The organism is Lentisalinibacter salinarum (genome assembly GCF_040706555.1).
Classification (GTDB): Bacteria; Pseudomonadota; Gammaproteobacteria; order Steroidobacterales; family Woeseiaceae; genus Lentisalinibacter; species Lentisalinibacter salinarum.
On record NZ_JAPDRH010000002.1, the window covers coordinates 571,280 to 628,582 of the forward strand.

49 protein-coding genes and 1 pseudogene (2 of these 50 only partly in view) are annotated in these 57,303 nt (G+C 68.8%); 25 read left to right on the top strand and 25 right to left on the bottom strand.

The features are described 5' to 3' along the window. From ACJMKZ_RS05630 to ACJMKZ_RS05645, 4 genes are all read right to left on the bottom strand, one after another. Window positions 1-121: the 5' portion of an efflux transporter outer membrane subunit gene (locus tag ACJMKZ_RS05630; protein WP_405232211.1), read on the bottom strand. The gene continues 1,310 nt to the left of window position 1, outside the view; the window shows 121 of its 1,431 coding nt (coding positions 1-121); it begins with the start codon at window positions 119-121; its stop codon lies off the left edge, out of view. Window positions 122-245: 124 nt separating this feature from the next. Then, window positions 246-1,688 carry an energy transducer TonB gene (locus ACJMKZ_RS05635; RefSeq protein WP_405232212.1) on the bottom strand — a complete coding sequence of 481 codons (1,443 nt, stop codon included), beginning with the start codon at window positions 1,686-1,688 and terminating at the stop codon, window positions 246-248. Continuing rightward, window positions 1,689-2,996, bottom strand: coding sequence for a response regulator (locus ACJMKZ_RS05640; RefSeq protein WP_405232213.1), 1,308 nt, complete (start codon window positions 2,994-2,996; stop codon window positions 1,689-1,691). Between the two features lie 15 nt (window positions 2,997-3,011). Continuing rightward, complete coding sequence (locus ACJMKZ_RS05645; RefSeq protein WP_405232214.1) at window positions 3,012-4,838, bottom strand: sensor histidine kinase; 1,827 nt, start codon at window positions 4,836-4,838, stop codon at window positions 3,012-3,014. Between the two features lie 184 nt (window positions 4,839-5,022). Between ACJMKZ_RS05645 and ACJMKZ_RS05650 the strand changes: the two genes are divergently transcribed. After that, window positions 5,023-5,880: an NAD-dependent protein deacetylase gene (locus ACJMKZ_RS05650; RefSeq protein ID WP_405232215.1), complete on the top strand. Its 858-nt coding sequence runs from the start codon at window positions 5,023-5,025 to the stop codon at window positions 5,878-5,880. On the opposite strand, the gene ACJMKZ_RS05655 is transcribed toward ACJMKZ_RS05650, so the two are convergent. After that, window positions 5,763-6,191 (bottom strand): hypothetical protein, encoded by a 429-nt coding sequence (locus tag ACJMKZ_RS05655; RefSeq protein ID WP_405232216.1) that lies wholly within the window; start codon window positions 6,189-6,191, stop codon window positions 5,763-5,765. The genes ACJMKZ_RS05650 and ACJMKZ_RS05655 overlap by 118 nt on opposite strands. Next, a complete protein-coding gene (locus ACJMKZ_RS05660) occupies window positions 6,191-6,493 on the bottom strand; it encodes an ArsR/SmtB family transcription factor (RefSeq protein WP_405232217.1) in 303 nt (100 codons plus the stop codon). The genes ACJMKZ_RS05655 and ACJMKZ_RS05660 overlap by 1 nt, the downstream gene beginning before the upstream one ends. 176 nt (window positions 6,494-6,669) lie before the next feature. On the opposite strand from ACJMKZ_RS05660, the gene ACJMKZ_RS05665 reads away from it, so the two are divergent. The 3 genes and pseudogenes from ACJMKZ_RS05665 to ACJMKZ_RS05675 all read left to right on the top strand — a co-directional run. Beyond that, the gene (locus ACJMKZ_RS05665) at window positions 6,670-7,008 is read left to right on the top strand and encodes an ArsR/SmtB family transcription factor (protein WP_405232218.1); all 339 of its coding nucleotides are present in this window, start codon (window positions 6,670-6,672) and stop codon (window positions 7,006-7,008) included. Window positions 7,009-7,025: 17 nt separating this feature from the next. After that, complete coding sequence (gene arsB, locus ACJMKZ_RS05670; protein ID WP_405233143.1) at window positions 7,026-8,078, top strand: ACR3 family arsenite efflux transporter; 1,053 nt, start codon at window positions 7,026-7,028, stop codon at window positions 8,076-8,078. Window positions 8,079-8,128: 50 nt separating this feature from the next. Continuing rightward, window positions 8,129-8,491: pseudogene (locus ACJMKZ_RS05675) on the top strand (arsenate reductase ArsC); the annotation flags it as partial. Between the two features lie 74 nt (window positions 8,492-8,565). Here the strand turns inward: ACJMKZ_RS05675 and ACJMKZ_RS05680 are convergent. The 6 genes from ACJMKZ_RS05680 to ACJMKZ_RS05705 form a co-directional block, all read right to left on the bottom strand. After that, entirely contained in the window at window positions 8,566-11,331 is a 2,766-nt protein-coding gene (locus ACJMKZ_RS05680; RefSeq protein ID WP_405232219.1) for a TonB-dependent receptor domain-containing protein, read from the bottom strand. A 122-nt stretch (window positions 11,332-11,453) separates the two neighbouring features. Then, window positions 11,454-13,127: a serine/threonine protein kinase gene (locus tag ACJMKZ_RS05685; protein ID WP_405232220.1), complete on the bottom strand. Its 1,674-nt coding sequence runs from the start codon at window positions 13,125-13,127 to the stop codon at window positions 11,454-11,456. A gap of 270 nt (window positions 13,128-13,397) precedes the next feature. Next, window positions 13,398-14,093: a winged helix-turn-helix domain-containing protein gene (locus tag ACJMKZ_RS05690; protein ID WP_405232221.1), complete on the bottom strand. Its 696-nt coding sequence runs from the start codon at window positions 14,091-14,093 to the stop codon at window positions 13,398-13,400. 86 nt (window positions 14,094-14,179) lie between these two features. Next, the gene (locus ACJMKZ_RS05695) at window positions 14,180-15,658 is read right to left on the bottom strand and encodes an efflux transporter outer membrane subunit (protein WP_405232222.1); all 1,479 of its coding nucleotides are present in this window, start codon (window positions 15,656-15,658) and stop codon (window positions 14,180-14,182) included. After that, the gene (locus tag ACJMKZ_RS05700; RefSeq protein WP_405232223.1) at window positions 15,655-18,804 is read right to left on the bottom strand and encodes an efflux RND transporter permease subunit; all 3,150 of its coding nucleotides are present in this window, start codon (window positions 18,802-18,804) and stop codon (window positions 15,655-15,657) included. The genes ACJMKZ_RS05695 and ACJMKZ_RS05700 overlap by 4 nt, the downstream gene beginning before the upstream one ends. Beyond that, the gene (locus ACJMKZ_RS05705) at window positions 18,804-19,961 is read right to left on the bottom strand and encodes an efflux RND transporter periplasmic adaptor subunit (protein WP_405232224.1); all 1,158 of its coding nucleotides are present in this window, start codon (window positions 19,959-19,961) and stop codon (window positions 18,804-18,806) included. The genes ACJMKZ_RS05700 and ACJMKZ_RS05705 overlap by 1 nt, the downstream gene beginning before the upstream one ends. A 95-nt stretch (window positions 19,962-20,056) precedes the next feature. On the opposite strand from ACJMKZ_RS05705, the gene ACJMKZ_RS05710 reads away from it, so the two are divergent. From ACJMKZ_RS05710 to ACJMKZ_RS05730, 5 genes are all read left to right on the top strand, one after another. Further along, window positions 20,057-20,731, top strand: coding sequence for a TetR/AcrR family transcriptional regulator (locus ACJMKZ_RS05710; RefSeq protein WP_405232225.1), 675 nt, complete (start codon window positions 20,057-20,059; stop codon window positions 20,729-20,731). Between the two features lie 288 nt (window positions 20,732-21,019). Further along, window positions 21,020-21,913 carry a rhomboid family intramembrane serine protease gene (locus ACJMKZ_RS05715; protein ID WP_405232226.1) on the top strand — a complete coding sequence of 298 codons (894 nt, stop codon included), beginning with the start codon at window positions 21,020-21,022 and terminating at the stop codon, window positions 21,911-21,913. A 78-nt stretch (window positions 21,914-21,991) separates the two neighbouring features. After that, window positions 21,992-22,825 (top strand): mechanosensitive ion channel family protein, encoded by an 834-nt coding sequence (locus ACJMKZ_RS05720; protein WP_405232227.1) that lies wholly within the window; start codon window positions 21,992-21,994, stop codon window positions 22,823-22,825. Window position 22,826: 1 nt separating this feature from the next. Beyond that, window positions 22,827-23,549 carry a DUF3429 family protein gene (locus ACJMKZ_RS05725; RefSeq protein ID WP_405232228.1) on the top strand — a complete coding sequence of 241 codons (723 nt, stop codon included), beginning with the start codon at window positions 22,827-22,829 and terminating at the stop codon, window positions 23,547-23,549. Between the two features lie 53 nt (window positions 23,550-23,602). Continuing rightward, window positions 23,603-24,652, top strand: coding sequence for a PA0069 family radical SAM protein (locus ACJMKZ_RS05730; RefSeq protein ID WP_405232229.1), 1,050 nt, complete (start codon window positions 23,603-23,605; stop codon window positions 24,650-24,652). A gap of 3 nt (window positions 24,653-24,655) precedes the next feature. On the opposite strand, the gene ACJMKZ_RS05735 is transcribed toward ACJMKZ_RS05730, so the two are convergent. Further along, on the bottom strand, window positions 24,656-26,167 hold the full coding sequence (locus ACJMKZ_RS05735) for a DUF4139 domain-containing protein (protein WP_405232230.1): 1,512 nt from the start codon (window positions 26,165-26,167) through the stop codon (window positions 24,656-24,658). A gap of 175 nt (window positions 26,168-26,342) precedes the next feature. On the opposite strand from ACJMKZ_RS05735, the gene ACJMKZ_RS05740 reads away from it, so the two are divergent. Then, complete coding sequence (locus ACJMKZ_RS05740; RefSeq protein WP_405232231.1) at window positions 26,343-27,890, top strand: tetratricopeptide repeat protein; 1,548 nt, start codon at window positions 26,343-26,345, stop codon at window positions 27,888-27,890. Window positions 27,891-27,918: 28 nt separating this feature from the next. On the opposite strand, the gene ACJMKZ_RS05745 is transcribed toward ACJMKZ_RS05740, so the two are convergent. Beyond that, complete coding sequence (locus ACJMKZ_RS05745) at window positions 27,919-28,842, bottom strand: DMT family transporter (protein ID WP_405232232.1); 924 nt, start codon at window positions 28,840-28,842, stop codon at window positions 27,919-27,921. A 60-nt stretch (window positions 28,843-28,902) separates the two neighbouring features. Then, window positions 28,903-30,375: a dihydroorotase gene (locus ACJMKZ_RS05750; protein WP_405232233.1), complete on the bottom strand. Its 1,473-nt coding sequence runs from the start codon at window positions 30,373-30,375 to the stop codon at window positions 28,903-28,905. Between the two features lie 188 nt (window positions 30,376-30,563). Here ACJMKZ_RS05750 and ACJMKZ_RS05755 point away from each other — a divergent pair, with 188 nt between their 5' ends. From ACJMKZ_RS05755 to msrA, 3 genes are all read left to right on the top strand, one after another. Continuing rightward, window positions 30,564-31,394: a M23 family metallopeptidase gene (locus tag ACJMKZ_RS05755; protein ID WP_405232234.1), complete on the top strand. Its 831-nt coding sequence runs from the start codon at window positions 30,564-30,566 to the stop codon at window positions 31,392-31,394. A gap of 50 nt (window positions 31,395-31,444) precedes the next feature. Then, window positions 31,445-33,037, top strand: a complete 1,593-nt coding sequence (locus ACJMKZ_RS05760) for a M48 family metalloprotease (RefSeq protein ID WP_405232235.1) — start codon at window positions 31,445-31,447, stop codon at window positions 33,035-33,037. Window positions 33,038-33,116: 79 nt separating this feature from the next. Beyond that, window positions 33,117-33,770, top strand: a complete 654-nt coding sequence (gene msrA / locus ACJMKZ_RS05765) for a peptide-methionine (S)-S-oxide reductase MsrA (RefSeq protein WP_405232236.1) — start codon at window positions 33,117-33,119, stop codon at window positions 33,768-33,770. 3 nt (window positions 33,771-33,773) lie between these two features. Here msrA and ACJMKZ_RS05770 read toward each other — a convergent pair whose 3' ends face one another. Both ACJMKZ_RS05770 and ACJMKZ_RS05775 read right to left on the bottom strand, forming a co-directional pair. Continuing rightward, entirely contained in the window at window positions 33,774-35,174 is a 1,401-nt protein-coding gene (locus ACJMKZ_RS05770) for a S8 family peptidase (protein WP_405232237.1), read from the bottom strand. Window positions 35,175-35,249: 75 nt separating this feature from the next. Then, window positions 35,250-35,798, bottom strand: a complete 549-nt coding sequence (locus ACJMKZ_RS05775; protein WP_405232238.1) for a lipocalin family protein — start codon at window positions 35,796-35,798, stop codon at window positions 35,250-35,252. Between the two features lie 128 nt (window positions 35,799-35,926). Here ACJMKZ_RS05775 and folE point away from each other — a divergent pair, with 128 nt between their 5' ends. Then, window positions 35,927-36,538: a GTP cyclohydrolase I FolE gene (folE, locus tag ACJMKZ_RS05780; protein ID WP_405232239.1), complete on the top strand. Its 612-nt coding sequence runs from the start codon at window positions 35,927-35,929 to the stop codon at window positions 36,536-36,538. 46 nt (window positions 36,539-36,584) lie between these two features. Beyond that, a complete protein-coding gene (locus ACJMKZ_RS05785) occupies window positions 36,585-37,781 on the top strand; it encodes a multidrug effflux MFS transporter (protein WP_405232240.1) in 1,197 nt (398 codons plus the stop codon). Between the two features lie 3 nt (window positions 37,782-37,784). Here ACJMKZ_RS05785 and ACJMKZ_RS05790 read toward each other — a convergent pair whose 3' ends face one another. Further along, window positions 37,785-38,393 (bottom strand): suppressor of fused domain protein, encoded by a 609-nt coding sequence (locus tag ACJMKZ_RS05790; protein WP_405232241.1) that lies wholly within the window; start codon window positions 38,391-38,393, stop codon window positions 37,785-37,787. Between the two features lie 289 nt (window positions 38,394-38,682). Continuing rightward, the gene (locus ACJMKZ_RS05795) at window positions 38,683-40,479 is read right to left on the bottom strand and encodes a dipeptidyl-peptidase 3 family protein (protein WP_405232242.1); all 1,797 of its coding nucleotides are present in this window, start codon (window positions 40,477-40,479) and stop codon (window positions 38,683-38,685) included. A gap of 71 nt (window positions 40,480-40,550) precedes the next feature. Here ACJMKZ_RS05795 and ACJMKZ_RS05800 point away from each other — a divergent pair, with 71 nt between their 5' ends. Both ACJMKZ_RS05800 and ACJMKZ_RS05805 read left to right on the top strand, forming a co-directional pair. Then, window positions 40,551-41,237 carry a S8/S53 family peptidase gene (locus ACJMKZ_RS05800; RefSeq protein WP_405232243.1) on the top strand — a complete coding sequence of 229 codons (687 nt, stop codon included), beginning with the start codon at window positions 40,551-40,553 and terminating at the stop codon, window positions 41,235-41,237. Continuing rightward, complete coding sequence (locus ACJMKZ_RS05805) at window positions 41,234-42,196, top strand: S8 family peptidase (protein WP_405232244.1); 963 nt, start codon at window positions 41,234-41,236, stop codon at window positions 42,194-42,196. The genes ACJMKZ_RS05800 and ACJMKZ_RS05805 overlap by 4 nt, the downstream gene beginning before the upstream one ends. Window positions 42,197-42,504: 308 nt before the next feature. Here ACJMKZ_RS05805 and ACJMKZ_RS05810 read toward each other — a convergent pair whose 3' ends face one another. Beyond that, window positions 42,505-42,879 carry a hypothetical protein gene (locus ACJMKZ_RS05810; RefSeq protein ID WP_405232245.1) on the bottom strand — a complete coding sequence of 125 codons (375 nt, stop codon included), beginning with the start codon at window positions 42,877-42,879 and terminating at the stop codon, window positions 42,505-42,507. 196 nt (window positions 42,880-43,075) lie between these two features. Next, window positions 43,076-46,231, bottom strand: coding sequence for an isoleucine--tRNA ligase (ileS, locus tag ACJMKZ_RS05815; protein ID WP_405232246.1), 3,156 nt, complete (start codon window positions 46,229-46,231; stop codon window positions 43,076-43,078). 451 nt (window positions 46,232-46,682) lie between these two features. Between ileS and ACJMKZ_RS05820 the strand changes: the two genes are divergently transcribed. Then, window positions 46,683-47,654, top strand: a complete 972-nt coding sequence (locus tag ACJMKZ_RS05820; RefSeq protein ID WP_405232247.1) for an alpha/beta fold hydrolase — start codon at window positions 46,683-46,685, stop codon at window positions 47,652-47,654. Window positions 47,655-47,696: 42 nt separating this feature from the next. On the opposite strand, the gene ACJMKZ_RS05825 is transcribed toward ACJMKZ_RS05820, so the two are convergent. Together ACJMKZ_RS05825 and ACJMKZ_RS05830 are read right to left on the bottom strand one after the other, a co-directional pair. Beyond that, a complete protein-coding gene (locus ACJMKZ_RS05825) occupies window positions 47,697-48,632 on the bottom strand; it encodes an NADP-dependent oxidoreductase (RefSeq protein ID WP_405232248.1) in 936 nt (311 codons plus the stop codon). A 51-nt stretch (window positions 48,633-48,683) separates the two neighbouring features. Further along, complete coding sequence (locus tag ACJMKZ_RS05830) at window positions 48,684-49,400, bottom strand: DsbA family oxidoreductase (RefSeq protein ID WP_405232249.1); 717 nt, start codon at window positions 49,398-49,400, stop codon at window positions 48,684-48,686. A 179-nt stretch (window positions 49,401-49,579) separates the two neighbouring features. Between ACJMKZ_RS05830 and ACJMKZ_RS05835 the strand changes: the two genes are divergently transcribed. After that, a complete protein-coding gene (locus ACJMKZ_RS05835) occupies window positions 49,580-50,362 on the top strand; it encodes an SDR family NAD(P)-dependent oxidoreductase (RefSeq protein ID WP_405232250.1) in 783 nt (260 codons plus the stop codon). A gap of 96 nt (window positions 50,363-50,458) precedes the next feature. On the opposite strand, the gene groL is transcribed toward ACJMKZ_RS05835, so the two are convergent. Together groL and groES are read right to left on the bottom strand one after the other, a co-directional pair. Continuing rightward, a complete protein-coding gene (groL, locus tag ACJMKZ_RS05840; protein WP_405232251.1) occupies window positions 50,459-52,099 on the bottom strand; it encodes a chaperonin GroEL in 1,641 nt (546 codons plus the stop codon). A 58-nt stretch (window positions 52,100-52,157) separates the two neighbouring features. Beyond that, a complete protein-coding gene (gene groES / locus ACJMKZ_RS05845) occupies window positions 52,158-52,448 on the bottom strand; it encodes a co-chaperone GroES (RefSeq protein WP_405232252.1) in 291 nt (96 codons plus the stop codon). Window positions 52,449-52,644: 196 nt separating this feature from the next. Between groES and cutA the strand changes: the two genes are divergently transcribed. The 6 genes from cutA to accC form a co-directional block, all read left to right on the top strand. Next, on the top strand, window positions 52,645-52,995 hold the full coding sequence (gene cutA / locus ACJMKZ_RS05850; protein WP_405232253.1) for a divalent-cation tolerance protein CutA: 351 nt from the start codon (window positions 52,645-52,647) through the stop codon (window positions 52,993-52,995). Between the two features lie 94 nt (window positions 52,996-53,089). Next, a complete protein-coding gene (gene dsbD / locus ACJMKZ_RS05855) occupies window positions 53,090-55,438 on the top strand; it encodes a protein-disulfide reductase DsbD (RefSeq protein ID WP_405232254.1) in 2,349 nt (782 codons plus the stop codon). Between the two features lies 1 nt (window position 55,439). Then, window positions 55,440-56,054, top strand: coding sequence for a TlpA family protein disulfide reductase (locus tag ACJMKZ_RS05860; RefSeq protein WP_405232255.1), 615 nt, complete (start codon window positions 55,440-55,442; stop codon window positions 56,052-56,054). A gap of 139 nt (window positions 56,055-56,193) precedes the next feature. Next, a complete protein-coding gene (gene aroQ, locus ACJMKZ_RS05865; RefSeq protein WP_405232256.1) occupies window positions 56,194-56,637 on the top strand; it encodes a type II 3-dehydroquinate dehydratase in 444 nt (147 codons plus the stop codon). A 14-nt stretch (window positions 56,638-56,651) separates the two neighbouring features. After that, window positions 56,652-57,140 (top strand): acetyl-CoA carboxylase biotin carboxyl carrier protein, encoded by a 489-nt coding sequence (gene accB, locus ACJMKZ_RS05870; protein WP_405232257.1) that lies wholly within the window; start codon window positions 56,652-56,654, stop codon window positions 57,138-57,140. A 7-nt stretch (window positions 57,141-57,147) separates the two neighbouring features. Continuing rightward, window positions 57,148-57,303, top strand: the start of a protein-coding gene (gene accC / locus ACJMKZ_RS05875) for an acetyl-CoA carboxylase biotin carboxylase subunit (RefSeq protein WP_405232258.1). It continues 1,185 nt past the right edge of the window; the window shows 156 of its 1,341 coding nt (coding positions 1-156); its start codon is at window positions 57,148-57,150; the stop codon falls past the right edge of the window.

A 57,303-nucleotide genomic window follows, 5' to 3' on the forward strand; every position in this document is an offset into this window, starting at 1 on the left:
AGTCCGGCCAGGCGGACGGCACGGGCAGCACGTCCTCCGCACCCTCGGGCGCGTAGCGGTGAGTCGAGCAGGCCGCCACACCGAGGATGACGGTCATGATTCCGAGGAGGCGCAGGGGCATGGTCAGCTTCGGCCAAGAGGGATGCCAATGATAACGCAGGCGTCATCGCCGGACGCGCGCACACAGCGTATTCGGGATGCCCCGCCGTCCGGATGCGGCGGCCGGGGGATCGTCGGGGCAGGCGCTAGTCCTGCAGCTGGAAGTTGATGCGGGTGGAAACCCGCTGGTCGATGGGCCGGCCGCGATAGACGCGGGGCCGGAAACGCCACTGCTCGACCGCGCGCAGACTGGCACGCTCGAACACTCGCTCGGGCTGCGCCTCGATCACCTCCGGGTCGGCCGTGCTGCCGTCCGCGAGCACGGTGAACTCCACGTCCACCCAGCCCTCCTGCTCACGGCGGATCGCCGCACGCGGATAGACCGGCGGGACGATATCCGTGGCCAGCATCTCGTTGCCCGGGATCACCCGGCCGGACTCGCGCCGGATGAAGGCGCGATCCACCTCGTCCTGGAGCGCGGCGACCGTGGGCGCAGCCTCCGCCACGGTCTCGAGTTTCAGCAGCAATGCTTCGGCGTCCTTCAGCGCGCCCCCATCGAGACGATCACGGATGGCCACGGAGACGGCGCTCACCAGACGGTCACGGAAGCCGGCGACGCCGGGATCGTCCGCCATCGTGTCTTCGGCCTCCGCGAGCCATGCGAGGGCGTTGTCTTCCGGCGGCGCCATCAGGCGGCCGGCCGCGAGGCTTTCACGGCCCCGCGCCAGCGCATCCGGCTCTCCGGCGGAGGTATCCGCAGACGCTCCGGCCGTGTCGGCAGAGCTGGCGGCAGCCGTCGCCTCGGCCTTCTCCGCGGCCGCCGCTGCGGCAGCCGCCGCGGCGGCTTTCTCCCGCGCGCGCCGTTCGGCGGCCTGGCGGCGGCGCTCGGCCTCGCGGGCGGCGGCAGCGCGTTCGGCCCGGATGGCGCCGATCTGCTCCCGCGCCGTCTCGACCAGCGCATCGTCCACCTGGGGCAGCGCTTCGGCGGCCGCGAGGCGATTTGCCGCCGTACCGTCGTCGCCGTCACGGGCCGCCTGCACAGCGTCCATGACCAGCCGCTGCTGCCGTGCGATCAGGGTCTCCTGCACTTCGACGATGACGGCATGACCCGGGGTGACGCTCGCCAGTTTACTGGCCAGTCGAGCCGCCTCGGAAAACTCGCCGGCTTCCATGAGAGCACGCACGCGGCCGGCCACATCGTCGGCCACTTCGGTCAGTTCGCCGGCGGCCTCGGCATGCTCGGGCTCCGCATCCAGCACCAGAGAGTAGAAATAGAGTGCGTTCTGTCCCGCCGGCTCCACCAGCATGCCGGCACTCGCCGCCATCCGTGCCTTGCCGAGATTGACGTCGGTGGCCTCGCCCGCTGCGGCACTGACGGAAAGGCCGGCTGCCGCGCTCTCGGTCGACGAAGACGCCACCGGTAACGGCGCCTCGAACAGCTGCTCCTCGGCAGCCCCGAACCGATCGGCGAGGAACCACGCGGCCGCCAGGCCGGCGACGACGAAACCCGCCACCACCAGCAGGATATCCGCGGTACGGCGCTGGCCGCCCGCGCCGGAATCCCCGCGCCGTGTCACTGCATCATTCATTCAGCTACGCACCCACAGTCTGCGCATCCCACGGATGCGGCTCACGAATTGCGCCAGCACCGCCGCGCCGTGGCGTGGCGGCCGGTCGGGCACGACGGAGTGGCGTTGCACGAGCTCCGGATTCTCCAGCAGCTGGATGTGGCGCAATACCGCGGCGTTCACGTTCTGCACCAGCCGCGCCTCGTCCATCGGCTTCGACATGTAGCGGAACACCTGCCCGTGGTTGATCAGCGAGATCATCTCGGCCGCATCACGCTCGTCGCTGACGACGATCGTGATGAGTTCCGGCAGATAACGCTTCAGCGTCGACAGCATGTTGCGCAGCATCGCCCCGTCGGTGCAGAAGTCGGTCACCAGGACACCGGCGCCGGCATCGGCGAGCAATTCCGTGACCTGCACCAGCGTGGATGCGCGGGTGACCCGGTAGCGCTCGCCGAGCGTGCGCTCGACGTGCCCCGCGAAAGAGGCATCGCTGGTGAACAGCGCCACGCCCACGTTGTCCATGTCTTCGCAGGCGCCGCTCCGCCGCGAACCCTCAGCTTCGTCGCCGCCGATCACGATGGTGTCGACGAACTCCGTGCCGGAGTCGCCCGACAGGACGATCTCGACCGACTCTTCCTCCGCCCGCTCGCCCGCCGTCACGCCGCCGCTCGTCTCCTGACGCCGCGGTTTTTCTCTCTCGAGCTCCAGGGCCAGGTTCGGGACCGTCGCCGCATGATCCTCCGCGGACGCCGTGGCGTGCGCCGGCGCTTCGGCTGCCGTCGGCACCGGCTCCGGCCGCCGTATCGGTCCGGAATCGGGCTCGGGAACGGGCTCGGGCTCGGACGCCGGTTCGGGCTGCGGCGTCGCGGGGGCCGCCTCCAGCACGGTGGCCGCACGCGCGGCTGCCCCCGACTGGCGCGCGGCCTGCACCGCCTCCGCCAGGGTTTCGCGCAGCTCCTGCGGCGGGCAAGGCTTCGACAGGAAACGGAACACCTCGCCGATGTTGATGGAGCCCTCGATGGCGTCCAGGTCCGCGTAGCCCGTCAGCAGGATGCGCACGGCGGAGGGCGCGCAGCGACGCACCTCTCCCAGCACCTCCACACCGGAGAGACCGGGCATGCGCTGGTCGGCGATGATCACGTCCACGCTTTCCTGTTCGGCGATGCGGATCGCCTCGGCTCCGTCGGTCGTGAGATACAGTTCGTAGTCCCGGCGGAAAAGCGCCCGCATGGAGTTGAGCACGCGCTTCTCGTCGTCGACGAACAGGATTTTCGGCTTGCTGCCGGGCTCGTCGTCGGGTGCGCTGATGCGTGCGGTCTGGGCCATCCGTTGCCGACCTCCTTACATCGCCGCGGCGCGTGGCGGCGCCGTGGCCTGGTCCGTCGATTCGTTCGCCGCGGCATCGCCCATCGCCGCCACCGGCAGCTTCACCGTGAATATGGAGCCCCGTCCGGGCTCGGACTCGATCACCAGCTCTCCCATGTGGGCCGTGATGATCTTGTCCACGATGGACAGGCCGAGGCCGGTGCCCTGGCCCACTTCCTTCGTGGTGAAGAACGGGTCGCGGATCTTCGCCAGGACGTCCTCCGGTATGCCGCTGCCCGTATCGGCGATGCTGACCAGGACGTGTCCGTCCTCCCGGCGGGTCGAGAGCGTGATCGTCCCCTCCCCCTCGATGGCGTCGGCTGCGTTCTTGATCAGGTTCAGAAACACCTGGTTGATCTGGGACGGCGCGCATCGCACCGTCGGTACCTCGCCGTAGTCCTTCTCCACGGTGACCTTGTGCTTGAGCACGTTCTTCGCGATCAACAGTGACTTGTCGAGACCCTCGTTGACGTCGAACTCGCCGACCGTCGCGCGGTCCAGGCGGCTGAAGTCCTTGAGGCTCTGCGCCATCTCGGCGAGCTGCTCCAGGCCCTCGATGCTGTCGCCGACGAGATCCACCGACTCCTCAAGGTCGTCGCGGAGGCCCTCCTGGTTGAGCTGACGATCCATGGCGCGCAGGCTGGCGACGAAGGCCTCGCGGTCCTGGCGGCCGTTGCGCAGCTGCTCCAGCAGCCTGCCCGCCTCCGCCGCGAACTGGTCGAAGTGCTCCAGCCGCTCCTTCAGCAGGGTGGCGTTGCTGAGCAGGTACCACAACGGCGTGTTGATCTCGTGGCTGATGCCCGCCACCAGCTCGCCCAGCGAGGACATCTTCTCCGCATGCACCAGCTGGGCCTGGGACTCCTTCAGCTCCTCGTAAGCCTTCGTCAGCTGCTCGGTGCGCGCCTCCACCCGCTCCTCGAGGGAGGCATTCAGCACCTCCAGCTCCGCGTTGGCACTGTTCAGCACGCGATAGCTCTGGTGCAGGCGCCAGCCGACGAACGCGATGCTCGCCAGCAGCAGCAGGCTCAGCACGGCCAGCATCAGCCGGGCGCGGTCTGCCCTGCCGACCACCGCGCGGTTGTGGGCGCGCAGCGCGGCGAAGAGTGCCTGGGCACGGTCGCCCGCCTCCGTCTCGCCGAGCGCAGCGAGCGCGGCACCGGCCGGGTCGCGCACCTGCGTGAGCGTGCGCGCCGCCTCACCGAGGCGGTCGAGCTTGCCGGGCACCCGGTCCATGACGGCCGGGTCCGACTCCAGTTCCGCAATACGTCTCCGGATCGTCTCCGCCGTTGTCTCGCTGCCGCCGCCGGCGAAGTCCAGCGCGGCGACCGCCAGGGCGAAGACCTCCTGTGACAACTCCTCCAGTCCGAAGCTGCGCAGGTCGCGCACCAGCTGCGGGGATTCGCCGCGGATCATCGCGGCCGATTCGGCCAGCCGCGTCTGACTGTCGAGGAAACGTCGAGCCGCCGCCAGCGACTCATCGAGTGCCGACGTATACTCCGACAACGTCGCCGCGATCGCCGCATCCTCTGCCGCAGGCACCGTGGCCGACAGCTCGTCGCGACGGGCCGCAAGCCGCTCGACCAGGCCGGCCGTGGCCGCCGGCACGGGGCGCCCCTCGCGGAAGGCCGCCTGCAGCCCTTCCTCGAGGGCCGTGAGTTCGTTCTGGCTCTGGCGCAGCAGGTTTACGCTGTTGCCGTAAGTCACATAGTATTCGGAGTCGACTGCGCGGGACTGGACGACCAGAATCGCGAGCATCCCCACCAGAGCGAGCGCGGCGACGGCGGCAAGAGCGTTTCTGAGCATCGCAGGGGCTCCCCTTACATAATGCGCGCAAGACTATCCCGGCAGCCGGACGGACGCCGTGATGCCTATCACAGCGTGGCCATTGCGGCGACGGCGGTCCGCGCGACGGCCCGCCCGGACCGGCAGCGCAACCGGCCGGGAACGGTCCATGGTAGGTAGCGCACGGAGACGCGGAAAACCGACAATGTCTCGTTTCAGGCAAGAAACCCCGGAGAAGGGGCCGCGGGAGGGCTCCGGCACCGAGGCGCTGGCCCGGTTCCTGGAGCGCCATACCCGGCTGTTCGTCCTGACCGGCGCCGGCTGCAGCACCGCCTCGGGCATCCCCGACTATCGCGACCCGGCCGGCGAATGGAAGCATGCCCGGCCGGTGCAGTACGCGGACTTCATGGCGCGGCATTCGGTCCGCCAGCGCTACTGGGCCCGCAGCATGGTGGGCTGGCCGCGCATGGCGGCGGCGCAGCCGAACGCGGCGCACCACGCCCTGACGGCGCTGCAGGGACGGGGACGGATCGAGCGCCTCGTCACGCAGAACGTGGACGGACTGCACCAGAAGGCCGGCACGCAGGACGTGATCGATCTGCACGGGCGCATCGACACGGTGGTCTGCATGGCATGCCGGGCCGAACTGTCACGCACGGACTGGCAGGCCGAAGTGGCTGCCCTGAATCCGGACTGGGAGCAGCGCATCGGCGTCGCCTCGGACCGCCCCGACGGGGACGTGGATATCGCGGACGCCGACTATGCCGGCTTCGTCGTGCCGCCCTGCCCGCGCTGTGGCGGCGTGGTCAAACCGCATGTCGTCTTCTTCGGCGAGGCCGTGCCGCCCGGCCGGGTCGCCGACGCCCGCGCCGCGCTCGGCCGCGCGGATGCGCTGCTCGTCGTGGGCTCGTCGCTCATGGTCTTCTCGGGCTTCCGCTTCGCCCGCTACGCCGCGGAGGCGGGCAAGGCCGTGGCCATCGTCAACCGGGGGCGTACGCGGGCCGATGAGCTGGCTGCGCTGAGAGTCGACGGGGACTGTGGCGAGGTACTCTCCGCCGTGTAGGCCAGCGGCTTGGGTGCCTGCGGCCCCAGATAACGCATGACCGAGGCCTGCGAGACGAAAGCCGCGATGGCGCCGGCGATCCAGAAGGCCGGCAGCAGGCAGAGCACCACATGCTCGCGGGCATACCATTTCGTGAGCTCCAGGGCTTCGGTGACGCTCGCATCGAAGCGCGGACGGCCGACCGGCAGGAAATAGAAAGCGGCAAACGCGAGGAGCAGGAGCGCGGCGATACGGAATTCGCGTCGCGTCTCGTTCACTGCAATGCCGTTGGCCATATTTCGTTGAACCGCGAAATAGTCGAGCAAAAACATCAGCCACAGCAGCCCGGATCCCGCATCAGTTCGGGATACTCGCCGGGGCTGTCCAGGCAGCCGATGAATCGGGCGACGCAGGGCAGCGTCAGGCGGTAGAACACCTGCAGGCCGCGCTTCTCGGCGGCCACCACCCCGGCTTCCCGCAACACCGAGAGGTGGCGCGACACCGTGGACCAGCCGAGTCCGGCCGCCTCCACCAGGTCACACACGCACTTCTCGCCCTCCGCGACTTCACGGACGACGGTGACCCGGGCGGGGTGGCCCAACGCCTTGAAGACCTCGGCGGGGCTCGCGGGCATGGGTACGGGTTTCGGTGCGGCGGTCCGGGACATGGGCGCTGGTATTTCGCATTACCGCGAAATGAGAAATCAGAGCTTTCCGCAGGCGATTCCGTAGATTCCGGCAGCTGCGGATCATTGACCCGGGACTTTTCCCGGAGCATTATATCGCCGATCGACGATAAAGGATTAAGATCGTGTCTGCCCTACCCCGTCCGGCTCCCTCAGCGAATCTTCCACCGACCGAGGAGGCCGTCGCGGCCCTCGCCAAGGGTCTCGCCCACCCGGCACGGGTGCGTATCGTGCAGTTGCTGCTCGAACGGGACGACTGCATCGGCGGCGACATCGTGAACGAGATCGGACTCGCGCAATCCACGGTCTCCGAGCACCTGCGCATCCTGAAGGCCGCCGGCATCGTGATCGGCGAGATCGAGCGCCCGCGTATCTGCTACTCGCTCGATCCCGGGGCGCTCGCGCCCCTCGCCGCGCTAATCGAGAGCATCCGCTCGAAACCCTGCCCCGAACGGTGTGACTGATGAACGACAAAGTCGTCCTGAGCAAGCGTCTGTCCTTCCTCGACCGCTACCTGACTCTCTGGATCTTCGCCGCCATGGCGCTGGGCGTCATCCTCGGCTCGATCTTCGAGGGTCTGCCCGGCTGGCTCGACGGCCTGTCGGTGGGCACCACCAACGTGCCGATCGCCATCGGCCTCATCCTGATGATGTATCCGCCGCTCGCCCGGGTGCGCTACGAGAAGCTGCCGCTGGTGTTCAGGGACACCCGCGTGCTCAGCCTGTCGCTGATACAGAACTGGGTGATCGGTCCATTGCTCATGTTCGCGCTCGCCGTGATCTTCCTGCGCGACTATCCGGAATACATGACCGGGCTGATCCTGATCGGGCTCGCCCGCTGCATCGCCATGGTGCTCGTGTGGAACCAGCTGGCCGGGGGCAGCAACCAGTACGTGGCCGCCCTGGTCGCGTTCAACTCGGTGTTCCAGATCCTGTTCTTCAGCGTCTACGCCTGGTTCTTCCTGACCGTGCTGCCGCCCCTGTTCGGCCTCGCGGGCAGCGTGATCGATGTGGGCTTCGGCACCATCGCCGAGGCGGTGCTGATCTATCTCGGCATCCCCTTCGCCGCTGGCTTCCTGACGCGCTTCGTGCTGATCCGGCGCCGGGGCGAGGAATGGTACGAGCGGCACTTCCTGCCGAAGATCTCGCCGGTCACGCTTATCGCCCTGCTGTTCACCATCGTTGCCATGTTCTCGCTGAAGGGCGACAAGGTGCTGGAGCTGCCGCTGGATGTGTTGCGCATCGCCGTACCGCTGACGCTTTATTTCCTGATCATGTTCATCGTCAGCTTCTGGATGGGGAAAGTGATCGACGCGGATTATCCGCGCACGACGGCCATCGCCTTCACGGCGGCGAGCAACAACTTCGAACTGGCCATCGCGGTAGCGATCGCCGCGTTCGGTCTCGCATCTCCGGTGGCCTTCGCTACGGTCATCGGACCGCTCGTCGAGGTGCCCGTGCTGATCTCGCTGGTCACGGTCGCCTTGTGGCTGAAGAAGCGCTGGTTCGGCGAGACGGCTGACACGGCCGCCTGAGCGCATTCCATCGTCCATCGCCTGCCTGCCGGAATCCGAGGGAGCACTCCATGACAGACAAGGTCTATAACCTGCTGTTCCTGTGCACCGGCAATTCGGCGCGCAGCATCATCGCCGAGTGTCTTATCGGACGCCTCGGTCGGGGTCCCTTCCGAGGCTTCAGCGCCGGGTCGAAGCCGAAGGGGGAGGTGCATCCGCCGGCGCTGGAGATTCTGCGTCGCAACAACTTCGTCACCGATGGGCTCAGGAGCAAGGACTGGTCCGAATTCTCCGACCCGGATGCACCAAAGATGGACTTCGTGTTCACGGTCTGCGACAACGCCGCCGCCGAGGAATGTCCGATATGGCCGGCACAGCCGATGACCGCGCACTGGGGCATGCCAGGCCCCGCGGCAGTGGAAGGCGACGAGATCGGAGACGGCAGCAGAAAGTAGAAAGGCCGCCCGGGGGCGGCCTCTCGGTCGGGGAACTCGTCGCCCGAAGATCTTCAGAGGCGGTACTGGAAACTGATCGCAAAGGTCGAGCCCGGGTCTTCCTCGAAGGTCACCACGCCCTCGCGCTCGATCTCGATCTTCTCCTGCAGGATGTTCTGCACCTTGGCCTTCACCGTGATGGTGTCGGTGGGATACCAGGAGTAGACGAAGTCCAGCGAGTGGAACGGCTGCTCGTAGCCGTCCGGCGCGCCGTTGCGGCCGGCGACGTAGAGCCGCTCACCGAAGACGTTGTAGCCGAGCGACGCCGTGTGCTGGCCGTTGGGCGAGTCGTAGCCCAGGGACAGATTGGCGACATACTCGGAGGCACCGGTCAGAGGCCGCACATCGTTGGTGGGCGCATCGGCGTCGGGGCCGGCGACGAGCTCGGAGTCCTGCAGCGTGACGTTGCCCTGAACGAAGAACGAGGACATGAAGTCGCCGAGGAAGCCGAGTTCCTTCAGACCCTCGAACTCGACGCCGTATACCTCTGCCGACTCGGCGTTGACGATCTCGCGGGCGACCGTCGTATCACTGGCCGCCGACTCGAAGAACTCGATCGGATTGGTGATGTCCTTGTAGAACAGCGTGACGGTTATGTTGTCGCCGCCGCCGAAGAACCACTCGCCGCGGACGTCGTAGTTGGTGACGTCGGCGGGGGTCACGCCCGGGTTGCCGTCCACCAGGTCGCCGGTACGCGGATCCACGTAGCTGGCATCGGTGATCTCGCGGAGATCCGGCCGCACCGAAGTCTCGCTGAAACCGAAGCGCAGCTGGAAGGTCTCCGCCCACCAGGAGCCCATGTAGGTGACCGCCACCGACGGGAATATCTCGTCCTTCTGGAACGCCGCGTCGCGCAGCCGGTCAGGGTCCGTCGTGACCTGCGGGTTGTCGATGGAATAGCTGAGCGGGTTCCAGTCCACGGCCACCTGCTTGTAGTCCTCCCAGCGCAGACCGCCGGCGAAGCGCCAGGTATCGTTCCAGGTCCAGTCCAGCTTGCCGTAGAACGCCTCGGTCATCGTCGCGGCGATATAGCTCTGGTTGTTCGTACCCTGGATGGCGAAGACGAAGTCGTTCGCGGGATCGAGCAGATTATCGTTCGAGAAGATACCGCCCAGGTCTTCGGGGCCGCCCTGGAGCACATCGAAGTCGCCGAGGCCGCTTCCGGGGCCGACGCTGAACTGGCGCTGATCGTAGGTACGCGCCTTCTGGTCGTGCTCGTAGCCTACACCGACATCGACATAGGAATTGCCGAAGGCGAGCGGATAGGTGAGGCCCCAGCCGTAGTTCTCGACCCGGTCGTCCAGGTCCGTAAAGCGATAGTCCGCCGCCCGGTTATCGAGTGCCACCGCCGAAGACAGCACCTCGCCGGTGTCCGGGTCGGTGACCGTCTGCAGGTCGATGTCCACCTGGTTCGGGATGTCGGTGCGGGCACGGGAATCCGACCAGAACCAGGAAAACTCCGCCTCGGTCGGCACCCAGCCGACGAAGCTGACCAGACCCTCGGGCAGGATGTCACGAGTTTCGTCGCCGATGCGGTGGGTGCCGCGCAGCTGGTTCACCGCCATGTTCCGCTCCTCGAACTGGTAGCGGACGTTCTGGAAGCCGAGGCCGTCGGACTTCTCCCGGTTCTCGTTGAAGAAGTTACGGATGGCGGTCTCGTCGTCCGTGTTCCTGAGATACAGGGTCGTGGCGGAGAGCTCGTGATCGCCGGTGAAGCGCAGGCCGAGGTTGAGGTTGCCCGTAATGCTGACGTTGCGAGTGGTCTCGTTCTCTATGTCGGTGCGCTCCTCCGGGAACTGGAAGTTGCGGGAGATGGCCTCGGACTCGCGCCACTGGGTCTCATAGGCAGCGCCTGCCAGGAAACCAAACTCCCAGAGTTCGCCAAGGACTACGTTGCTGCCGATACTGCCGCGGACATCGATGTCCGGATGCGGATCCTTGCGCTCGAGACCGACCTCACGATTGAGCAGCGTAGCGAGTTCCCGGTTGATGCTCTCCGCCTGCTGGAACGCTTCGGCCGCTGACAGGCTCGGGTCTTCCGCCCGCAGGGTGCTGGCGATACCCTGGACGTCGACGTTACCGGCGAAACGGGCGATTTGCTGCGACACCTCCGCAGGCAGGCTGCGGGCGCCGCTGTCGGTGCCGAAGTCGTCATCAGTGGAACCCGGATAGCTCAGCACGTCGCCGCTGACCTCGCTGTTGGTCCCGGTGCCCACCTCGAACTCGACCGTGAAGGCGTCCGGAACCGTCTTGGTGCGGATGTCCACCGCGCCGCCGCCGAAGTCCGCCGGCAGATCCGGCGACCAGGCCTTCTGCACCCGGATCGACTCGACGATGGACGTCGGGAAGATGTCCAGCGGGATGACGTTGCGGGTCAGGTCCGGCGACGGGATCTGACTGCCGTTCAGCGACGTTGACGAATAGCGCTCGCCCAGCCCGCGCACGTAGATGAACTTGTCGTTCACCAGCGTGAGACCCGGGACGCGGCGCAGCGCTGCGGCCACCGTGGAATCGCCGAGACGGCTCATGGCTTCGGCGCCGAGCAGGTCGACCACCACCGAGTCGTCCATACGTTCGTTGATCAGCTCTTCGGCCGTGCTGAGCGAGCGGCCGACGGTCACGATCTCGTCGATGACTTCGTTGTCGGGAGCGTCGAGTTGCGGGCGCTGCACGCCTTCCTGGCCTTCCGCATCCTGCGCAAACACCTGCCCCTGGGGGCCGGCCAAGATGAGCGAGACGGCGAGCGCCAGCGGTGTCCTGGCAATTGCGGATTTGTTCATGACTGTGCCTGTTCTCTGGTTTCCTGCGAATCGGCAGCCCGGAGGCTGCCGGAACCCGGAAGGGCGCCACCTCCGGTCAGGAAGTGGCGCCCCGGGTCCGACTCAAGCGGCGGAAGCGCCCGTCACTCGAACCACAGCGGCTGGGCGCGGTTGTCCGGATGGATGCCGTAGGTCCAGCCCTGGGTCCAGTCCGGGATACCCAGGGAAACCGCGCCGACGAAATCGCCGCTCTGCGGGGCGCCGGCCGGCACCGCGCCGTCGACGGACATCGTGGCATAGGGGATCGAGAAGACCGGGATGCCGTTGGTGTCGCGCTCGAGCAGCTGCAGGTCCGGGTCGGCCGCCGCGGTGGCGTCCGTCGCGCCCGTGATCGTAGCGGAGACACCGCCCTCGGCCGCGAAGAAGCTCTCCTCGGTGGTGGTGCCATCCGGGAAGGTCTGGCCGCGGAAAGGCTCCTGGAAGGCCAGGATGACCGAATTGAAGTTGAGGAAGCCGTCCAGAGCCGCCTGCTGGGAGCGGTTATCGATGCGGATGCCGTAGTTGTCGTTGCTGCTGGTGGCGTCCGCCTCGACGAAGGAGCCGATCAGGAGGGCATCGTTGATGTCGGCGTAGATACCCTCGCGCAGACGCCAGCCGGCACCCGGGTCGTGGGTCGCAGTGGCCGCGCCGTTCGGCGAGACGATGCAGGTGAGGTTATTGATGGTCATGCGGGTATTGATGCCCTGCGTGATGATCTCCTCGACTCTCGTCGAATCCAGGTCGCTGAAGGAACCGATGCCGTCTGCCTCGATGCAATGGTTGCCGTCGGTCTCGGACTGGATGACCAGCGCATTCGTGATCGAACCCTGCCAGCCCTCGTCGACGTCGATCGAGTCGTCACGGACGTACAGGGCCACGAAGTTCTCGAAGTTGACGGCGCCGCCGAACATCTCTATGCCATCGTCGAAGGTCGAGTAGACCTGCAGGTTGCGGACGATGGTGTTGCGGCCGACACCGCCGAAGGTGATGCCGTTCAACTCGTCGCCGTTCCCGACGGTGGCGCCGGTGTGCTTGACCACCACGTATTCCAGACGGCCCGAGCTGTCATCGTTGTTGTCGCCGCCGTACTGCGACTCGTCGAGGCCCGCGGCACCCTCCGCGTCGACGTGGCAGTCGGTGGTGGCAAGATCGCCGCCCGCGACCGTGCCCGTGTAGACACACTTGTTGGTAACGCCGAAGCCGTTGACGACCATGCCGCCCCACTGCTGCACGTCCTCGGGGCCGACCGTGCCGAGCACGTCGGACTCGGAAGTAAACGTGATCGGGGCATTCTCCTGACCCACGGCGAGTATGCGCGAACCGCGGTTGATGATCAGGAAGTTGGCGCTCGTCCGCCAGGCAAGGGTTGCACCCGCCTCGATGGTGAGCTCGGGCCCGTCGCCGCCCTCGGTGATGCCGGAGGCCGCCAGGTCGGCATCGTTGTCGAAGGTCTGGCCGATGAACAGGCTGCCTTCGAAGATATGCGCGCCGCCGTTCGGCAGCGCCGGGATGTTCAGGTCCACCAGCACGTTGTTGCCGGCGTCGGCGAACGAGGGCGAATAGGTGCAGTTGGTGCCGTCGTAGGTGCCCTGCAGCGTCTGACCGCCCGTGTTCTGGTAGGAAGCACAGGGATTCGTATCCGTGCCGCCACCCGGGTTGGACACGCTGTTGTCGACGCTGTTGTCGACGGTCTGCGGCGAGATGTTGATGTCTCCGCTGTCGCAGCCGGCAAGCGCGACGCCGGCGAGGACGGTGGCAAACAGGACTTTACGATTCATCAGTTTTCTCCAGGCGTAAGGTTCGTTCGTGCGCTTCACTGCGCGTCGTGAAATTCCGATGTGAGTCCGGGCCGGCTACGGCGCCGCTGTCTACTCTGCGTTGTTGTTCTCATCGGCGAAGCGGCGGACCGGGCCGCCGAGGGCCTGCAATCTACGCCCGGAATGCTCACGTTTTGTGACAGCTCCATTACGGATTGATGACGACTCCCGAGGCCTGATCGAGTACCGGCTCGTAATGTCTTGATCGGACAACACGAAGTCGTTCCCCCGTCAGCTCTCGTGCAAGGAGAACCGGTAACCGCTGCCGCGCACGGTCTGGATGTAGTGAGCAATGCCGTAGGGTTCCAGGATCTTGCGCAGCCGGCGGATGTGGACGTCCACCGTGCGCGCGCCCACCCTGGTATCGCGGTCCCAGACATAGATCAGCAGCTGACTGCGGCTGTACACGCGGTCCTGGTTCGAGATCAGGAAGCTCATCAGCCGATACTCCCGCGGAGCGAGCGCGGCGGGCTTGCCGGCGACGGTGACACGGTGGCTCGACTGGTCCACCAGGATCTCGCCGGCGCTGAGGACGTTGCTCGCGCCCGCGCTGGCCGGTCTGCGCAGGCAGGCGCCGATGCGCGCCATGATCTCCTCGATGACGTAGGGTTTGCCGACGAAGTCGTCGGCGCCGGTCTCGAAGGCCCGGACCACATCCCGGGAGGCCGGCGCACGGGAAGTCATGAGGACGCGCAGAGGCCGCAGCCGGTCGTTGCGGCGCACGTCCTGCAGTATCTCGACGCCGTGGACGTCGGGCAGCAGCGACTCGAGCACCATGAGGTCGGGCAGGCGGTCGCGCACCTCGCGCACGGCCTGCCCGGCCGTCTCGGCCTCGCTGACCCTGTGTCCTAGTTCGCGCAGGTGCCGCGCGAGTTCAGCGCGGCATGCGGCGTCGTTGTCGACCAGTAATATGGAAGCGGGGTCCATGGCAGCGCCGTCTTTGTTGCTTTTTTCCCGGCACCAAGGAGATCACCCCGTTCTTAAAGTGACGTTAAGGATTCATTGCCGTTTTGTTACGGCGTCCCGCCCTGCTCGCCGGCCACAATGCCGACACCCGTGCCGACACCGAGGGCCTTGTAGACGCGCACCAGCGCCAGCAGCGCGCGGATCTCGGCGCGCACCCGCTCGTCGTCGGTCTCGGCAAGGCGCCGCTCGGCGTCGAGCACGGTCAGGAAATCGCCGAGCCCCTGCTCGTACAGCCGGGCGGCGATGTCGGCTGCCTCCGCGGCCGCGGCGGACGCCTGCCTGAGTTCCGCGAGGGTGCCGCGCTCGCCCGCCCAGGCGGCCAGGGCGGACTCCGCATCGGCCAGCGCGCGCAGCACCGCGCCTTCGTAGCGCGCCAGCGCTGCGCGCTCCCGCGCCTCCGCCGCCCGCAGCTCGGCCCGCAGCCTGCCTCCCTGGAAAACCGGCCAGCGCAGGAAAGGCACGATGCCGAGCGTGCGGCTGTCGCCGGTGGCGAGATCCGATACGTCGCCCGCCTCGAAACCGCCGCTGGCGCCGAGCACCAGGCGGGGGAAGAACGCCGCGGTCGCGCCACCCACCTCCGCCGTGGCGGCGGCGAGTTCCCGCTCCGCCGCGATCACGTCCGGACGGCGGCGCAGAATCTCGGCGCGCAGGCCGACCGGCAGGCTGGCCGGCGAATCGGGCAGCGCCAGCTCGCCCGCCAGGGCGGCGCGTACCTCGCCCGGAGTGCGTCCGGTGAGCACCGCGAGCCGATCCGCGCTCGCGGCAGCCGCTGCCTGCAGGGCCGGCAGACGGGCCCGCGTCGAGCGCAGCTCGGCCTCGGCCCGCAGAGCGTCCAGCTCCCGGGCCAGTCCGATCTCGACCTTGGAGCGCGTGAGCTCCAGCGTCTCGGCCTGGGCGTCGACGCTGCGGCGCGTGACCGCCAGGCGCTTCCGGGCGCCGCGGTATTCGATCCAGGCGCTGACCGTCTCGGCCACTACGGAGAGCGCGGTGCCGGCGGCGGCCGCCGCCGCGGCTGCGCTGCCGGCATCCGCCGCCTCCAGCCGCCGGCGGGAGGCGCCGAACAGATCCAGCTCCCAGCTCGCGTCCAGACGGGCGTTGTAGAACTCGCCGTCTCGCGAGGCCAGCCCGGCGCTGATGATCTGGGAGGCGGCACCGGGCGAGTTCAGACTCTGCTCGTACCAGGTATAGCTGCCCTCGGCGTCCAGCCGGGGCCACAGCGCGGCCGCGGCTACACCGCGCAGCGCCCGCGCCTCTTCCACCCGGGCCACGGCCGCCCGCAGGTCGCGGTTCTCGGCCAGCGCCGCCTCCACATGGCCGCCGATCTCTGGCTGCTCCAGCAGCGACCACCATTCCGCCGGCAGGCTCTCCGTCGTGACGCCGTCGGGCGGGGCCAGCCATTCTCCGCCATCGCTCTCCGGCGGCTCGTAATCCGGTCCCACCGCGCAGCCGGCGAGGCCCACTGCGCCGGCCGTGGTGAGGACGGCAAGAGCGACACGCCTCGGGAGGCATTTGATCATGCCGATCATGCCGGCACGCTCCCGCCGGCCGCCGCCGCGGCCTCGGCACGGCGCCACCGACGCCGGTGCAGGAGCCGATACACGGCCGGCGTGAAGCCCAGCGACAGCGTGATGGAGAAGAACACGCCGCCGGCGATGACGATGGCGAGCGGCGGCCAGAAATCCCCGCCGGTGAAGACGAGCAGCGGTACGAAACCGCCCACGGTGGTCAGCGTGGTGCTGGCGATGTGCCGCGTCGCGCCCACCGTTTCCTCCACGATGGCATCCGCAGCACCGGAGTGGGCGCGCGGATTGGCGCGGATGCCGGCCAGCACGACGATGGTGCCGTTGATGGCCACACCGATCAGGCCGGCGCTGCCGATGATGGCATTGAAGCCGCGCGCGTAGCCGCCCGCCCAAAGCGAGAGCATGCCCAGACCGACGGACAGCACCGCGACCACGCCGATGAGTGCCGCGAGCGTCACGCTGCGGAAGGACAGGATGATGGTTGCGGCCATAAGCAGCAGGAGCACGGGCATGTAGGCGAGCAGCTCGCCGAATGCCTCCGATTGCTCCTCGCTGTCGCCGGCAACGGTGAGCGTATAGCCGGGTGGCAGAGTAAAGCCGGCAGCCGCCATACGCTCGCGCACGGCGTTGGTGACGTCGATGGCCAGCGCGTCGCGGCGGATGTAGCCGTAGATGTTGTTGACCCGACGGCCGTCGCGGCGGCTGATGCTGGCGGCCTCGGGCACCAGCGTGATCTCGCCGACGGCGTCGGCGGGGATCCACTCGCCGTCCAGAGCGGGCGCCAGCAGCGAGAAGCCCGCGATCGCCGCCGTGGTCTCCTGCGCTTGCCGCGACAGCCGCACGCGCACGGGCAACTCCTCCAGGTCTTCCAGCACGGTACCGCCGGTCGCGCCCTCCAGATTCGCCTGCATCTGCCCGGCCACGTCGCTGAGGCTGAGCCCGGCCAGCCGCGCCGCGTACTCGTCGGCGCGGAACGCGAGTTTCGGCTCGCCGCCGGTCACGCTGGCCCGGGTCTGCAGTATCCCGGGCACGGTATGCATGATGCGTCTGACCTCGCCGCCGAGGCGTTTCAGCGTGGCCACATCCGCGCCCGTGATGCGGAAGCCCACCGGCGCGGCCACCGGCGGCCCCTGGGCGAACGGGCTGACGATGATGGCGGCTTCCGGGAACCGGTCGGAAAGTGTGCGCGGCAGCTCCCGGGTCAGGCGCTTGGCACTCCCCAGCGTGTCCGTATAGACCATCGCGTGCGCATAGGCGGCATTGCCGTCCTGGCGCATCACCCGGTTGTAGTAGATGGTCGGATAACTGCCGCCCACCCGCCAGTCGACCCGCTCGACGCCGGGTTCGCGCCGTACCGCCGCCTCGATGCGGGCGGCCAGGTCGGCGGTGCGGACTATCGCGGCATCCGGCGGCAGCCAGACCTCGATCTCGAAGTGGTCGCGGTCCGCCGGCGGGAAGAACTGCTGGCCGAGGGTGCCGGCCAGGACGAAGCCCGAGACCGGCAGCACCAGGCACGCGCCGGCGGTGACCCAGGGCCGGGCCACGGCGGCGGTGAGCAGGCGCCGGTAGCGCGCCGCCAGCCGCCGGGAGCGGAAACCGGCATCCCACCAGTGGTAGCGCTGCTCCTGCCGGCGCCGCCGCAGGTTGATGCCGGCGAGCACGGGGATGAAGGTGGTCGCGACCAGGAACGACGCCGTGAGGGCCAGCACGACGGCGATCGCGATGGGCCCGACGAAGTCCCCCATGGGACCCGGCAGCAGGAAGACCGGCATGAAACCCAGGATGGTGGTCAGCGTCGAGGCCAGCAGCGGCACGAACAGGTGGGAGAGCGCGTGGCGGACGGCCTCCGTGCGTTCCTCGTCACGATCGAGCTTCTTCTTCACCTCGTCGGTCATGACGATGGCGTTGTCGATGAGCAGGCCGATCGCGATGATCATGCCGAAGATCGTCATCTGGTGGATCTGCTGGCCGAGCACGTTCAGGCCGAAGACCGTGAGTGCGGCGGACAGCGGCAGGGCCGCGCCAACGATGAGGGCCGCCCGCCAGCCCATGCCGACGAACACCACCAGCATCACCAGCAGCGCGCCGGCGAACAGATTGCCGCCGAGGGTGGACAGCCGCTCTTCCGTGTAGCGGCTCTGATCGAACGCCACCTCGACGCCGATGCCCTGCCCTACCGATGCGCCGTATTCCTCGACGGCGGCCCGCGCCGCCTCCGCCCAGCGGTCCACCCGTATCTCGGGCCCGGTGCGCGCGGCCACGAGGATGCTGCGCGCACCGCCCGTCCTCGCGATCTCCGCCGGCGGCTCCTGCCAGCCACGCGTCACGTCTGCGACGTCGCCGACCGTCACCAGCGCCCCCGTGCGGTTGCCCAGCAGGGGAATCGACGCCACGCGCGCGACGGAGTCGAGTTCCCCGGCGACCTCCACGAAGAGCTGGCGCTGCCCGGTGCGCAGTGCACCCGCCGGCTGCTTGGGATCGGCCCCGGCCACCCGTGTGGCCGCCTCGGCGGCGGTCATGCCCAACGCCGCCAGCCGGTCCCGGTCGAGCGTGACCGTGATCTCTTCGGCCGGCTGGCCGTAGAGCCGGACCAGCTCCGTGCCCGGCACGTTGCGCAGCCGGTCGGCCAGCTCCTCCGCCAGGCGGTTCATCAGCGTGAGCCGGGGCTCGCCGCCCTGCTCCCAGCTGATCGAGGCCACCAGGCTGAAGGCCGTGGCGCTGAACTCGTCGTCGAAGTCCAGGCGGGCGCCGGGCGGCAGTTCGGCGGCCACGTCGTTCAGGCGGTCCCGTATGCGCGAGAAGATGCGCTCGTTCTCGCCCGGCCCCACGCGGTCCTGCAGCTGGATGTTGACGACAGACACGCCGGCCCTCGAATTGGAGTCCAGCTCCGCGATCTCCGCGATCTCGCGCAGCGCATCCTCGACGGGGTCGGTGATCAGCGCCTCCATCCGCGCCGCCGTGGCACCCGGCAGCAGCGTGATCACCTTCGGATTGCGGTTCGTGATCCGGGGATCCTCGATGCGCGGCATGCTGCCGATGGCGGAGAGGCCGGCCAGCAGGATGACGATGACGCCCAGCACCAGGAGGTGGCGGTTGGCGAACAGCGCAAGCGCGGGCCGGGCGACCGGCGGAACGTGCCGGCCCTCCATTACTCGGTCTCGGTGCCGGGCTCACGCATGGCCTGGCGGACGCCGATGCGCACCGTCTGCCCGGGCACGATGCGGTGCAGCCCCTCCACGACCACCCGCTCGCCGTCCTCGATGGCACCGCGGACGTAGACCCGGTCCGCCTGCTCGTGCAGCACCTCGACCGGACGGGCCTCGATGACGTGGGTCGCCTCTCCTGCGGACTGGCCCGCCGACAGCGGCACGGCCACGTAGTTCGTCCAGACTCCCCGGTCGCCTTCGGCCAGCGATCCCAGCGGCACCCAGAAGCCCGGCGTCTCCACCGACAGCTCCAGCGCGAGCCGGGCCAGGTCGCCGGGCAGCACCCGGTATTCGCCCTCGAGTTCGAAGATGGCGTCCACCGTCCGGGTAGCCGCATCCCTCAGCGGCAGAACGGCGCGCAGCCGGGCGGTGATCTCCCGGCCGTCCACCTGCAGGACGTGCTCGTCCCGCGTCCGGATGGCATCCAGCATGTCGCCGGCCACGCCGACGCGGACCCGCGGCGCCGTCCGCTCCTGCAGCTCGAGCAGGACCTGGCCGGCGGCCAGCACCTCGCCCTCGTCGGCGGACCGGCGGGTCACCGTCGCCTCGAAGGGAGCCCGCAGGACCGACTTGTCCAGGTCGACCCGCACGCTGTCGAGGCGTGCGCGGGCCGCCTGGCGGGCGGAGCGTGCCGAACGCTCGGCGCGGACGGCCTCGTCGTATTGCTGCCGGGACACGCCCCGGAATTCGAGCGCCTCCCGCGTGCGCGCAAGGGTCGTCTCCGCCAGCGACAGGGTGGCCTCGGCCTGGGCCAATGCGGCCTCCGCTTCCGCTTCCCGCGCCTCGAGCCGCTCCGTGTCCAGACGGGCAAGCGGCTCTCCCGCCGCGACATCGTCGCCCTCGTCCACCAGCACCGCCGCCAGCATCCCGCCGATCTCGAAGCCCACGGCACTGTCCCGCGCCGCCTCGACCCGGCCCGCGAATTCCCGCCGCACCACATAGCCGTCGGCCGGCGTGACGCGCGCCACGGGCACCAGCAACGCGGGGTCGCGCACCGGCTCATCGCCGCCGTCATCGCCGCAGGCGGCCAGTGCCGCCAGTACGGCGAGCACGGCGCCGTGCCGCCAAGGCCTCGTTCCCTGGCCCGTAACCTGCCTCATCGACCGGACTCCCCGAGGTGTTCCATCCTGTGACCGTGTGCACTAAACTAGACTGTACAGTTTGATCTTAAATTACACATACGGAACTGTCCAGTTTGATAACTGAATCGGCGAACGCCCGACCCGGGCGGCCGAAGAGCCGGCAGAAGCGCGATGCCATCCGGCAGGCGGCGGTACGCCTGTTCATGTCGGAAGGCCTGCAGCGCACCTCGATGGATGCCGTCGCCGCCGAGGCCGGTGTCTCGAAGCAGACCGTCTACTCCCACTTCGAGAGCAAGGACGCCCTGTTCCGCGAGTGCGTCCGTACCAAGGTGACGGACTACGGGCTGGAGGGCGAAGCGCTGCCGCCGGAGACGTCGGCCGCGGAGGCGCTGCACGCCTTCGGGCGCCAGTTCATGGAGCTGCTGCAGGATCAGGAGGTGCTCAGCATGTTCCGACTGCTGGCCGGCGAATGCCCGAGCTATCCCTCGATCGCGCGCGTCTTCTACGAAGCGGGTCCCGCCCAGAACTGCGAGTACCTGGGCTCGCTGCTGTCGCGTTTCGCGGAACGGGGCGAACTCGTACTCGACGATCCCCTGGAAGCGGCCTCCCTCCTGGTGGCCATGTTCAAGGCCCACTACTTCCTGGAGCTGCTCTTGCGTGTGCGCGAGTCGATCGAGCCCGAGGAGCTGGAGCGTCACCTGCAGCGCACGGTGCAACGCTTCCTTGCGCTGCACGGCGGCGGCGGGTCACCGCGGGAACAGGGTTTGCCGACGCGGGAAATCCGCTGACTACGGGGGAGTAAAGCACCGAACCGCCCGCGCCGGCAACGATCGTGCGGCCCGCCTGCACCGGCGGACCGTCTTCTGATCTCCTCCTAGCAAGTCCCGTGCCAGCAGGCGCCCTCGCCGCCGAACAAGCACTTGCGCAGCGCACGCTGCCCCGCTCCCCCGCCGGGTGCACCGCCGCGGTGCCGCCCAGCCGCGCGTTGCCCGCATTTCGCGCAACACGCCGTGGCCCTGGCGGCGCTCTTCGCCATGGCGCTTGAATACTGGCAGGCGCGGCCCGACTCTTTGCGGATGACAGAAGAAGAACCCGTCGTCGTGTTCGAATCCTCCCGGTCCCGGGAAACCGGTGAGCGAGCGCTGGTGCTGCAGTCGGTCGGCATCCGCCACGAGGTGCTGAGCGACGGCCGCAACTCGCTGCTCGTGGTCCCCGCGGCCGAGGCCGCACGTGCCCGGGAGGAACTGGCCGAGTGGCGGCACGAGAACCGGCACTGGCGTCCGCCCCGGCCGATGCCCGTGTTCCGCAAGCTGAATCCCTGGCCCGGGCTGGCCGGCTATCTCCTGCTGGTGTGCGCGGTCGCGTGGGCCTCCTCGCAGAGCCTGTGGGGACTGGACTGGTTCGGCGCCGGGCGGGTGAACGCCGCGCTCGTGCTGGAGGGGGAATGGTGGCGCACCGTGACCGCCCTCACGCTGCACCTGGACCTCGGCCACATCACCGCCAACCTGGTCTTCGGCCTGGGTTTCGGGCTCTTCGCAGGCCACTACCTGGGATCGGGCGTCGCCTGGCTCGCCATCGTCGCCGCCGGCGCGTTCGGCAATGCCGTGAACGCCTGGATCCAGCCGCCGGACCACAATGCCGTCGGCGCCTCCACCGCCATCTTCGGCGCGCTGGGCCTCATCGGCGCATTCGCGTGGCGGCGCAGGCTCTACCCTCAGGACCGCTGGGTTTACCGCCTCGGGCCCATCGTGGGCGCGATCGCGCTGCTGGCCTACACCGGCAGCGGCGGCGAGCGCACCGACGTGGGCGCCCATCTTACGGGCTTCCTCTGCGGTGGCGTGCTCGGTCTCGCCTGCGCGCGGCTGGATACCGACCGGCTCGCAGAGGCCCGCGTTCAACTGTCGGCGGGCCTCGTCACCGTGGGCGTCATCGCACTGTCGTGGGCGCTCGCATTCGAGCACTGGTCCTGACCGCCCGCTCAGCTTGATCCGCGCCCGCCTTGCTCTAGAATCGGCGCCATACAACAACCACTAACGGGAGCGAAACCCATGGAACTCGATCTTGAGCAGCTGGGCGCGAAGGCCCAGTCCCTCGCTACGGAATTCGGCGTCGACATCATCGCGGCACTCGCGATATTCATCATCGGTCGCTGGGTCGCCAACCTGATCACGAAGGGCATGCGCCGCCTGATGGAACGCGCGAACGTCGACGCGACCCTGGTCAAGTTCCTCTCGAACATCGTGCGCGTCCTGCTGCTGATCTTCGTGATCCTCGCGGCCATCGGCCAGCTCGGCATCCAGACGACCTCGCTGATCGCCGTCCTCGGTGCCGCCGGCCTCGCCGTCGGCCTGGCCCTGCAGGGTTCGCTGTCCAATTTCGCGGCCGGCGTGCTGGTTATCATCTTCCGGCCCTACAAGGTGGGCGACTACATCGAGGCTGCAGGCGTCGCCGGCACCGTCGACGAGGTGCAGATCTTCACCACGGTCATGAAGACGCCGGACAACAAGAAGATCATCGTGCCGAACAGCCAGATCACGGGTGGCATCATCACCAACTACTCGGCCCACGAGACGCGGCGGGTCGACTTCACCTTCGGCATCGGCTACGCCGACGACATCGACAAGGCGAAGAAGATCATCGAGGACGTGCTCAGCGGCGACGACCGGGTGCTGGCGGATCCGGCGCCGCAGATCGTCGTGGCCGAACTCGCCGACTCCAGCGTCAATATCGTGGCGCGGCCCTGGGCCAATGCGGGCGATTACTGGGGCCTGAAGTTCGACGTCACGGAGACCGTGAAGAAGCGCTTCGACGCGGAGGGCATCAGCATCCCGTTCCCGCAGCGCGACGTCCACGTGTACTACGAGACGCCGCAGAAGAGCTGAGGTGAGCCTCGACGACCCGCAACTCGAGTCGGTCGCCGCCTCCGCGCGGGTCGTCGTCTTCCACTCCGGGCTGACGGACACCAGCCGCGTCCGGGAAGCGCTCGAGTCCCGGCGGATCCCCCATCGCTTCGAATCGATGCCGATGGGGGACTCCGCCATGCGGGAACGCTTCCACCACCTGAAACAGGGGACCGGCTGGCGGACGCTGCCCATCGTCTTCGTGGAGGGCGAGTTCATCGGCGGCGAGAACGAACTCATGGCTCATCCTCTGATCGCGGACGGCCCGCCGGGCGCCGCGACGTCGCCCGCCCGCTGGATGGGCTACGCGGGGCTCGTGCCCTTCGCCCTGCCCGTGGCCGGCATCCTGGCCGGCGCCAACGACGCCTGGTTTCTCGACTGGCTGACCGGCTACGGTGCCGTGATCCTCGCCTTCGTCGGCGCCCTGCAGTGGGGGCTGGCGCTGGACGAGCGGCGCGAGCGCCGCGGCGAACGCATCCTGGTGAGCGTGGTGCCGGCGCTGGCCGGCTGGCTCGCCCTGCTGATGCCACACGGCGCCGGCATCGCGCTCCTGATCGCCGGTTTCATCGGTATCTACAGCTACGAGCGCATCACGCTGTGGCCGGGCGGCTACCCGGTCTGGTTCCGGCGACTGAGGACCCAGCTCACCGCCGGTGCCTGCCTGCTGCTCGGCGCCGGTCTGCTCGCCGCTTTCCTCACCGGCTGAAGCGACCGCCAGCCTCTGGCCAGCGGCGGGGCGATACTGTATTTTCATACAGTATGAGCAAGCCGACCCCACAGCCCGGCCGCGGCGCCGTGTCCAACGCGCCGGGACGTTTCGCAACCCGCTGCACCGAGCCCGAGGATGCCAGGGATCCTGCACCGGGCACAAACCTGCACGACGAGCGCGCCGTCTCCATCATCAGCCGCAACCGCTCGCCGGACGTGCCTTTCGACCAGTCACTGAACCCGTACCGGGGCTGCGAGCACGGCTGCGTGTACTGCTACGCCCGTCCCACCCACAGTTACCTGGACCTGTCGCCGGGGCTGGACTTCGAGTCGGAGATCTTCGTCAAGACGAACGCGGCCGACCGCCTCCGCGCAACCCTGATGAATCCCCGCTACGAATGCCGCCCTATCACCATCGGCGCCAACACGGATGCCTACCAGCCGGCGGAACGCAGCCGGCGCATCACCCGGAGCGTCCTGGAGGTGCTGGCCGAATTCCGCCACCCCTTCAGCATCATCACCAAGTCCGCGCTCATCGAGCGGGACCTGGACATCCTCGGCGAGATGGCGGCGGATGGTCTCTGTTCGGTGGCGATCAGCCTGCCGACCCTGCAGGACGACGTGAAGCGCCTGCTGGAACCGCGGGCGCCCTCGGCGACCCGCCGTCTGCGTACCATCGAGCGGCTGGCGGCCGCCGGCGTCCCGGTCACCCTGATGCTGGCGCCGGTGATCCCGGCCCTTACCGATCACGAGATCGAACGGATCCTGAAGACGGCTGCAGCGGCCGGCGCCGACCGGGCCACCTGGGTGCTGCTGCGCCTGCCCCACGAGGTCGCACCGCTGTTCCGGGAGTGGCTGGAGGCGCACTATCCGCAGCGGGCCGCCCGCGTCATGAGCCTGGTGCGCCAGTCCCGCGGCGGCCGCGACTACGATGCGGCCTGGGGCCGCCGCCAGCGCGGCACCGGTGAGTACGCCGGGCTCATCGCCCGCCGCTTCGCGATGGCCCGGCGCCGAGCCGGCTACGGCGAGGGCGAGCGGCCGCTGGACACCTCGCGCTTCCGCCGGCCGCACCCGGCGGGCCAGCTCGCCCTCACCCTCTGACGGCTACCAGGTGTAGCGGACCCGGTAGGTGACCGTCTTCTCCGTGTCCGCCGGGATCGTGACCGGGAAGCGGACGGTGCCCGCATCCGCCTTATCCCATTCGTCCGAGCTCGACAGGATCTCCCAGTTGCTCCAGCGATAGAGGGACTCCTGCACGATGACCTCCACGGGCTCCTCCTTGCGGTTGGCCACCGTGATCTCGATGTCCTCCTCGATCCAGTGGGCCCGGGTATCGATGCGGAAGTCCCGCTGCACCCGCTCGCCGGTGACGTCGAAGGCCGAGCCGAGCCGGATGCGCACGTCCTCGTTGCGGGGCGTGTGATCGATCACGTCCTCGCCGATGAACTCCAGGCTGCCGTCGGCCGTATCCACCTGGGAGACGCGGATGCGCCCGGCGGGCAGCGGCACGCCCAGGCCGCCGGCCTGCCGGTTGGTGAATTCCACGTAGACGTCCACCTTCGGGTTGGAGGCCACCCCGTACTCACGGTCCGTGCGCGGCTGGCCGTAGCCTCCGTAGCCGCCGGCACCCTGATAGACCAGCACCTTGCCGGCCGGCACGCCGGCGGCCGCCGGGAAGAGTTCCAGCTGCTTGGTGGAGCGGTCAGGGAGGGTCGTGGGGCGGCCCAGCGTGTAGAGATGGAATTCGAAGAATGCCTTCTCATCGAAGCCCGCCGTGTCCGCCATTGCCATGGCCAGCGCCTCGGTGCGGACGCGCTGCTGGTAGCCCGGCGCCTGGCTGCGCTGCACATCGCCCGCGATCAGCTTCAGGCGCGCGTCCTCGTAGCTCGCTCCGGACTGGTTCACGATGCTCACCCAGGCGTTGACGTCCAGCGTGCCGGAATTGGCGTCGTCGCCCTCTTTCCAGGTGAGGTTGTAGTCCGCCCACCAGGTGATACCCGCCGTCTCGTACGCCACCCGGGTGCGATGCGAGCCGGCGCGCTCGCTGAGGACGTCCCAGATGAGGGTCGGCCGGGTGATCAGCCCGCCCGGCAACTCCGGGAAGCCGACGCGCTGGTACTGGCGGATGACCTCCACCGTGCCGTCGGGCATGCCGAGCACCAGCCCGCCCGTGGTACTCATGAGCGTGCCGCTGAGCACCTCCGATTCGCTGCCCACGCCGCGGTGGACGGTAACGGGGCGGTCCAGATAGCGCTCCAGCAGTCGGTCGGTGCTGACCAGGTCGAAGCGGAAATCCTGCTCGAGTACGCGGGTCCCGTCCGGGTCCGTCAGCGAGCGGAACCGCACCGTGGTGGGGTCGATCAGCGCGGCCACGTCGGTGAACTCCAGGATGCCGCGGCCACGGGTGAGACCCACGGTGCGGTCCTGACGGACGATGGCATAACCCGGCACCGACGGACCCGACCAGCCGCCGTGCCCGGGCAGCGGCCGATAGAGGTCCGGCGAGACGCCGCCGGGGCTGGCCTGACTGTAGATGGTGAGACTCGTCGACGAGTCGGCGGCAGCGGCCAGGCCGGCGGCAAGCAGGCAGAGGATGGGGATGAGGGTCTTCGCCACGGCACTTTCTCCGGCTGTGTGGGTTCCGGCACTGTAAACGCAAAGGCGGACCTCGCGGGGTTCGGCGCCGGTGCGCTCGTCATGCCGCAGCGCCGAACTGTCGCCGCCGTCGCTGGTCTACAGACCTTTGACCGGGACGCCGCTCCGTCCATAATCGATTCCCATGACGTCCACGATGAGAGACCACAGCCGTTCGGACAGGTCGCCGCCGCCGGTCACGGCGACGGTCCTGCCGGCCCTCGTGGCCGCGCTCGCCGCCATGATCCTTGCCATGGCCGCGCCCGCCGCAGCCGACGACGACGCCGACGCGATGCCGGAGGCCGGCGACGCGGAGAGCCTGCCCATCACCGCGGCCGAGCCGGAAGACGAACCCTCCGGCCTGCACGACGAACTGGACCGGGCCTTCCAGACCTACCGACGCCTGTACGACAGCGGCCGCTATGCCAGCGCCATCGAGGCCGGCAAGCGGGTGGTGGTGCTCTCCATCGAGGTGAACGGCCGGGATAACCTGCAGACCGCCCGCGCACTGACCAACCTGGCCATCGCCCAGCAGCAGAACGGCGAGTACGAGGCCGCGGTGCAGAACTACGAGGCGGCCGTCGACATCGTCGAGCGGGTGGAGAGCCGCCTGAGCCGGCACCTGATCAACCCGCTGCGCGGCCTGGGCAACACCTATCTCGACGCAGGCCGGCCGGACGAGGCCATCCGCGTCTACGACCGGGCCGTGCACCTCACCCACGTGAACTCGGGGCCCCAGAACCTGGACCAGGTGGACCTGCTCGACGCGCTGGCGGAATCCTTCGTGCGTCTGCAGGACCTGGAAGAAGCGAGCGAGATCCAGGACCTGTCCTATCAGCTCTACGTCCGCCGCTTCGGCGAGGACAGTGTGGAGACGCTGCCCGCACTGCAGCGCAGGGCCCGCTGGCTGCATCGGCTCGGCCTGTTCGGCCAGGAGCGTGACGTGTGGAACCAGGCCATCGATGTCATCGAGGCCGAGTACGGAGAGGACGACCTGCGCCTGATCGAGCCCCTGAACGGCCTGGCGCGCACCTATGTCTACGACATCCAGCAGACGGTCAGCAACCGGGGCGAATGGGCGCTGCGGCGGGCGCTGGAGATCGCGGAGAACCATCCCGAAGGCACGCCGTCGCTGGTGGCCGACAGCCTGATCGACACCGGCAACTATCACACGTTGCGGGGCGAGGCGCAGAAGGCGCGGCGCGCATACCGGCGCGCCTGGGAACTGCTGAGCGAAAACGAGAGCCTTGCGACCATACGCGACCGGCGCTTCGATCGGCCGGTGCTGATCCGGCCCGCCCGGGCGCCGGCCTATGCCGACGAGGAGACCAACCCGGTGGTCAATCCCGTGTACCGCGGCCGGGAATTCGACCAGGGCGTCGTCGTGGCGGATTACACCGTCAACGCTCGTGGCCGCACGGAGGACATCGACGTGATCGAATCCGAGCCGCCCGGTCTCATGGACTCCGAGGTGAAGCGGGCGGTGCGCCGGCTGGTGTACCGCCCCCGCTACGTCGACGGCCACCCGGTGTCGACGCCCGGCCAGACTTTCCGCCACCGCTTCTCCTACATCGCCGAGCGCCTGCCGGACGAGATCGCGGCCGCCATGGAAGAGCGCGAACAGCCTGCGGAGGCGGAACCCGCTGGCGATACCGGCGACGCGAAACCCGCCACAGATGCCGCCGGCGCGGACCCGGCGGACTAGGGCCTGTCAGCCGGGCCCGTTAATGGCCCTACGCGCCCGTCCGAGGCGCCGCACGGTCGAAGCGGCGGGCGATACCCAGCCCGGCCAGGATCAGGATCATCGCGGCATAGGCCTCCGGCTGCAGCCGCTCGTCCAGCACGAGCGCGCCGGTGATTACGGCCCAGGGCGGCACCAGGAAACTCTGCATCGTCATGAAGCCCGCCCCCGCCTGGGTGACGAGGAAGAAGAAGATCACCGCGGCGAAACCGGTGGACAGCATGCCCAGCGCCGCGACAGCGGCCAGCGGACCCGGCGGCAGGACAAATTCCTGCAGCACTCCGCCGTCCACCACGAAGTACAGTGGCAGCAGGATGAGGCTGCCGGCGATGGTCACTGCCGTCGACATCACCAGCGGGTGATGGGACGGGCCCAGCCGCGTGATTACGGCCGTGGTGGCGTAACACAGGGCGCCCCCCAGCACCGACAGCAGACCGATCAGCGAGCCGTCGCCCGCACGCCCGCCCAGCAGGAACTCCGGGCCGACCAGCAGCGCGACCCCGGCGAAGCCGGCCAGGAAGCCGGCGATGCGTCCGGGGGTCAGCGGCTCGTCGGGCAGCAGGAAGTGGGCGAGCAGGATCACGGCCAGCGGCGTCACCGCCATGGCGATTCCGGCGAGACCGGAGGGCACGCTCTGCTGGCCCCAGCTGATCAGGAAGAACGGCAGGCAGTTGCCGATGACCGACAGCAGGACGAAGAACGCCCAGGAGCCCCGGTCGGCCGGCAGCCGCAGGCCAGCCAGCCGCATGACGGTCCACAGCGTGGCGGCGGCCAGCACGATACGCCCGGTGGTGATCCCGAGCGGGCTGAACGCCGTCAGCGCGATCTCCATGGCCAGATAGGATGAACCCCACATGGCCACGAGGCCGGCCAGGCCCGCCCAGTGCAGCGGGCCGGGTCTGCCTAACGGGAGCACGGCGGGAGCATGAATATGACGGGAACTGGCAGCGGTCCGGCGGAGCTCGGAAAGGCCGACTCAGTATGGCCGGCTCATAAAGCGGCCGGCGGGCTCGCCGACCACTTCGCCGTCGTGATACACGCGGCGGCCGCGCAGATACGTGCTCTTCACCCGCGCCGTCAGCTCGACGCCCTCGAAGGGCGAGTAGCCCTGCCGGGACTCCGATTCCTCGGCATGGACCGTGTACGTGTCGTTCGGGTCCACCAGCACCAGGTCGGCGTCCAGGCCCACGGCGATGTCGCCCTTGCGGTTCAGGCCGTAGCGCCGTGCCGGGTTGAAGCTGGTGAGCTCCGCCATGTGGTTGTAGGACATGCCGCGCCGCGAGCCCTCGGTAATCAGGCCGGGCAGCAGGTATTCAGTGCCGCCGAAACCCGACTTGGCAAGGAAGATGTCGTCCGGGTTCTCCCGGCTCACCTTGAACTCCTCCTTGCAGCAGGCGTGGTCGCTCACCACCCAGTCGAGTTTGCCGTCCAGCAGCTGCTCCCAGAGGTACTCCACGTCCTCCCGCGGCCGGATGGGCGGATTCACCTTGGCGTACTTGCCGCAGGGGGAATCCACGTCCAGCACCAGGTGGCCGATGGTCACTTCCCGGCCGAAGTCGATGTGGGGGAAGGCCTCGGCCATCTTCAGGGCGGCATCCACCGCCTTGCGCGAACTCAGATGCAGCAGGTTGATGTTCGGCAGCTCCGTCTCGTTGGCGAGGTAGGCGGCGATGAAGATGGCGAGTCCCTCGGAGTGCGGCGGGCGCGAGGCATTGTAGGCGTGCAGACCGGTGAGCTTGCCGTCGGACTCCACCATCTTCGTGTAGGCGGCCATGATCTCGGCGGTCTCGCAGTGCAGGCTGAGGCTGATCTGGTCGGCCTTGTCGGGATAGCGCTCCATCGCGCGGCGGATACCGCGCATGACAAACTCGAAATGCGCGATATCGTACTTCTCGTCCTCGCCGATCATCAGGAAATCCGCCTGGGAGGAAGAGCGGCCGTGCAGGCCGTAGCCGCCGTAGAACATGAAGATCTTGAAAGAGGTGACGCCGTGGGTATCCACCAGGTACTCGATCTCGTCGATGTGCTCGCGCATCATCGGCGCGAGGTGATAGGCGTAGTCCACGTGGAAGCGGCCTTCGGACAGATCCAGCACCTCCGGGAAGAATTCCCGGTAGGGTGCGCTCTTGTTCAGGTAGTACTGGCCGGTGCGCATGTAGTTCAGACTCGAGGTCACTCCGCCCATGGCCGCGGCGCGGCTCTCGCTGACGGCGTCCTCGGCCAGCGGCGAGTAGATGCCGGTGTGCATGTGGGCATCGACCACGCCCGGGAAGGCGAGCAGGTTGCCGCCGTCGACGACCTCGCGGGCGCCGGAGGCATCGATGCCGGGAGCCAGCTGCGCAAACCTGCCGTCGCTGATCGCGACGTCCAGGGCATCCACGCGGGTGCGATTGGGGCGCACGACGCGCACGTCCTTGATCAGGAGGTCGTAGGGGGTCTGTTCACTCATCGTCACTCCTCGCTGGCTGTCGTCCGCGCGGCGCGAGGCTATAGCGATAGCAATAGACCGCGCCGGCAGCCCGCAAGCATACTGCAGTCGGGCGCCGAATCCGACTGCACTGTGGCAGTATCACAGCGGTATCATCGGGCCGCCCCGCCGCGCGAACTCCGGGCCGGGCACGAGGTCTGCAGCCGATCATGAGATCCGTTTTCACAATCGTCGTCATGGCACTATTGCTCTCCGCGTCAGGCGCTGCCGCCAGTGCGGGCGACTGCGACGGCGAATGGATCTGCGTGGAGGTGGACGAGTCTCCGGCCGGCCTGGTGCTGTCCGGGCGCAACCTCACCGAGTTCCCGCTGACGCTGACGGTGCGGGTGCGCGGCCGGGGCCTGGCGCCGGCGGCCCGGACGGTGACCCGGACCCTGGACGGCGGCGACCTCGCCGAGCTGCTGCGCATGCCGGCGCAAGGCGGCGCCCGCTATCGCTACCGCTACTGGTACGACTGGACGGTGGGGGATCAGCGCGCGCAGCACGACGACACCCACCTCTACCGGCTGCCCTATGCTCGCGGCGAGAGCTATCCCGTGCTGCAGGGCTACGGCTCGAGCTTCAGCCACACCGGACTGGAGCTTTATGCCGTGGACTTCGACATGCCGGAAGGGACGCCCGTGCACGCGGCCCGCGGCGGCGTCGTGGCACGGGTCGAGGAATCCCACGACATCGGCTGCTGGGAGGAAGGCTGCGGCCGCTACGCCAACTACATCGTGATCCTGCACGACGACGGCACCACGGGCGAGTACTACCACCTGCACCGCGACGGCGCCCTGGTGGCAGCCGGCGACCGGGTTGAGGCCGGAGACCGCATCGGGCTGTCGGGAAACACCGGCCACACGACCATGCCGCACCTGCATTTCGCCGTCTACCGGGCGGGCGCCTGGGGCCGCACCCAGTCGCTGCCCGTGCGCTTCGCCCACCGCGACGGCATCAGCGAGCGCCCGCGCCGCGGTCAGCGGCTGGTGGCGCAGTGAAGATGCGCCGGGCCGGGCAACGAACCCCCGCCTTCGGTTATCCTGAGGGCATGAGTACAGCGACTGTCACGGCACGTTCCGCCCGCCCCGGTCGGGCACGGGCCGGCACGCTCGCGCCGCTCTGGCTGCTGGCGGCGCTCGCGCTGCTCACGAGCGGCTGTGCGGTCAACCCGGTCACTGGCGAGCGCGAGATCCGGCTCGTCTCCGAAGCCCAGGAAGTCGCTCTGGGCGAGCAGAATTACCTGCCGATGCGCCAGTCCCAGGGCGGCGACTACGTCCTCGACCCGGCACTCGAGGACTACGTGCAGCAGGTCGGCCAGCGTCTCGCCGCGGTCAGCGACCGGCCGCTGCCCTACGAGTTCCACGTGCTGAACAACTCCGTACCGAACGCCTGGGCGCTGCCCGGCGGCAAGATCGCAATCAACCGGGGGCTGCTGACCGAACTCGAATCCGAGGCCGAACTGGCGGCGGTGCTGGGTCACGAGATCGTCCACGCGGCCGCGGGCCATTCCGCGGACGCCATGGAACGCGCGATGGTGCTGCAGGGCGCGGTGCTGGCGACGGCGGTCGCCACCAGCGACAGCGACTACGGCCGACTGGCCACCGCGTCGGCGTCGATCGCCTCCCAGCTCATCAACCAGCGCTACAGCCGCGGCGCCGAACTGGAGTCCGACCTCTACGGCATGCGCTACATGTCGCGCGCGGGCTACGACCCCCAGGGCGCCGTGGAGCTGCAGGAGACCTTCGTGCGGCTGAACGAGCAGCGCCGCAGCGACTGGCTGAGCGGCTTGTTCGCAAGCCACCCGCCGTCGACCGCGCGGGTGGAGGCGAACCGGCAGACGGCGGCCAGCCTGCCGCCCGGCGGGGAGACCGGGGCCGCACGCTACCGCGAGATGCTCGCGACGACACGCGACGCCCTGCCCGCGTACGAGGCCTACGATGCCGGCCGCAAGGCGCTGGCCGAGGACCAGCGCGGCGTCGCCCTCGAGAAGGCCGACGAGGCCATCCGCATCGCGCCCGGGGAGGGCCACTTCTACGCGCTGCGGGGCGACGTGTACCTGCTGGACGAGGACTACGACCGCGCCCGCAGCGAGTACACCCTGGCGCTCGAGCGCAACGACGGCTTCTTCTACTACTACCTGAAGCGGGGCCTGGCGGCCGAGCGGCTGGGCGACGATGCCGAGGCCCGCCGCGACCTCGCCGCGAGCCTCGAGCTGCTGCCGACGGCGCCGGCCTATCTCGCCCTTGGCGACATCGAGCGCCGGGCCGGCAACCGCGCGCAGGCGGTGGAGTATTACCAGAAGGCCAGCGGCGAACAGGGCGAGGTCGGAGCACGCGCCCAGGCCGCACTGATGCGCCTCGATCTGGGCCAGAATCCCGAGGCCTACCTGCGCAGCCGGACCGGACTCGGCGACGGCGGGCGGCTGCTGCTGCAGATCGACAACCCGACCCGCGTCGGCGTCACCGACGTGGTGGTCGCCATCCGCTATCTGACCGGCTCCGGCAGCGTCTCCGAGACCCGCCGCCGGCTCTCCGGCGTACTCGAGCCCGGCAACAGCGTGCGCCTCGACACGGGCCTCGGACCGTTCACGTCGCCGGACCAGTACGAGGTCCGTATCATCGACGCCGCGGTCGCCCGGTGATCCCCGGCGACGCCACCTCCCGACCCTTGATCGCGCACCTGCCGGACGCATATCCGCCGTACAGCCACAGGAGAGAGCCATGTTCGGTCTGAACAAGAAGACGTCCCTGCCGTCGGCGGAAGAGGCCCTGCCCGGCCGCGACACGCCGATGCCGGTACCCGAGCGTCACTTCGTGCTGGACGCACCGCTCAAGCCGCCTTTCCCGGAGGGGTACCGGCAGGCCGTATTCGGCCTCGGCTGCTTCTGGGGTGCCGAGCGGCAGTTCTGGCAACAGTCGGGCGTCTACACCACCGCCGTGGGCTACGCCGGCGGCCGCACGCCCAACCCGGACTATCGCGAGGTCTGCAGCGGCATGACCGGCCACACCGAGGCGGTGCTGGTGGTCTACGACCCCGCCCGGATCACCTACGACGATCTGCTGCGGGTCTTCTGGGAATCCCACGACCCGACCCAGGGCATGCGCCAGGGCAACGACGTCGGCACCCAGTATCGTTCGGCCATCTACGTCTTCGATGCGGACCAGAAGGCGGCGGCCGAGGCCTCCCGCGATGCCTACGCGCAGGTCCTGGCCGATGCCGGCTACGGCGCCATCACCACCGAGATCGCCGACTCCGGCCCGTTCTATTACGCCGAGGACTATCACCAGCAGTACCTGGCGAAGAACCCGGGCGGCTATTGCGGTCTCGGCGGCACCGGCGTGAGCTGCCCCGCCGGCGTCGCGGCCGCCGGCTGAAACTCAGCTCCCGCCGCCGGCCGCCAGGCGCAGGGCCGCGGCCGCATCCAGGCGGCCGTGGCCGTGGGTGGAGCGGCGCCCGCCGTCGAGCGGCACCGCGCTCTCCTCCAGGACCCTGCGCAGGCATGCCGCCGGCAGGTCGGGATGCAGCGACAACACCAGCGCCGCCGCGGCGGAAACGAACGGCGCGGCGGCCGAGGTGCCGCTGAACGCGTCGTACACCAGGGTGGGCGAAAAACCCCGTCGGCCGCGCAGGTCGGTGGTGAGTATCGAGACGCCGGGTGCCAGCAGCGAGAGATTCCGGCCGTGACTGCTGCCCCACCAGTGCTCGCCGTCCCGGGAGCTGCGGGTCTTGCGCCGGTCCCAGGGATTCGACGCACCCACCGCCAGCACCTCGGGCAGCGTGGCCGGATAGTCCAGGGTGGACTGACTGTTGCCGGCCGCGGCCACGATCAGGCAGCCGCGACCGCGGCGGCCGGTCCGCGCGGCCCGTTCCAGCGCGCCCGTGATGGCATCCGCCGGCGGGCCGCCGCCCCAGGACAGGTTCAGGATGTCCGCGCGGCTCTCCCCGACGCACCAGTCCACGGCCTCGGCGGTGTCGAAATCGTCGGACAGCCAGTAACCGTGCGCGCCGCCGCGGGCGATGCGTGCGGCAACCAGTGAGACGCCCGGCGCGAGACCCGTCGCACGGGGCCCGTCGGCGGCCACGATGCCCGCCACCGCGGTGCCGTGGGCGTCGTCGCCGGCGGGACGCCCGTAGCGATCGTCGGCCACGAAGTCCCGTTCGGCGGCCGCCGCCGGGCGCAGGTACGGGTGGGCCAGTTCGACGCCATCGTCCAGGATGGCGACCCGCACCCGGCGGCGTCCGGTGGTGAGCGCCCAGGCCGCCTCGGCCCCGACGTCGGCGCCGGCAATGCCCACATCACCGGCGTTGTCCAGCGCCCACTGCCCGTCCGCCAGCGCCGGTCCGGCTTCGGCAGCAACCGGCGGCGGCCGGTACAGCCGCAGGAAATTGGGATGCGCGACCGCGACGTTGCCACGGCGATAGAGCCGCCGCGCCGCGTCGGCTGCATGGCGCAGCCGGCCGATGCCGGTCGCATCGCACACCGCGCGCAGCAGCACGCGGCCGTGGCGGCCTTCACGGATGACCTCCAGCGACAGCCGCCGACACGCCCAGTCGACCTCGGCGGCGCCGGCACCCTCCACCACCGGCGTCTCGGTCGGCACCGCCAGGGGTGCGCCGGCCGCCGGCCGCGTCACGTACAGCGGCAGATCGGGGAAGCCGGCGAACAGCGGTCCGACCCGGGCGGCCGGGGCCACCAGCGCGTCACGCACGGCCCTGCCGCCCGCCTCTACGGAGACGGCCAGCGCCCGCCGGTGGCTGAAGTACGAGAGCCGGTGCATGACTCCCCCCCCGCTATTGACGACTATTGGCCGGGCTCCATGTTAGCCCGCACCGGCGTGCCGGAGTATGGAGTATCAGTCGCCGTCGCCGGTGACGGCCTCCGGCCAGCGTTGAGGCACCTCGCGCAGCTCGGACAGGTCGTAGCCCTCGGTTTCCAGGAACGACAGGATGCGGCGGTACTCGTCATCGGGGATCCGCGGCTCCCTCGCCATGATCCAGACGTAGTCGCGGGCGTTGCGTCCGATCACCGTCGTCTCGTAGCCCTCGTCCAGCCAGACGATCAGGAACTCCGCCTTGAAAGGCCAGAGGAACTGCATGCCCCAGACCGCGTTGCTCGGGTCGTCCCGCACGAAACCGGTCGGCGTGTAGACCTTCAGGGGACCGTCGAAGCCGCCGTTGCGGAAACGGAAGGTGGTGGCGATGGTCTCGTCGTCGTTCAGCTCGTAGGACTCGATGGCGTTGTAGGCCTCGTCCTCCAGGAAGGTGGGGATGTGTGCGATGACGTACCAGTCGCCCATGTAGCGGGGCAGGTCGACCTCGTCGACGACGTGGATCGGGTCTTCGGGGGTGGTGGCGCATCCGGCGAGGGAGGCGCACAGCAGAACGGCGAGCAGTCTCTTCACGTCGGCTCCATAACGGCTTCGATGCGACTTGTATTCGATCTGTCGAGGACCGCGGATGCAGCGCCGGATGCCGCTATCGGGCCCGTTCCGGTAGTATGTCGCGAGCACCGACCAGGGAGATTCGGACATTGGCGAACAAGAAGACCGGCGCAAAGAAGAAGGCGCGGCGCAGGCCCGGCCGCCGTCAGGCCGAGGAGGCCATCCGTACGCTGCTGTTGTGGGCGGGCGAGGATCCGGACCGAGAAGGCCTGCTCGATACACCCGCGCGCGTGGCCCGCGCCTACGAGGACTGGTTCTCGGGTTACCGGGAGGACCCGGTTCGCTTCCTGAAGCGCACGTTCCAGGAGGTGGAGGGTTACGACGAGATGATCGTGTTGCGCGACATCACCTTCGAGTCCCACTGCGAGCATCACATGGCGCCGATCATCGGCCGCGCGCACGTCGGCTATCTGCCCACCAACAAGGTGGTGGGCATCAGCAAGCTGGCCCGGGTGGTGGAGGCCTTCGCCCGCCGCTTCCAGGTGCAGGAGAAGATGACCGCCCAGATCGCCAATACCATCCAGGACGTGCTGAAGCCGAAGGGCGTCGGCGTGGTCATCGAGGCCGAACACCAGTGCATGACCACCCGCGGCATCCACAAGACCGGCGTGTCGATGGTTACGAGTCAGATGCTCGGCACCATCCGCGAGGACGCCCGCACCCGCGCCGAATTCCTGCGTATGATCGACCACGGCAGCTGATCCCGACCCGGCCGCCGGCAGGCGGCGGCCCGGCAGCGACGCGACATTGAGCGAAATCGGTCCCCGCAAGCTGATCGTGCTGCTGGCGGCGGCGACCGCCATGGGGCCGCTCGCCATGCAGATCTATCTGCCGGCGCTGCCCGCGGTGCAGTCGGCTTTCGGCACCTCGCTGGCGCTGACCCAGCTCACGTTCAGCGCCTTCGTCTTCGCCATCGGCCCCGCCCAGCTCCTCTACGGACCGCTGGCTGACCGCTGGGGACGGAGGCCGGCGCTGATCGCAGGCCTCATGCTCTGTTTCGCCGGCAGCGTCGCCTGCTACCTGGCTCCCGATATCTACTGGCTGATCGGCGCGCGGATGGTGCAGGCCGTGGGCGGCGCCGCCGGCCTGGTGATCGCCCGCGCCATCCTGAGTGATCGCTACGGCACCGACGAGATGGCCGGCCGGCTCGCCACCCTGGTGATGGTCATGGTGGTGGCGCCGACGCTGGCGCCCCTGGCGGGCGGCTACCTCACCGACTGGTACGGCTGGCGCAGCCTGTTCCTGGTGGTGAGCGTGCTGGGGCTGCTGGTGACTGCCGCGGTGCTGCGCTGGTTGCCGGAGACGCTGCCGGACGACGACGGCGGAGAGCGGGAGTCGCTCGGGGCGGGGGTGAAACGTCTGATGGGCAAGCCGCTGTTCCACGCCTACACCGCCCAGGCGGTGCTGTCGGTGGGAATGTTCTACGTCTTCATCTCCACCGCGCCCTACCTGATGGAGTCAGTCATGGGTCGGCCGGCCCGGGAGTACGGCTTCTGGTTCCTGCTGCTGGCCGGCGGCTATACGCTGGGAAACCTCACCTCGACGCGCTATTCGCACCGACTCGGCGTCGACGGCATGATCCTGCGCGGCAGTCTCGTCGCCGCCGTGGGCACGCTGGCCATGGTGAGCCTGACCGGCGCCGGCTGGTGGGCGCCGATGGCGCTGTTCCTGCCGATGACGGTGGTGACCTACTCGAGCGGCCTCGCCGCGCCCAACGCCCAGACCGGCGCCGTGCGCCAGGCGCCACGGCGGGCCGGCACGGCCTCGAGTCTGCTCGGCTTCACCCAGCAGACGGTGGGCGCACTGCTGGTCCAGTTCGTCTCGATGCTGGATAACGATTCGCCGGTCACGCTGGCGGTGTTTCTGCTGGTGCTCGGCCTGCTCTCGGTGCTCTGCGCACTGGCCATCCGCGCACTCGGCGCGCGCGCCGCGCAGACCGTCTGAGAATCAGCCCGCCTTCAGCGCATGCGCCTCCACGCTGTCGGCGCTCTGGGCGGGCCGACGCACGTCGGCGAGGTCGGGCCGGCTGTCGATGAAGGCCTGGTAGCCGTACTTGCGAATCAGCGCCACCTCCGAGTCGTGTACGGGATAGAGCTGCAGCACGCGTACCCTGCGCTCCCCGATCTCGAGCCGCTCACCCGCCAGGCCGAACAGGGAAGGATTGTGGACGAGGAAGGCGCGCATCGGGCTCGAGCGGCTGATCTCGTCGCTGACCGAGACCGTGTCGCCGACCTTGAAGGCGCCGCGGCCCCGGTAGCGCTCCGCGATCACGCCGATGGCACGGGCCCAGGCGGCGTTGGGACTCTTCACAGAGATCATCAGCTCGGGACGCTCGTCCCCCGCCGCAGGCTCCACGCTGGACATGCCGACCGTGAAGGCCGTCAGGTGGTCCGCCACCGGGAACTCCAGATAACTCGCCACCAGCACCGGAGGCCCATCGTCGGCCGCCGGGATATAGGTCAGGTTTGCCCTGCTGCCGCAGCGCTCGTTGAGATAGTCGAGGAAGAGCTCCTCGGCGGACTTCCAGAACTGCAGTCCCCGGTTGATGACAGGCATGTCGCACGCTCCTTGTCGGTTGATGGCCGGCCGCGCCGTCCTCGCGCATCAGCTTCGCAAATCCGTCCAGGTCCGTCCGACTATGGCAGGCGAATGTGTCAGGCGAATGTCTCAGGCGAAATGTCTTGGCTGATAGCGCCACATCCTCGCGCTGCAATATCCGTGCCGCGGTTTTCGCACCGCTTTCCGGGGCAGCGCGGACCGATCCTGCACCACACTGGCGCAGGACCGATGGCCGGTGCGCCCCGATGGGGCACCCAGTGCGGCGCACCGGCGGGCCGGCGAACCGTCAGAGGCCGAGCACCTCGCGACCCTGCTCGAAGCGCACGTCCACCGGTATGTCCGCCGCATTCACCCGGGCCAGCGCATCGGCCAGCTCGGGCCGGACCACGCCGAGGGTATCGGTGAATGTCTTCGCGCCCTCGTAATCGCCGTCGCCCTGCAGCGTCAGGATCTTCGCCGAGAGCTTAGTGATCGCCGCCTGCATGGCTTCGAAGTCCACGCGGTAGCGGCCGGTGGTCTCGTCCGTCGTGAACGCACCCTCGTCGGCGAAGAAATTGAACCGCACCATATTCGCCTTGCCGTGGGCGCTGGAGGCGCCGAAGCGCACCGAACGGAAGATACCGGCGAGGAACGTGGTGTAGTAGTCCATGAGATCGACGTCGCCGAGTTCGCCGCGTTCATGCAGCTCCGTGATCATGTACAGACCCAGCACGTCGGCCTTGCCCTCCTCGATGCTGGAGGCCACGTCCTTCAGCGCGGCACGCACGGTGCCGGAGCCGTCCACCGTGTTCTTGATGCCGAGGCCGTGGGCGACTTCGTGGAACATGGTGTTGGCGAAGAAGGCATCGAAGGTGACGTGGCCCCGCTGCTCCTCGACGATCAGCACCTCGGCGATGGGCTGCATGATCTTCTCGAACTTCGCGCGCATCGCGTTCTTCAGCTGCAGCCGCCTGGTGCCCTTGGCGAGCTGCACCTCCTCGTCGTTCGGCAGATTGATGGCGATGGTCTTCGCGCCCGCGTTCGCGTCGCCGGCGTAGTAGAGGGCGTCGTAGGCGTTCAGGTCCGAGTCGCTGCCCGGCTCCTCCGCCTTGTAGCGCTCCGGCACGGGCAGGCCGCGCTGCAGCTCCGGCAGAAAGGCCGTGAAGCGCGACAGCCGGTCGGACCAGGCCATGTCCTTCAGCAGCACGAAGGACTCGTAGGCCGCCCGATAGCCGAACAGCTGGTCCTCGTAGGTCTCGATGGCCCCGATTACGACGTCGATCCGGTTGGTCTTCATGTCGAGCCAGGCCATGTCGCTCGGCTGGTAGTCGTCGGTGACCAGGGCATCGGCCCGCAGCCCCAGGTAGCGCGCCAGGCCTTCGTCATCCGCCAGCGCCGCGGCCTCGCGCAGCAGTTCGGCGGCGCGCTCCAGCGGGCCGGCATACGCCTCGTGGTAGGGGATCAGCCCGAGATCACCCGCCGCGTCCCGGCGCACCAGCGAATAGAGGCCGTCCTTGCCCGGCTGGTCCCAGGCTTCGAACTCCTCCACCGTCATGTCCGGCGGATAGAAGTTGGCGCCGGCGGGCTTCGGCCGCACGCCGGTCACGAACGGCCGGTCGTCGCCCAGACGATCCCAGGGGCCGTAGTTGATCCGCGCGAACTGGCGCACCGGGCCGGCCGGCAGGTCGGCGAGCCATTCCTCGTGGCCGTCACCCCAGGCCTGACGCCAGAACAGGTCGTCCATGATCTTCGAGGCGTCGATCAGCAGCCCGATCATCCTGCGCTGGTCGTCGCTGAGATCGCCTGGAGTGCCGAGGTCGGCGGTGAGCGTGAACGGCGCATAGTCGGCCACCCGCTCGGCGACGGCCTCGGCATCCGGCCGCGGTGCCGCCGCCGGCTGTTCGCGCATGCCGGTCTCCGCGGTCACCGTCTCCTCCGGCGGCGCGTCGCTGCCGCAGCCGGCCAGAGCGAGGGCCGAAAGCAGCAGGGCCGGGATGGCGATCGTAGCGGTCGGGCGGTTGCAGCGCCCGGGGCGCGTGCGCCCTGCCTGGCCAATCCGGACGGCAGCGCCGAACGAGCGCAGGGATTCGGTACTGAATTTCATCGCTGAGCTCCGTACAGAAAAGGGGCATTATTGCACGACATATCGGCACTCTTGGGGGAGGGGCAACGGCGATGAAATACGAGGCGGTCCGGTTGCCGGCCACCACGGACGGCGAACTGACGCCGCGCAGCGAGGGGCTGATGCTGGCCGTTGACCCCGGCCTGAGTCCGGCCGTGGCAACCCGCGCCGCTCGCCGCGCGGTCGCTGCTACGCTGCCGGGGGAATGGGCCGTCGAACGCCTGCCCCGTTCGGGCGGCGTGTACCAGGCACTGCGCCGGCGCCCTGCGCTGCAGCCGCTGGTGCGCCAGGTCTGGGAGTTCGCGCGCCGCCTCGACGCGCACCCCGACGTGGTCTGGGCGGAGGCGGCGGTGATCCAGCCGGGCCACGATCCGGACCCGGCCCGGGCCGGGCGCCGCGGCCCCCGCAGCGGTGGCGGTGCGCGCCCGCTGCCCTGCTCCGCCGACAGCGAATGGAGCCTGGCCAATGCCCGTCTCTTCGAGGCCTTCGCCCTGATCGACGGCCCGCCCGGCGGCGGCATACGCATCGCCCACCCGGACACCGGCTACACCCTGCATCCGGAGATCCGCCACCCGGCGAGGCTGGCCGTCGGGCTCGGTTACGACTTCGAGGCCGATCGCCGCGATCCCCGGGATCCCCTGCGCGGCCGTAACCCGGGCCACGGCACGGCGACCGCCAGCGTCATCATGAGCTCGATTGGCGACGAGGGCGGCGAGGAGGAGCGGACGGCATCGCGGTGAGCGGCAGCGCGCCCGCGGCGACGCTGGTGCCCCTCCGGGTATCTTCGGGGGTGGTGCATTTCTCGTTCCGGCGGCTCGCCCTCGCCATCGATCACGCCATCGGCATCGACGCGGACATCATCTCGATGAGTCTCGGCGGGCCCTTCGCCAGCCGCAGCCTCGAGCGGGTGCTCGACGCGGCGGCGGCCCGCGGCATCATCAGCCTCGCCGCGGCCGGCAACGTCTGGCCCTGGGGCGTGCATCCGGCGCGCTCGTCGCGGGTGATCGCCGTCGCGGCCGGCAACTGCCGGGACGCCGTCTGGCGCTACAGCGCCGCCGGCGGCGATGTCGACCTCGCCGCGCCCGGTCAGGACGTCTGGCGCGCGCTGGTCGAGCCGGGCGGGCGCTACAGCGATGCCCGCGGCAACGGCACCTCGTACGCCGTGGCCACGGTGGCGGGCGCGGCGGCCCTGTGGCTGTCCCGTCACGGCCGCGACCGGCTGCGCCGCCGCTACCCCGGCGCGGCATTGCCGGCGGTCTTCCGCCACATCCTGACTGGCGCCGGCGTCCGCCGCCCGGACGGCTGGGATACCCGGCGCCACGGGGCCGGCCTCCTGGACGCGGTGGCGCTGCTCGAGGCCGCCCTGCCCCGCCGCGGCCTCTCGACGATCCGGCCGGAGCCGGCCGGCAGCGCGGATCTCAACCACTGGCGTGAGTTCGGCCGCTATTTCCCGGACCTGGACGAGGCGTCGGTACAGCAGACGCTGGCCCGGCTGACCGCAACGGGCGGCGACGACCCGGAGCGCTTCCTCGCGCGCTACGGCGACGAGCTCCGCTTCCACCTGGCGACCAGCCCGGCGTTCCGCGCCCTGCTGTTACGCCGGGGTCCGCGCAGCGCACGCCGCCCGCCGGCGGCGGTAAGCGCCCACCTCACGCGCTACGCCTCCCGCGAACTCCGCGCCGCCCTCCAGATCGCGTAGGAGGGCCTTCAGGCCCGACCCGACTCTTCCAACCGGCTCACCTTCTATTGTGGCGGCCCTGCGGGGGTATCCATCTTGCTCCCGACAAAAGGTCGCGGCGATGGACACCCCCGCATGACGGCCGTGCTCGCGGTAGCGTTCAGGAAGCCTCAGTCAGGAGCGCCTGCTCACTGGCGCCAGCCCTCTCGGCTACGGGCCCTTCAGCGGGTCCACCCGATGAGGGGCTAACGCCGGGAGAAAGCGGGGTCGGGCAGGGAGAAATCGGGCCTGAAGGCCCTCCTACGGCGGCTAGTCGCAGTGCGGGCGGGTCAGGACTTCAGGAGGAAATCCGGGACCTCTTCCAGCTCGGGGGCCGGCACCAGGTGCAGCGCACCGGTGCTGCCGGCAGCCTCCTGCTGCGCGAGTTCGCCGTACAGCGCGACGATGATCTTTGCGCAGTCGGCGGCCTCCGGGCCGCTCATCTTGCGGACCGAGGCGCGCACCGGCCCTTCCCCGTTCAGCGGCGTCACGCTGTGCAGGCGCCTACGCAGGTCGGAGAAGCGCCGCAGCAGACGCCGCGGCAGATCCTCGTCGTGCACGCCGCTCAGGTGGTCGCTGTAGGCGCAAACGAGTCGCTGCTTGATCGGCGCATGACCTGCCAGCGCGAGCACCGCTTCGTGAAAGTGCTTGGTCAGGGGCGACATGGGCTCTCCCGGTATTGTTTTTCTAAGCTCCGCCGGTCTGCGACGGCCCTCGGAGAGTTGACTGGGCGGAACCCGCGCGGCTCGTTCTCGCTCTTTTGCCGGCTCGTGGCGGTGTCCCACGCCAACCAGTCACTTGGGACCTTTTCTTATAGCAAAATAGCGGAACGGCTTACAACTCCCCTTCGGATTGACGGTTTTATGAAGTCCCTTCGCCGTCGCTCACCCGCAGCGCGATACGCCACTCCTCGTCGTCCAGCCGCTTCTCGGTCACCCAGGCTTTCTTCATTTCCGCCGGGGCCCACTCGACCGCGAGTGTCTCGTGCATGACGTAGTCCCGGTATTCGGCCAGTGCCTCCTCCACGCCCGGCGTGCCGCTGATCGAGAGCGCGATGCGGTCCGAAACCTCGAGACCGGCCTGCTTGCGCGCATCCTGCACGGTGCGCACGAGCTCCCGGGCGAGTCCCTCGCGCACGAGCGCATCGTCCAGCCGGGTATCAAGCGCCACCAGGTAGCCGCCCTCCTCCGCACAGGCGAAGCCCTCGGCGGAGCTGGTCTCCACCAGCACGTCCTCCGGTCCGAATTCCAGGGTCTCGCCGCCGGCCTCTACGGTGAAGTCCCGGCCGGCGGCGGCCGCGGCCGCGATGGCCGCGCCGTCCGCCGCGGCGAGAGCCTCGCGGATGGCGGGCACCAGCCTGCCGTAGCGCTTGCCGATCCTCGGCAGATTGGGCTTGATGCGGTACTCCACCAGCTCGGCATCCCGGGCAATGAATTCGAGCTCCTTCACGTTGAGTTCCTCGAGTATCTGCTCCCGGTGGCTTCCGGCCGCCTCCGCAGCCGCATCGTCCGGTACCCGCAGCAGCAGCCTGCCCAGCGGCTGGCGGGTGCGGAATCCCGTCTGCGCGCGGGCGGCCCGGCCGAGGCCGACCACCTTCTGCACCACGTCGAACTCGAACAGCAGGTCCGGATCGCGCCACTCCGCCGGCAGCTCGGGCCAGGCCGTCATGTGCACGCTCTCCGGCGCCTCCGGATACACGTTGCGCACCAGATTCTGGTAGACGTGCTCGGACAGGAACGGCGTGAACGGCGCCATCAGCCGGTGCACCGTATCCAGGCATTCGTACAGCGTCAGGTAGGCGGACTGCTTGTCGTCGCCCGCCGCGGACTTCCAGAATCGCCGCCGGTTGCGCCGCACGTACCAGTTGCTCAGCTGGTCGATGAACTCCTCGATGGCGACGCCGGCCGCGCGGGCGTCGTAGGCGTCCAGCGACTCCCTCACCCGCCGCTCGGTGTCGGCCAGCAGCGCGAGCGCCCAGCGGTCGATCTCGGGCCGTGACTCCGGCGGCACGTCGCGGGAGAGATCCACTTCGTCGAGCCGCGCATACAGCACGAAGAAGCCGTAGGTGTTCCAGAACGTGTTGACGAAGGAGCTCGCAACGTCGGCGACGATGTCCACCGAGATCCGCTTCTGCTGGTCCGGCGAGATGCGCGCCAGGAAGTACCAGCGCAGCGGGTCGGCACCCACCCTGTCGAAGACGTCGTACGGATCGACGATGTTGCCCAGCGACTTCGACATCTTCTTGCCGTCCTCGTCCACGATGTGGCTGAGGCAGATCACGTTCCGGTAGGCGACGCTGTCCGAGACCATGGTGGCGATGGCGTGCAGCGTGTAGAACCAGCCCCGGGTCTGGTCGATGGCCTCGCAGATGAAGTCTGCCGGGAAGTGCGCCCGGAACGCCTCCACGTTCTCGAACGGGTAGTGCCACTGGGCGTAGGACATGGCGCCGGAGTCGAACCAGCAGTCGATCACCTCGGGCACACGGCTCCACGTGGCGCCCTCGGCCTCGAAGGTGACGTCGTCCACCGCCGGGCGGTGCAGATCCAGCCCCTCGAGCCTGCGGCCGGTGAGCTCCTCCAGCTCGGCCAGCGAGCCGATGCAGCGGTAGCGGCCCTCGCCGTCCGTCCAGACCGGCAGCGGCGTGCCCCAGAACCGTTCCCTGGACAGGGCCCAGTCCACGTTGTTCTCCAGCCAGTTGCCGAAGCGGCCTTCGCGGATGTTCTCCGGCACCCAGTTGATGGTGCGGTTCAGCGCCACCATGCGGTCCCGGAACTCGGACGTGCGGATGTACCAGGCATCCTTGGCGTAGTAGATCACCGGATCGCCGGTGCGCCAGCCGAAGGGGTAGTTGTGCACGTAGCTGCCCGCACGGAACATCCGGCCGCGCTCTTTCAGCAGGTCGATCAGCACCGGATCGGCCTGCTTGAAGAACACGCCGGCCACCGGTTCCACCTCGGGCAGGAAGCAGCCGTCCAGCCCGACGCCGTGCAGCACCGGCAGGCCGTGAGCCTGCCCGAGCTCCAGGTCGTCGACGCCATAGGCCGGGGCGACGTGCACGATGCCCGTGCCGTCCTCGGTGCTGACGAACTCGGCCGGCAGCACCCGGAAGGCGTCCACATCGTCATCCACCGACAGGTATTCGAAGAGCTGCTCGTAGTGCATACCCACCAGGTCGCGGCCCTGCACCCGGCGGATGACCTCCACCGGCTCGTCGCCGAACACCGCCGGCACCAGGGCCTCGGCCAGGATCAGCGTCTCCTCGCCGTGGCCCACGTAGACGTAGTCCACGTCCTCGTGTACGGCCAGCGCCAGGTTCGACGGCAGTGTCCACGGCGTGGTGGTCCACACCAGAAAGTAGGTCTCCTCCTCGTCGGCCACGGCGAAACGCACGTAGATGGAAGGGTCCTCCACCTCCTTGTAGCCGAGGGCGAGTTCGTGGGAGGAGAGCGTGGCGCCGATGCGCGGGTCGTAGGGCACGACCTTGTAGCCCCGGTAGATCAGGCCCTGGTCCCAGATGCGCTTCAGCAGATTCCACACCGACTCGATGTAGCTGTTGTCGAGTGTGTAGTAGGCCTCTTCCAGGTTCACCCAGAAGCCCATGCGCTCGGTCATCTTCTCCCAGTCGCCGATGTAGCGCATGACCGACTCGCGGCAACGGCGGGTGAACTCGTCGATGCCCACCTGGCGCTCGATCTCCTTCTTGTCGAAGATGCCGAGTTCTTTCTCCACCTCGTGCTCGACAGGCAGGCCGTGGGTGTCCCAGCCCGCTTTCCGGGGCACGTGGTAGCCGCGCATGGTGCGGTAACGGGGGAAGGCGTCCTTGAACGTGCGCGCGAGCACGTGGTGGATGCCGGGCCGGCCGTTGGCCGTCGGCGGACCCTCGTTGAAGCTCCACTGCGGCCGGCCGCGGCTCGCCTCCAGCGTCTTGTCGAAGATGCGGTGCTCGCGCCAGAACGAGAGCACCTCCTCCTCGAGGGCCGGACCATCGTAGCGGCTGGCAACGTCTCTCAGCTTCATTTCATCCCGTCCAACGAAAAAACCCCGGGCGCCGTCAAGCGCCCGGGGCGATGTGATTGCTCATGCACCGCGGTACCACCCGGTTTCCGCCCGGCCCTCCCGGACCGGACCTCGAGGGGTCGTCACGACAGCAGCAACCGTCCGTGGCAACCCGCGGCCGTATATCGGCGGCCACCCGGTCGAGCCTACTCGGGCGACACGGCCACCCTTTCGGTCGACGGCTCCGGGGTGATGTTCACCGCCCGCCGGCCGCGAGGCTCCCACCGCCCCTCGCTCGCTCGAGACCGGCGCCGGGTGGCTACTGTCCCCATCGACGCCTCAGACGCGGAAGCTAGCGCCGGCCGGGGGAAAAGGCAAGCCCGCAGACGGCGGTGGTCGCCGCGGCCGGGATGCTCGGCTACCCTGTCCCACCTCCGGTTTAATCCGCAATCCCGAGCCCAAGGAGCACGGTGTGAGCAGCGACTTCCCGCCCGCCCGATACATCCACACCAACGGCATCCGCATGGCGGTCCACGAGCGGGGCCAGCGCGAGGGCGAGAGCGAGGCCGTCGTTCTCTGTCATGGCTTCCCCGAGCTCGCCTACTCTTGGCGTCTGCAGCTGCCCGCGCTCGCCGACGCGGGGTACCGGGCGATCGCGCCCGACCAGCGCGGTTACGGCGCGACGGACAAGCCCGAGGCCGTCACGGACTACGACATCCGCCACCTGGTGGACGACATGACCGGCCTGCTCGACGCCCTCGGCCTCGAGCGCGCCTGGTTCGTGGGCCACGACTGGGGCGCGCTCATGGTCTGGCAGATGGCGCTGCTGGCGCCGGAGCGCATGCGCGGCGTCGTCGCCGTGAACATTCCCTTCTACCCGCGGCCGCCGGTGGACCCGATGATCATGATGCGCCGGGTGCTGGGCCCCGATTTCTACATCGTGAACTTCCAGGACTCCGACGAGGCCGACCGGCGCTTCGCCGCCGAGCCCGAGCGCTACTTCCGCGCCATGATGCGGCGGCTGCCGGTCACCCGGCAGGCCTTCGAGCAGATCCCCGAGAACAAGCGCCGGCCGTTCAGCATGCTGACCGCCATGGACGAGCCGCCGAGGGGCGAGGACCTGCTGGCGGAAGAGGAGCTGCAGGTCTTCGTCGAGGCGTTCCGGCGCGGCGGCTTCAGCGGCCCCATCAACTGGTATCGCAACTGGACGCGCAACTGGGAGCTCACCGCGGGCATCGAGCAGCGGATACGCATACCGGCGCTGTTCGTCGGCGCCGAGGACGACGTGCTGATCGCCCCCCACCACATCGAGGCAATGCGCGACTACGTGGACGACCTCGAGGTGCACATGATCGGCGACTGCGGCCACTGGACCCAGCAGGAGCGGCCCGAATCCTTCAATGCCATCCTGCTCGACTGGCTGGCGCGCCGGCGCGAAGGCTGAGAAAGCGGCACTGCCCCGGCTGTGCGGCCCGCGCCGGCGGACTCAGGGCTCGACGACCAGCTTGCCCCGGACGTGGCCCGCACGGCTCTCGGCCAGGGCGTCGAGCGCCTCGGCCAGGGGGTAGCGCCGCGCGACGTGTACCCGCAGTTTGCCGCGGCTCATCATGGCGCCGAGCTCGGCGAGCTGGGCGCCCTCCGGCAGCACGGCGATCATCTCGGCCGAGACCCCGGCCTGGTCGGCCCAGTCCGGGTCCGGCACCTCGACGATGCTCACCAGGCGTCCGCCCGGCCGCAGCACGTTGAAGGAGCGTCGCAGCGTGTCGCCGCCGACGGTGTCGAACACCACGTCGACCGGCTCCACCGCATCCTCGAACGGGCCGGCGGTGTAGTCGACGAAACCGTCCGCGCCGAGTCCGCGGACGAAGTCCTCGTTGCGGCCCGAGGCGGTACCGATCACCGTCGCCCCGAGGGATCTGGCCAGCTGCACGCCCACGGAGCCGACGCCGCCGGCCGCCGCGTGGATCAGCACCCGCTCGCCGGCCGCCAGCCCGGCCGTCTCCACGAGCGCCTGCCAGGCGGTTTCGCCGGCCACCGGTGCTGCTGCCGCCTCCGCATAGGAGAGCGCGTCCGGCTTGCGGGCAATCTCGGTCGGCATGGCGATGACGTACGTCGCATAGCAGCCGCAGCGCTCGAGCGAGACGTAACCGAACACGGGCTCGCCGACGGCGAAGGCATCGACTCCCTCGCCCACGGCCGCCACGTCTCCCGCCAGCTCGCAACCGAGCGTGAGCGGCGGCGTCAGACCGAGGAACTCCCCGAAACCGTCCGCGATCTTCCAGTCCACCGGGTTGACGCCGGCCGCACGCACCCGAACCAGCACTTCTCCGGGCCCGGGCACGGGCCGTTCCGTGGCCGCGAGACGCAGGCCTTCCTCGTCGCGGTAGCGCTCCAGGCGCACCGCCTGCATTTCCTCAGCCAAAAAAAGAACTCCTTCCGAAATCGTCGGCGGCGTCGGCGTGCGGCCCGGTGATCAGTGCAGCGTATCCGACACCGTCAGATCGCTGTCCTCTCCGAACATGGCACGGTCGAAGGCGCCGAGCAAGGTGGCCTCGCTCTGGGCGCCGATCACGAACAGGCGCTTGTTGATCATGTAGTCCGGCACACCGGTCACACCGGCCTTGCGTGCCTGCGCCTCCTCCGCCAGCACGATCCGGTCGATGCGCTCATCGTCCAAGTACTGTGCGGCCGTCTCGGGCGTGAGGCCGGCTTCCCTGGCCAGTGCGACCAGCACGTCGTGGCGGCCGATGTCGCGGCCTTCGCCGAAGAACGCCCGGAAGAGCCCATCGGCGAGTTCGCTCTGGCGGCCCTCGATCTCGGCCAGCTTCATCAGGCGGTGGGCCGCCCGGGTGTTGGGCACGCGAACGATGCGGTCGAAGGCCAGCTCGAGGCCTTCGGCCGCCCCGAGGCGCGTCAGCTGGTCCAGGGCGGGCTGCAGTGCCTCGGGCTCGCCGAACTTGTCGCGCAGGTAGTCCTCCAGAAGCATACCGTCGTCGGGCATGTCGGGGTTGAGCTGGAAGGGGTGCCAGGCAACCTGGACCGGACCCAGCACGGAGGCGAGCGCCTCGTCCAGGCGATGCTTGCCGATGTAGCACCACGGGCAGACGAAGTCGGCGATGACGTCGACGCGCAGCGCGGCGGGCGCCTGTGTCTCGGTACGATTGACGAGCTCTAGGATGCTTTCCTTCATGTCACCGGGGCGCCACGCGCCATTGCTCTCCACACTCCGCGGAACTTGGGGCAGCCGCTGCACTTTTCAATGCCGGTCGGTCCCGTGCGACGGCGCCTGCCGCCGGGCATCCGCGCAGCGAGGCCGCCCGAATACCCAGTTGGAGTATCAGACAGACACTACGGTTCCCGGAGCCTCCCATGACGGACATAAAGCTCGGCAGTTTCGACGCTCCCATAGACGTAATGGTACAGGGCGCCAGCCACGGCATCGGCGCGGCCTTCTGCGCGGCGCTGGCCGCCTCGCCCTCGGTGGCTCACGTCGTCGCGACCAGCCGGCATCCGGAGGCCTCGGAGGCACTGGCCGCGGTCCGCCGGGACATCGGCGACCGGCTGGTCACCGTGCCGCTGGATGTCACCCGCGAGGCCAGCATCGAAGCCGCGGCTCGTGCCGTCTCGGAGCGCGTCGAAAGGCTCTCGCTGATCATCAACTGCGCCGGCCTGCTGCACGACGGCGACGCGGTGCAGCCGGAACGCAGGCTGTCCGAGGTGACCCCGGAGGCGCTGCAGCAAAGTTTCGCCGTGAATGCGTGGGGGCCGCTGCTGGTGGCCAAGCACTTTGCCGGCCTGCTGCCGCGGCACGAGCGTGCCGTATTCGCCAGCCTCTCCGCGCGGGTCGGCAGCATCGGCGACAACCGGCTCGGCGGCTGGTATGCCTACCGGGCCTCGAAGGCGGCGCAGAACATGTTCACCAAGAACCTGTCCATCGAGTTGCCCCGGCGTCATCGCGGCACCCTCGTCGTCGCGCTCCATCCGGGCACCGTGGATACGGGCCTGTCCGCGCCGTTCCAGTCGCGGGTTCCCGACAAGCAGTTGTTCGACGCGCCGCGAGCCGCCCGGCAGCTACTCGAGGTCATCGACGGACTGGACGAGGACGACAATGGCGGTTTCTTCGCCTGGGACGGCCGGCCTATCGTCTGGTGATCGTCTGGTGACCGGGCAAAAGAAAACCCCGCCCGGCGGCGCCGGACGGGGTTTTCGCCTCGATGAGGCTATCGGTCGGAACCGGGCGACGACTTGTTACATCATGCCGCCCATTCCGCCCATGCCGCCCATGTCGGGCATCGGCGGGTGGTCGTCTTCCTTCGGCGCGTCCGCCACCATCGCTTCGGTGGTCAGCAGCAGGCCGGAGACGGAAGCCGCGTTCTGCAGCGCCGAACGGCTCACCTTGGTCGGATCCAGGATGCCCAGCTCGACCATGTCGCCGAACTCGCCGGTGGCGGCGTTGTAACCGTAGTTACCCTTGCCCTCGGCGACGGCGTTCAGCACCACCGAGGCGTCGCCGCCGGCGTTGCTGACGATCTGGCGCAGCGGCTCCTCCAGCGCGCGACGCAGGATGTTGATACCCGTGGTCTGATCCTGGTTCTTGCCTTCCAGCTTCTTGATGCCGGCACGGGCACGGATGAAGGCAACACCACCACCGGGCACCACGCCTTCCTCGACGGCGGCACGGGTGGCGTGCAGCGCATCCTCGACGCGGGCCTTCTTCTCCTTCATCTCCACTTCGGTGGCAGCACCGACCTTGATCACGGCGACACCGCCGGAGAGCTTGGCGACGCGCTCCTGCAGCTTCTCGCGGTCGTAGTCCGAGGAAGACTCCTCGATCTCGGCGCGGATCTGCTCGACGCGGCCCTCGATCTCCTGGGTGCGGCCTGCACCGTCGATGATCGTGGTGTTCTCCTTCGTGATCTGGACCTTCTTGGCCTCGCCGAGATCCTCCAGCGTGGCCTTCTCCAGGGACAGGCCGACCTCCTCGGAGATCACCTGGCCGCCGGTCAGGATGGCGATATCCTGCAGCATGGCCTTGCGGCGATCGCCGAAGCCGGGCGCCTTCACCGCAGCCACCTTCACGATGCCGCGGATGTTGTTCACCACCAGCGTGGCGAGGGCCTCGCCCTCGACGTCCTCGGAGACGATCAGCAGCGGGCGGCTGGACTTGGCGACGCTCTCCAGTACCGGCAGAAGATCGCGGATGTTCGAGATCTTCTTGTCGTACAGGAGAATGTACGGGTTATCCAGCTCGGCCGACTGGCTCTGCTGATTGTTGATGAAGTACGGCGACAGGTAGCCGCGGTCGAACTGCATGCCTTCCACGACCTCCAGCTCGTTGGTCAGCGCCTGGCCTTCCTCGACCGTGATCACGCCTTCCTTGCCCACCTTCTTCATCGCCTCGGCGATGATCTCGCCGATCTCGGTGTCGGAGTTGGCGGAGATGGATCCCACCTGGGCGATGGCCTTGTCGTCCTCGCAGGGCTTGGACAGCTTGTGCAGCTCTTCGACCACCGCGGCAGAAGCCTGCTCGATGCCGCGCTTGAGATCCATGGGATTCATGCCCGCGGCGACGGCCTTCAGGCCCTCGCGCAGGATGGCCTGGGCCAGCACGGTCGCCGTGGTGGTGCCGTCACCGGCCACGTCGGAGGTCTGGGAGGCGACTTCCTTCACCATCTGGGCGCCCATGTTCTCGAACTTGTTCTCGAGCTCGATCTCCTTGGCGACGGACACGCCGTCCTTCGTGACGGTGGGCGCGCCGAAGCTCTTGTCGAGCACGACATTGCGGCCCTTGGGACCCAGGGTCACCTTGACGGCGTTCGCCAGCACGTTCACGCCGGCCATCATCTTGTGGCGGGCGTCATCGCTGAAACGGACTTCTTTTGCAGACATTGTCTCTATTCCTCTTTTCGTAAATTCAGTTGGTGTCTAACGATGATCGACGCGGGGCTCAGCCTTCGATGACCGCCATCACGTCGTCTTCCTTCATCACCAGGTAGTCCTCGCCTTCCACCTTGACCTCGGTGCCGCTGTACTTGCCGAACAGCACCTGGTCACCTGCCTTCAGGTCGAGAGCGCGGACTTCGCCGTTCTCGAGAATCTTGCCTTTGCCGACGGCGATGACTTCGCCCTTGATCGGCTTTTCGGCGGCCGTATCGGGAATCACGATCCCACCGGGGGTCGTGCGCTCTTCCTCCATGCGCTTGATGATCACGCGATCGTGAAGCGGACGAATCTGCATGGGTGCGTCTCCTTCTGGTAAACTGCTGTTTTTGCGATGAATTATGGAATTCTGGACGACGATGTTGTTAGCACTCGCCATCAGTGAGTGCTAATGATAGTGCCGGTCAGCCAAATTTCAAGAGCCGCAGCGGCCGACTGAGTCATGACAGGGCGTCCGCCGCCCGCTATTCTCGGCGCCGGCCAGGGAGATGCTTATGTCAAAAACGCTGCTCGCACTCTGCACCTGCCCGGACGAAGAGACCGCCCGCAGCATCGCCGGGACGCTGGTCGCGGAAAGGAGAGCGGCCTGCGTGAACATCGTCGGCCCCCTGCGCTCGGTCTTCAGCTGGCAAGGCGAGGTCTGCGACGAATCCGAGCTGCTGCTGATCGCGAAGACCACCGAGGCGGCCTGGCCGGGACTGGAGGCGCGCGTCGTGGAACTGCATCCCTATGAGGTCCCGGAGGTCATCGCGACGCCGGTGACGGCGGGGTCCGCGGCCTACCTGGACTGGGTCGCCGCGTCGGTCTCGCCCGCTGTGGACGATTCTGTGACGGAGAAGGAATAATCCCGCGTCCGGCGCGGTCACACTGTATGGCTGCCCGCCTGCGGAGCGACCCGGCCCCGGGGCGTCCGGGGCAACGCCGGTAATGAGAGACAGCATGAGCCCGAACAGATATTCCTTCCGCCGTGCAGCCAGCGCGGCCACCACGCCCGCCGCGGTCCTCCTGACCATGGTCCGGATGGCGACGATGATCGGTATCGTCGCGACCGTCTTCGCGCCGCCGGCCCATGCCGTCTCGCCGGAGGACCTGTTGCGCCCCGAGCAGGCATTCCGCTACCAGGTCGAGGACACCGGCGAGTCGCTGCTCGTCCGCTGGACCGTGGAGCCCGGCTATTACCTGTATCGCCAGAAGCTCGGCATCGGCACCGACAGCGACGACGTCCTGCTGGGCGAACCCGCGCTGCCCACGGGCGAGATCCACGAGGACGAGTACTTCGGGCGCCAGGAGATCTACCGCGGCGACTTCACCATGCAGGTGCCCTACGTCAACGAGGGCGCAGGCGTCGTGACCCTCGAACTCCGCTCCCAGGGCTGCGCCGACATCGGCCTGTGCTATCCGCCCCAGCGCTGGACCACCGAGGTGACGCTGGCGGAGGCCGCGTCCGACACCTCGCCAGCCGTCTCGCTATTCGGCAGCGGCCGCTCTTCCGGCGGTCTGGCCACGACCGGCGGCGGCGAGTTCCTGCCGCCGGACGTGGCGTTCCGCCCGGTGGTGAGCGCCCTGGACCCTTACACGGTCGAGCTCGCCTGGCAGATCGAACCGGGTTATTACCTGTATCGCGACAAACTGTCGGCCGCCGCCGTCAGCGACGGCGTGCAGCTCGGCGCCCTGCAGACGCCCGCGGGCAAGAAGAAGTTCGATGAGTATTTCGGCGAGACCGAGGTGTACTACGACGAGGTCGTCGCCCGGTTGCCGCTGAACCGGGCCAGCCGGCAGGGGCAGAGCCTCATGCTGGAGCTCGGCTTCCAGGGCTGCGCCGAGGACGGTATCTGCTACCCGCCGCTCAAGCGGGAGGTCAGCGTCTCCCTGCCGCCGGCCACTGCCGCCGACGCGCCGCGGCCGCCGGACGACGCGATGGCGATGGCGGCCGCGCCCGTCTCCGAGCAGGACCGCCTGGCCGCGCTGATCGGCGAGGGCAACCTCGCGGCGGTGCTTGCCACCTTCTTCGGCGCCGGCCTGCTGCTGGCGCTGACGCCCTGCGTGCTTCCGATGATCCCCATCCTCTCCGGCATCATCGCCGGCGAGGGCAAGGACGTGACGCCGGCGCGCGGCTTCACGCTATCGCTCTCCTACGTGATGGGCATGGCGCTCACCTACACCGTGGCCGGCGCGCTGTTCGCCGCTGCCGGACAACAGGTGCAGGCGATCTTCCAGCAGACCTGGATACTGGTGACGTTCGCCGGCCTGTTCGTGCTGCTCGCAGCGGGCATGTTCGGCGCCTTCGACCTGCAGATGCCCTCGTCCATACAGACCCGCGTGGCCGCGCTCAGCGGCAAGCAGAAGAGCGGCACCATGGTGGGCGCCTTCGTCATGGGCGCGCTGTCCTCACTGATCGTCACCGCCTGCGTGGCGCCGCCACTGGTGGCGGCACTCGCGGTCATCGGCCAGACCGGCGACGTCTTCCGCGGTGCGGCGGCCCTGTTCGCGCTGAGCCTCGGCATGGGTGCGCCGCTGCTCGCGGTGGGCGCTTCCGCCGGCAAGCTGATGGTGAAGGCCGGCCCCTGGATGGTGGCGGTGAAGAACGCCTTCGGCTTCGTGATGCTGGGGCTGGCCATCTGGATGCTGGACCGGGTGCTGCCCGGCGCCGTCACCCTGGCCCTGTGGGCGGTGCTGATCTTCATGGCCGGCGTCTTCCTGGGCGCGCTGACGCCGCTGACGCCGGAATCGGGTGGAGCGCAGAAACTCGGCAAGGGCTTCGGCGTGCTGGCGATGTTCTACGGCGCCGTCCTGCTGCTCGGCGCACTATCGGGCGGCGACGACCCGCTGCAGCCCCTCGCCGGCACACGGGTGGCGGCGGTGGGCGGCGGCGCGGCCGCGGCCCACGAGGAACTCGAATTCCGCCGCATCAAGACCGTGGCCGACCTGGAGCAGGCCGTGGCCGAGGCGTCGACCCGGGACCAGCCGGTGATGCTCGATTTCTATGCCGACTGGTGCGTCTCCTGCAAGGAGATGGAGAAGTACACCTTCAGCGACCCGCAGGTGCAGGCGGAACTCGACGGCGTCGTCCTGCTGCAGGCGGACGTGACCGCGAACGACGAGCAGGACCAGGCGCTGCTGAAGCACTTCCGCATCTTCGGGCCGCCCTCGATCATATTCTTCGGACCGAACGGCGAGGAGCGCCGCGCCTACCAGGTGGTGGGCTTCATGCCCGCCGACGAGTTCGCCGCCCATGCGGCCCGGGCCGTCGCCCCGGCGCCCGCCGCCGTAACCGCACAGGCAGAATGACATGCCCCGTATCCTGATGATCCTCGTCCTGGCGGTGTCGGTCGCGGCCGGCATGTGGCTTTCCCGATTGCTGCTGCCGCCCGAGAGTCCCGCTAGCGCGCCCGTCGACCGGAGCGCCGCCGAGATGCGGGCCAGCGCCGCGCAGGCGGAGACGGGGGACTTCAGCCTGCCCGACCTGGCCGGCCGGACCCGCACCCTCGCCGACTGGGACGGCACACTGCGGGTGATCAACTTCTGGGCAACCTGGTGCGCCCCCTGCCGGCGGGAGATCCCGCTGCTGAAAGACATCCAGGCGCAGCACGGTGAGGCGGGCATCCAGGTCATCGGCATCGCCATCGACGACGCCGAACCGGTGGCGGACTACGCCGCCGAGATGGCGTTCAACTACCCCGTGCTCATCGGCCAGGAGGATGCCATCGCCGCCGCGGAGAGCTTCGGCATCGATTTCCTCGGCCTGCCCTTCACGCTCATCGTCGCACCGGACGGAGAACTCCTGAACGTCCACGTCGGCGAATTCAACCAGGACCAGGCCGACACCATGGCCTCGGTACTGCGGGACTTCCTGGACGGCACACTGTCGGCCGACGCCGCCCGGCAGGCCCTCGCCGATATCTGACCCGGCGGCGACTCGCCCCCCCTACCGCCGCCCGGCGGCGCCCGCTGACGCCCGCTGCCGGCGATTATTGTGCAATTGCCGGCTATGGGCGTTAAACTCGCCGCTAACTTCGGTGAAAAGGCCGTCTACTGGACTGATCATGCCGCGGCTGCTCCTCTTGAATGGGCCCAATCTGAACCTGCTGGGCAAAAGAGAACCCACGGTCTACGGCGACGAGAGCCTGACCGCGGTTGAGGAGCGTCTGCGCAATCTGGCCGACGAGTTCGGCCACGAGCTGATCTGTTTCCAGAGCAACGCCGAGCACGAACTCGTGGCCCGCGTGCAGGCCTGCGCCGAGGACGGCACCCGCGCGCTGATCGTGAACCCGGGCGCCTATACCCACTCCAGTATCGCGCTGCGCGACGCCCTGCTGGCCGCCGGCCTGCCTTTCATCGAAGTCCATCTCTCGAATGTGCACGCCCGGGAGGGCTTCCGGCATCACAGCTATTTCTCCGACGTGGCCGACGGCACGATCGTCGGACTGGGCGTCACCGGCTACGAACTCGCCCTGCTGGCAGTGCACCGCAGACTGACGGACTCATAAGAGAAGGCAAGCGCATGGATATAAGAAAGGTCAAGAAGCTCATCGAGCTGCTGGAGGAATCCGGCATCGCAGAGATCGAGATCACCGAGGGCGAGGAGGCCGTGCGTATCAGCCGCTACCCGGCCAATGCCGTGGTGGCTACACCGCAGATGTCGCACTTCCCGATGCAGCAGGCAGCGCCCGCCAATCCGGCGCCGGAGCCGGCCGCACCCGCTGCCGAGCCTGCCGCGCCGGCCCGGGAACCCGAGGAGGAGGGCCACGTGGTCACCTCGCCGATGGTGGGCACGTTCTACGCCGCGCCCGCCCCCGGAGCGAGCCCGTTCGTGCAGATCGGCGACCGCATCAAGGCCGGCGATACGTTGTGCATCGTCGAGGCGATGAAGATGATGAACCCGATCGAAGCCGACGTGGACGGCGTTGTGAAGTCGATCCGGGTGCAGAACGGCGAGCCGGTGGAATACGGCCAGATGCTGTTCGTGATCGACCAGCGCGCCGGCTCCTGAGCGGACCATGATCGAAAAAGTCGTCATCGCCAACCGCGGCGAGATCGCGCTCAGGATATTGCGCGCCTGCCGCGAGATGGGTATCAAGACGGTCGCCGTGCATTCGACGGCCGACACCAACCTGAAACACGTGCTGCTGGCGGACGAGACCGTCTGCATCGGC

Bases quoted from the DNA above. Each gene is read 5' to 3' on its own strand.
- ACJMKZ_RS05715 (WP_405232226.1), top strand. From the start codon at position 21,020: ATGACAGAAGAAGAACCCGTCGTCGTGTTCGAATCCTCCCGGTCCCGG.
- ACJMKZ_RS05705 (WP_405232224.1), bottom strand. From the start codon at position 19,961: ATGAGGCAGGTTACGGGCCAGGGAACGAGGCCTTGGCGGCACGGCGCC.
- ACJMKZ_RS05655 (WP_405232216.1), bottom strand. From the start codon at position 6,191: ATGTTTTTGCTCGACTATTTCGCGGTTCAACGAAATATGGCCAACGGC.
- ACJMKZ_RS05830 (WP_405232249.1), bottom strand. From the start codon at position 49,400: ATGAAGGAAAGCATCCTAGAGCTCGTCAATCGTACCGAGACACAGGCG.
- ACJMKZ_RS05640 (WP_405232213.1), bottom strand. From the start codon at position 2,996: ATGGCCCAGACCGCACGCATCAGCGCACCCGACGACGAGCCCGGCAGC.
- ACJMKZ_RS05770 (WP_405232237.1), bottom strand. From the start codon at position 35,174: ATGCACCGGCTCTCGTACTTCAGCCACCGGCGGGCGCTGGCCGTCTCC.
- ACJMKZ_RS05750 (WP_405232233.1), bottom strand. From the start codon at position 30,375: ATGAGTGAACAGACCCCCTACGACCTCCTGATCAAGGACGTGCGCGTC.
- ileS (WP_405232246.1), bottom strand. From the start codon at position 46,231: ATGAAGCTGAGAGACGTTGCCAGCCGCTACGATGGTCCGGCCCTCGAG.
- ACJMKZ_RS05700 (WP_405232223.1), bottom strand. From the start codon at position 18,804: ATGGAGGGCCGGCACGTTCCGCCGGTCGCCCGGCCCGCGCTTGCGCTG.
- ACJMKZ_RS05760 (WP_405232235.1), top strand. From the start codon at position 31,445: ATGAGTACAGCGACTGTCACGGCACGTTCCGCCCGCCCCGGTCGGGCA.
- ACJMKZ_RS05635 (WP_405232212.1), bottom strand. From the start codon at position 1,688: ATGAATGATGCAGTGACACGGCGCGGGGATTCCGGCGCGGGCGGCCAG.
- aroQ (WP_405232256.1), top strand. From the start codon at position 56,194: ATGCCGCGGCTGCTCCTCTTGAATGGGCCCAATCTGAACCTGCTGGGC.
- ACJMKZ_RS05690 (WP_405232221.1), bottom strand. From the start codon at position 14,093: ATGGACCCCGCTTCCATATTACTGGTCGACAACGACGCCGCATGCCGC.
- groL (WP_405232251.1), bottom strand. From the start codon at position 52,099: ATGTCTGCAAAAGAAGTCCGTTTCAGCGATGACGCCCGCCACAAGATG.
- ACJMKZ_RS05685 (WP_405232220.1), bottom strand. From the start codon at position 13,127: ATGAATCGTAAAGTCCTGTTTGCCACCGTCCTCGCCGGCGTCGCGCTT.
- ACJMKZ_RS05660 (WP_405232217.1), bottom strand. From the start codon at position 6,493: ATGCCCGCGAGCCCCGCCGAGGTCTTCAAGGCGTTGGGCCACCCCGCC.
- ACJMKZ_RS05680 (WP_405232219.1), bottom strand. From the start codon at position 11,331: ATGAACAAATCCGCAATTGCCAGGACACCGCTGGCGCTCGCCGTCTCG.
- ACJMKZ_RS05790 (WP_405232241.1), bottom strand. From the start codon at position 38,393: ATGCCTGTCATCAACCGGGGACTGCAGTTCTGGAAGTCCGCCGAGGAG.
- ACJMKZ_RS05695 (WP_405232222.1), bottom strand. From the start codon at position 15,658: ATGATCGGCATGATCAAATGCCTCCCGAGGCGTGTCGCTCTTGCCGTC.
- ACJMKZ_RS05720 (WP_405232227.1), top strand. From the start codon at position 21,992: ATGGAACTCGATCTTGAGCAGCTGGGCGCGAAGGCCCAGTCCCTCGCT.
- ACJMKZ_RS05740 (WP_405232231.1), top strand. From the start codon at position 26,343: ATGAGAGACCACAGCCGTTCGGACAGGTCGCCGCCGCCGGTCACGGCG.
- ACJMKZ_RS05800 (WP_405232243.1), top strand. From the start codon at position 40,551: ATGAAATACGAGGCGGTCCGGTTGCCGGCCACCACGGACGGCGAACTG.
- ACJMKZ_RS05835 (WP_405232250.1), top strand. From the start codon at position 49,580: ATGACGGACATAAAGCTCGGCAGTTTCGACGCTCCCATAGACGTAATG.
- msrA (WP_405232236.1), top strand. From the start codon at position 33,117: ATGTTCGGTCTGAACAAGAAGACGTCCCTGCCGTCGGCGGAAGAGGCC.
- ACJMKZ_RS05810 (WP_405232245.1), bottom strand. From the start codon at position 42,879: ATGTCGCCCCTGACCAAGCACTTTCACGAAGCGGTGCTCGCGCTGGCA.
- dsbD (WP_405232254.1), top strand. From the start codon at position 53,090: ATGAGCCCGAACAGATATTCCTTCCGCCGTGCAGCCAGCGCGGCCACC.
- ACJMKZ_RS05795 (WP_405232242.1), bottom strand. From the start codon at position 40,479: ATGAAATTCAGTACCGAATCCCTGCGCTCGTTCGGCGCTGCCGTCCGG.
- ACJMKZ_RS05755 (WP_405232234.1), top strand. From the start codon at position 30,564: ATGAGATCCGTTTTCACAATCGTCGTCATGGCACTATTGCTCTCCGCG.
- ACJMKZ_RS05860 (WP_405232255.1), top strand. From the start codon at position 55,440: ATGCCCCGTATCCTGATGATCCTCGTCCTGGCGGTGTCGGTCGCGGCC.
- ACJMKZ_RS05730 (WP_405232229.1), top strand. From the start codon at position 23,603: ATGAGCAAGCCGACCCCACAGCCCGGCCGCGGCGCCGTGTCCAACGCG.
- ACJMKZ_RS05645 (WP_405232214.1), bottom strand. From the start codon at position 4,838: ATGCTCAGAAACGCTCTTGCCGCCGTCGCCGCGCTCGCTCTGGTGGGG.
- groES (WP_405232252.1), bottom strand. From the start codon at position 52,448: ATGCAGATTCGTCCGCTTCACGATCGCGTGATCATCAAGCGCATGGAG.
- accB (WP_405232257.1), top strand. From the start codon at position 56,652: ATGGATATAAGAAAGGTCAAGAAGCTCATCGAGCTGCTGGAGGAATCC.
- ACJMKZ_RS05650 (WP_405232215.1), top strand. From the start codon at position 5,023: ATGTCTCGTTTCAGGCAAGAAACCCCGGAGAAGGGGCCGCGGGAGGGC.
- cutA (WP_405232253.1), top strand. From the start codon at position 52,645: ATGTCAAAAACGCTGCTCGCACTCTGCACCTGCCCGGACGAAGAGACC.